Annotated in this window: 77 protein-coding genes (1 of these 77 only partly in view); 15 read left to right on the top strand and 62 right to left on the bottom strand. The window is 68.7% G+C overall.

Features of this window, described 5'->3' with window-relative positions; translation table 11 throughout:
* The 13 genes from WBA97_RS34605 to WBA97_RS34545 all read right to left on the bottom strand — a co-directional run.
* On the bottom strand, positions 1-1,601 hold the 5' portion of the coding sequence (locus WBA97_RS34605; protein WP_424235212.1) for a terminase large subunit. 61 nt of this gene lie to the left of the window's left edge; 1,601 of the gene's 1,662 nt are visible here — the first part of the coding sequence; its start codon is at positions 1,599-1,601; the stop codon falls past the left edge of the window.
* A 12-nt stretch (positions 1,602-1,613) separates the two neighbouring features.
* Complete coding sequence (locus WBA97_RS34600) at positions 1,614-2,012, bottom strand: phage terminase small subunit P27 family (protein ID WP_424235211.1); 399 nt, start codon at positions 2,010-2,012, stop codon at positions 1,614-1,616.
* A 600-nt stretch (positions 2,013-2,612) separates the two neighbouring features.
* Positions 2,613-2,819, bottom strand: coding sequence for a hypothetical protein (locus tag WBA97_RS34595; protein ID WP_424235210.1), 207 nt, complete (start codon positions 2,817-2,819; stop codon positions 2,613-2,615).
* Complete coding sequence (locus WBA97_RS34590) at positions 2,816-3,028, bottom strand: hypothetical protein (protein ID WP_424235209.1); 213 nt, start codon at positions 3,026-3,028, stop codon at positions 2,816-2,818. Before WBA97_RS34590 ends, WBA97_RS34595 begins: the two co-directional genes overlap by 4 nt.
* On the bottom strand, positions 3,028-3,435 hold the full coding sequence (locus tag WBA97_RS34585; RefSeq protein ID WP_424235208.1) for a hypothetical protein: 408 nt from the start codon (positions 3,433-3,435) through the stop codon (positions 3,028-3,030). The genes WBA97_RS34590 and WBA97_RS34585 overlap by 1 nt, the downstream gene beginning before the upstream one ends.
* 81 nt (positions 3,436-3,516) lie before the next feature.
* Positions 3,517-3,780, bottom strand: coding sequence for a hypothetical protein (locus tag WBA97_RS34580; protein WP_424235207.1), 264 nt, complete (start codon positions 3,778-3,780; stop codon positions 3,517-3,519).
* A complete protein-coding gene (locus WBA97_RS34575) occupies positions 3,777-3,962 on the bottom strand; it encodes a hypothetical protein (protein WP_424235206.1) in 186 nt (61 codons plus the stop codon). Before WBA97_RS34575 ends, WBA97_RS34580 begins: the two co-directional genes overlap by 4 nt.
* Positions 3,963-4,254: 292 nt before the next feature.
* Positions 4,255-4,527 carry a DUF6221 family protein gene (locus WBA97_RS34570; protein WP_424235205.1) on the bottom strand — a complete coding sequence of 91 codons (273 nt, stop codon included), beginning with the start codon at positions 4,525-4,527 and terminating at the stop codon, positions 4,255-4,257.
* Complete coding sequence (locus WBA97_RS34565; protein WP_424235204.1) at positions 4,524-5,156, bottom strand: hypothetical protein; 633 nt, start codon at positions 5,154-5,156, stop codon at positions 4,524-4,526. Before WBA97_RS34565 ends, WBA97_RS34570 begins: the two co-directional genes overlap by 4 nt.
* The gene (locus tag WBA97_RS34560) at positions 5,153-5,416 is read right to left on the bottom strand and encodes a hypothetical protein (RefSeq protein WP_424235203.1); all 264 of its coding nucleotides are present in this window, start codon (positions 5,414-5,416) and stop codon (positions 5,153-5,155) included. Before WBA97_RS34560 ends, WBA97_RS34565 begins: the two co-directional genes overlap by 4 nt.
* Positions 5,409-5,726, bottom strand: a complete 318-nt coding sequence (locus tag WBA97_RS34555; protein WP_424235202.1) for a hypothetical protein — start codon at positions 5,724-5,726, stop codon at positions 5,409-5,411. The genes WBA97_RS34560 and WBA97_RS34555 overlap by 8 nt, the downstream gene beginning before the upstream one ends.
* A 66-nt stretch (positions 5,727-5,792) precedes the next feature.
* Positions 5,793-6,050: a hypothetical protein gene (locus WBA97_RS34550; RefSeq protein WP_424235201.1), complete on the bottom strand. Its 258-nt coding sequence runs from the start codon at positions 6,048-6,050 to the stop codon at positions 5,793-5,795.
* 214 nt (positions 6,051-6,264) lie between these two features.
* On the bottom strand, positions 6,265-6,447 hold the full coding sequence (locus WBA97_RS34545; RefSeq protein WP_424235200.1) for a hypothetical protein: 183 nt from the start codon (positions 6,445-6,447) through the stop codon (positions 6,265-6,267).
* Between the two features lie 111 nt (positions 6,448-6,558).
* On the opposite strand from WBA97_RS34545, the gene WBA97_RS34540 reads away from it, so the two are divergent.
* Complete coding sequence (locus WBA97_RS34540) at positions 6,559-6,792, top strand: hypothetical protein (protein WP_424235199.1); 234 nt, start codon at positions 6,559-6,561, stop codon at positions 6,790-6,792.
* Positions 6,789-7,217 (top strand): endonuclease domain-containing protein, encoded by a 429-nt coding sequence (locus tag WBA97_RS34535; protein ID WP_424235198.1) that lies wholly within the window; start codon positions 6,789-6,791, stop codon positions 7,215-7,217. Before WBA97_RS34540 ends, WBA97_RS34535 begins: the two co-directional genes overlap by 4 nt.
* Positions 7,218-7,225: 8 nt before the next feature.
* On the opposite strand, the gene WBA97_RS34530 is transcribed toward WBA97_RS34535, so the two are convergent.
* The 33 genes from WBA97_RS34530 to WBA97_RS34370 form a co-directional block, all read right to left on the bottom strand.
* Complete coding sequence (locus WBA97_RS34530; protein WP_424235197.1) at positions 7,226-7,444, bottom strand: hypothetical protein; 219 nt, start codon at positions 7,442-7,444, stop codon at positions 7,226-7,228.
* Entirely contained in the window at positions 7,441-7,800 is a 360-nt protein-coding gene (locus tag WBA97_RS34525; protein ID WP_424235196.1) for a hypothetical protein, read from the bottom strand. Before WBA97_RS34525 ends, WBA97_RS34530 begins: the two co-directional genes overlap by 4 nt.
* Complete coding sequence (locus WBA97_RS34520) at positions 7,800-8,381, bottom strand: hypothetical protein (protein ID WP_424235195.1); 582 nt, start codon at positions 8,379-8,381, stop codon at positions 7,800-7,802. The genes WBA97_RS34525 and WBA97_RS34520 overlap by 1 nt, the downstream gene beginning before the upstream one ends.
* Complete coding sequence (locus tag WBA97_RS34515) at positions 8,378-8,698, bottom strand: hypothetical protein (RefSeq protein WP_424235194.1); 321 nt, start codon at positions 8,696-8,698, stop codon at positions 8,378-8,380. Before WBA97_RS34515 ends, WBA97_RS34520 begins: the two co-directional genes overlap by 4 nt.
* A gap of 226 nt (positions 8,699-8,924) precedes the next feature.
* Positions 8,925-9,878, bottom strand: a complete 954-nt coding sequence (locus WBA97_RS34510) for a DNA-methyltransferase (protein WP_424235193.1) — start codon at positions 9,876-9,878, stop codon at positions 8,925-8,927.
* Positions 9,875-10,090, bottom strand: coding sequence for a zinc finger domain-containing protein (locus tag WBA97_RS34505; RefSeq protein WP_424235192.1), 216 nt, complete (start codon positions 10,088-10,090; stop codon positions 9,875-9,877). The genes WBA97_RS34510 and WBA97_RS34505 overlap by 4 nt, the downstream gene beginning before the upstream one ends.
* Positions 10,074-10,556: a hypothetical protein gene (locus WBA97_RS34500; protein WP_424235191.1), complete on the bottom strand. Its 483-nt coding sequence runs from the start codon at positions 10,554-10,556 to the stop codon at positions 10,074-10,076. Before WBA97_RS34500 ends, WBA97_RS34505 begins: the two co-directional genes overlap by 17 nt.
* Positions 10,556-11,545 carry a hypothetical protein gene (locus WBA97_RS34495; RefSeq protein WP_424235190.1) on the bottom strand — a complete coding sequence of 330 codons (990 nt, stop codon included), beginning with the start codon at positions 11,543-11,545 and terminating at the stop codon, positions 10,556-10,558. The genes WBA97_RS34500 and WBA97_RS34495 overlap by 1 nt, the downstream gene beginning before the upstream one ends.
* Positions 11,542-11,898: an HNH endonuclease gene (locus WBA97_RS34490; RefSeq protein ID WP_424235189.1), complete on the bottom strand. Its 357-nt coding sequence runs from the start codon at positions 11,896-11,898 to the stop codon at positions 11,542-11,544. Before WBA97_RS34490 ends, WBA97_RS34495 begins: the two co-directional genes overlap by 4 nt.
* Positions 11,899-12,222 (bottom strand): hypothetical protein, encoded by a 324-nt coding sequence (locus WBA97_RS34485; RefSeq protein WP_424235188.1) that lies wholly within the window; start codon positions 12,220-12,222, stop codon positions 11,899-11,901.
* Complete coding sequence (locus tag WBA97_RS34480; protein ID WP_424235187.1) at positions 12,219-12,503, bottom strand: WhiB family transcriptional regulator; 285 nt, start codon at positions 12,501-12,503, stop codon at positions 12,219-12,221. The genes WBA97_RS34485 and WBA97_RS34480 overlap by 4 nt, the downstream gene beginning before the upstream one ends.
* Positions 12,496-13,092, bottom strand: a complete 597-nt coding sequence (locus WBA97_RS34475) for a hypothetical protein (protein ID WP_424235186.1) — start codon at positions 13,090-13,092, stop codon at positions 12,496-12,498. The genes WBA97_RS34480 and WBA97_RS34475 overlap by 8 nt, the downstream gene beginning before the upstream one ends.
* Positions 13,089-14,432, bottom strand: coding sequence for a DNA cytosine methyltransferase (locus WBA97_RS34470; RefSeq protein ID WP_424235185.1), 1,344 nt, complete (start codon positions 14,430-14,432; stop codon positions 13,089-13,091). Before WBA97_RS34470 ends, WBA97_RS34475 begins: the two co-directional genes overlap by 4 nt.
* Positions 14,429-14,830, bottom strand: coding sequence for an HNH endonuclease (locus tag WBA97_RS34465; RefSeq protein WP_424235184.1), 402 nt, complete (start codon positions 14,828-14,830; stop codon positions 14,429-14,431). The genes WBA97_RS34470 and WBA97_RS34465 overlap by 4 nt, the downstream gene beginning before the upstream one ends.
* 220 nt (positions 14,831-15,050) lie before the next feature.
* Positions 15,051-15,866 (bottom strand): hypothetical protein, encoded by an 816-nt coding sequence (locus tag WBA97_RS34460; protein WP_424235183.1) that lies wholly within the window; start codon positions 15,864-15,866, stop codon positions 15,051-15,053.
* Positions 15,863-16,774 carry a PD-(D/E)XK nuclease-like domain-containing protein gene (locus WBA97_RS34455; protein ID WP_424235182.1) on the bottom strand — a complete coding sequence of 304 codons (912 nt, stop codon included), beginning with the start codon at positions 16,772-16,774 and terminating at the stop codon, positions 15,863-15,865. Before WBA97_RS34455 ends, WBA97_RS34460 begins: the two co-directional genes overlap by 4 nt.
* On the bottom strand, positions 16,771-17,259 hold the full coding sequence (locus WBA97_RS34450; RefSeq protein ID WP_424235181.1) for a RusA family crossover junction endodeoxyribonuclease: 489 nt from the start codon (positions 17,257-17,259) through the stop codon (positions 16,771-16,773). The genes WBA97_RS34455 and WBA97_RS34450 overlap by 4 nt, the downstream gene beginning before the upstream one ends.
* Positions 17,256-17,630, bottom strand: a complete 375-nt coding sequence (locus WBA97_RS34445) for a hypothetical protein (protein ID WP_424235180.1) — start codon at positions 17,628-17,630, stop codon at positions 17,256-17,258. Before WBA97_RS34445 ends, WBA97_RS34450 begins: the two co-directional genes overlap by 4 nt.
* Complete coding sequence (locus tag WBA97_RS34440) at positions 17,630-18,649, bottom strand: hypothetical protein (protein ID WP_424235179.1); 1,020 nt, start codon at positions 18,647-18,649, stop codon at positions 17,630-17,632. The genes WBA97_RS34445 and WBA97_RS34440 overlap by 1 nt, the downstream gene beginning before the upstream one ends.
* 17 nt (positions 18,650-18,666) lie before the next feature.
* Positions 18,667-18,951, bottom strand: coding sequence for a hypothetical protein (locus WBA97_RS34435; RefSeq protein WP_424235178.1), 285 nt, complete (start codon positions 18,949-18,951; stop codon positions 18,667-18,669).
* Positions 18,948-19,079: a hypothetical protein gene (locus WBA97_RS34430; RefSeq protein ID WP_424235177.1), complete on the bottom strand. Its 132-nt coding sequence runs from the start codon at positions 19,077-19,079 to the stop codon at positions 18,948-18,950. Before WBA97_RS34430 ends, WBA97_RS34435 begins: the two co-directional genes overlap by 4 nt.
* A gap of 11 nt (positions 19,080-19,090) precedes the next feature.
* Complete coding sequence (locus WBA97_RS34425) at positions 19,091-19,318, bottom strand: hypothetical protein (protein WP_424235176.1); 228 nt, start codon at positions 19,316-19,318, stop codon at positions 19,091-19,093.
* Positions 19,319-19,344: 26 nt separating this feature from the next.
* A complete protein-coding gene (locus WBA97_RS34420; RefSeq protein ID WP_424235175.1) occupies positions 19,345-19,623 on the bottom strand; it encodes a hypothetical protein in 279 nt (92 codons plus the stop codon).
* The gene (locus tag WBA97_RS34415) at positions 19,616-19,738 is read right to left on the bottom strand and encodes a hypothetical protein (protein ID WP_424235174.1); all 123 of its coding nucleotides are present in this window, start codon (positions 19,736-19,738) and stop codon (positions 19,616-19,618) included. The genes WBA97_RS34420 and WBA97_RS34415 overlap by 8 nt, the downstream gene beginning before the upstream one ends.
* Complete coding sequence (locus WBA97_RS34410) at positions 19,738-20,157, bottom strand: hypothetical protein (protein ID WP_424235173.1); 420 nt, start codon at positions 20,155-20,157, stop codon at positions 19,738-19,740. The genes WBA97_RS34415 and WBA97_RS34410 overlap by 1 nt, the downstream gene beginning before the upstream one ends.
* Positions 20,154-20,303 carry a hypothetical protein gene (locus WBA97_RS34405; protein ID WP_424235172.1) on the bottom strand — a complete coding sequence of 50 codons (150 nt, stop codon included), beginning with the start codon at positions 20,301-20,303 and terminating at the stop codon, positions 20,154-20,156. Before WBA97_RS34405 ends, WBA97_RS34410 begins: the two co-directional genes overlap by 4 nt.
* Positions 20,303-20,866 (bottom strand): HNH endonuclease, encoded by a 564-nt coding sequence (locus WBA97_RS34400; protein WP_424235171.1) that lies wholly within the window; start codon positions 20,864-20,866, stop codon positions 20,303-20,305. Before WBA97_RS34400 ends, WBA97_RS34405 begins: the two co-directional genes overlap by 1 nt.
* Before the next feature lie 118 nt (positions 20,867-20,984).
* A complete protein-coding gene (locus WBA97_RS34395; RefSeq protein ID WP_424235170.1) occupies positions 20,985-21,212 on the bottom strand; it encodes a hypothetical protein in 228 nt (75 codons plus the stop codon).
* Positions 21,209-21,829, bottom strand: a complete 621-nt coding sequence (locus WBA97_RS34390) for a hypothetical protein (RefSeq protein WP_424235169.1) — start codon at positions 21,827-21,829, stop codon at positions 21,209-21,211. Before WBA97_RS34390 ends, WBA97_RS34395 begins: the two co-directional genes overlap by 4 nt.
* On the bottom strand, positions 21,826-22,578 hold the full coding sequence (locus WBA97_RS34385) for a BRO family protein (RefSeq protein ID WP_424235168.1): 753 nt from the start codon (positions 22,576-22,578) through the stop codon (positions 21,826-21,828). Before WBA97_RS34385 ends, WBA97_RS34390 begins: the two co-directional genes overlap by 4 nt.
* Positions 22,571-22,741: a hypothetical protein gene (locus tag WBA97_RS34380; protein WP_424235167.1), complete on the bottom strand. Its 171-nt coding sequence runs from the start codon at positions 22,739-22,741 to the stop codon at positions 22,571-22,573. Before WBA97_RS34380 ends, WBA97_RS34385 begins: the two co-directional genes overlap by 8 nt.
* The gene (locus tag WBA97_RS34375) at positions 22,738-22,956 is read right to left on the bottom strand and encodes a hypothetical protein (protein ID WP_424235166.1); all 219 of its coding nucleotides are present in this window, start codon (positions 22,954-22,956) and stop codon (positions 22,738-22,740) included. The genes WBA97_RS34380 and WBA97_RS34375 overlap by 4 nt, the downstream gene beginning before the upstream one ends.
* Positions 22,953-23,297 (bottom strand): helix-turn-helix domain-containing protein, encoded by a 345-nt coding sequence (locus WBA97_RS34370; protein ID WP_424235165.1) that lies wholly within the window; start codon positions 23,295-23,297, stop codon positions 22,953-22,955. The genes WBA97_RS34375 and WBA97_RS34370 overlap by 4 nt, the downstream gene beginning before the upstream one ends.
* A gap of 190 nt (positions 23,298-23,487) precedes the next feature.
* On the opposite strand from WBA97_RS34370, the gene WBA97_RS34365 reads away from it, so the two are divergent.
* The 4 genes from WBA97_RS34365 (at position 23,488) to WBA97_RS34350 (ending at position 28,023) form a co-directional block, all read left to right on the top strand.
* Positions 23,488-23,931, top strand: coding sequence for a helix-turn-helix domain-containing protein (locus tag WBA97_RS34365; RefSeq protein WP_424235164.1), 444 nt, complete (start codon positions 23,488-23,490; stop codon positions 23,929-23,931).
* Positions 23,932-24,056: 125 nt separating this feature from the next.
* Entirely contained in the window at positions 24,057-24,311 is a 255-nt protein-coding gene (locus WBA97_RS34360) for a hypothetical protein (RefSeq protein WP_424235163.1), read from the top strand.
* Between the two features lie 27 nt (positions 24,312-24,338).
* Positions 24,339-25,562, top strand: a complete 1,224-nt coding sequence (locus tag WBA97_RS34355) for a tyrosine-type recombinase/integrase (RefSeq protein WP_424235162.1) — start codon at positions 24,339-24,341, stop codon at positions 25,560-25,562.
* A 379-nt stretch (positions 25,563-25,941) separates the two neighbouring features.
* Positions 25,942-28,023 carry an MMPL family transporter gene (locus tag WBA97_RS34350; RefSeq protein WP_424235161.1) on the top strand — a complete coding sequence of 694 codons (2,082 nt, stop codon included), beginning with the start codon at positions 25,942-25,944 and terminating at the stop codon, positions 28,021-28,023.
* Positions 28,024-28,069: 46 nt separating this feature from the next.
* On the opposite strand, the gene WBA97_RS34345 is transcribed toward WBA97_RS34350, so the two are convergent.
* The 3 genes from WBA97_RS34345 to dnaG are packed head-to-tail and all read right to left on the bottom strand — an operon-like array spanning position 28,070 to position 31,298.
* Positions 28,070-28,834 carry a trans-aconitate 2-methyltransferase gene (locus WBA97_RS34345; protein ID WP_424235160.1) on the bottom strand — a complete coding sequence of 255 codons (765 nt, stop codon included), beginning with the start codon at positions 28,832-28,834 and terminating at the stop codon, positions 28,070-28,072.
* Between the two features lie 32 nt (positions 28,835-28,866).
* Entirely contained in the window at positions 28,867-29,400 is a 534-nt protein-coding gene (locus tag WBA97_RS34340) for a hypothetical protein (protein WP_424235159.1), read from the bottom strand.
* Positions 29,397-31,298: a DNA primase gene (gene dnaG, locus WBA97_RS34335; protein ID WP_424235158.1), complete on the bottom strand. Its 1,902-nt coding sequence runs from the start codon at positions 31,296-31,298 to the stop codon at positions 29,397-29,399. Before dnaG ends, WBA97_RS34340 begins: the two co-directional genes overlap by 4 nt.
* Before the next feature lie 35 nt (positions 31,299-31,333).
* Here dnaG and WBA97_RS34330 point away from each other — a divergent pair, with 35 nt between their 5' ends.
* Positions 31,334-32,269 (top strand): sigma-70 family RNA polymerase sigma factor, encoded by a 936-nt coding sequence (locus tag WBA97_RS34330; protein ID WP_424235157.1) that lies wholly within the window; start codon positions 31,334-31,336, stop codon positions 32,267-32,269.
* Here the strand turns inward: WBA97_RS34330 and WBA97_RS34325 are convergent.
* Genes WBA97_RS34325 through WBA97_RS34310 form a run of 4 tightly spaced genes read right to left on the bottom strand, consistent with a single transcriptional unit; the run spans position 32,250 to position 35,979 of the window.
* Positions 32,250-32,837 carry a carboxymuconolactone decarboxylase family protein gene (locus WBA97_RS34325; protein ID WP_424235156.1) on the bottom strand — a complete coding sequence of 196 codons (588 nt, stop codon included), beginning with the start codon at positions 32,835-32,837 and terminating at the stop codon, positions 32,250-32,252. The two genes, WBA97_RS34330 and WBA97_RS34325, sit on opposite strands and share 20 nt — an antisense overlap.
* Positions 32,838-32,892: 55 nt before the next feature.
* Entirely contained in the window at positions 32,893-34,011 is a 1,119-nt protein-coding gene (locus WBA97_RS34320) for a serpin family protein (protein WP_424235155.1), read from the bottom strand.
* An 18-nt stretch (positions 34,012-34,029) separates the two neighbouring features.
* On the bottom strand, positions 34,030-35,301 hold the full coding sequence (locus tag WBA97_RS34315) for a deoxyguanosinetriphosphate triphosphohydrolase (protein WP_424235154.1): 1,272 nt from the start codon (positions 35,299-35,301) through the stop codon (positions 34,030-34,032).
* Positions 35,302-35,310: 9 nt separating this feature from the next.
* Positions 35,311-35,979: a YdcF family protein gene (locus WBA97_RS34310; protein ID WP_424235153.1), complete on the bottom strand. Its 669-nt coding sequence runs from the start codon at positions 35,977-35,979 to the stop codon at positions 35,311-35,313.
* A 163-nt stretch (positions 35,980-36,142) separates the two neighbouring features.
* Here WBA97_RS34310 and WBA97_RS34305 point away from each other — a divergent pair, with 163 nt between their 5' ends.
* The 4 genes from WBA97_RS34305 to WBA97_RS34290 all read left to right on the top strand — a co-directional run bounded on the left by WBA97_RS34305 (position 36,143) and on the right by WBA97_RS34290 (position 38,444).
* On the top strand, positions 36,143-37,096 hold the full coding sequence (locus tag WBA97_RS34305; protein ID WP_424235152.1) for a hypothetical protein: 954 nt from the start codon (positions 36,143-36,145) through the stop codon (positions 37,094-37,096).
* A complete protein-coding gene (locus WBA97_RS34300; RefSeq protein WP_424235151.1) occupies positions 37,089-37,268 on the top strand; it encodes a hypothetical protein in 180 nt (59 codons plus the stop codon). Before WBA97_RS34305 ends, WBA97_RS34300 begins: the two co-directional genes overlap by 8 nt.
* A gap of 184 nt (positions 37,269-37,452) precedes the next feature.
* A complete protein-coding gene (locus tag WBA97_RS34295; RefSeq protein WP_424235150.1) occupies positions 37,453-37,965 on the top strand; it encodes a glyoxalase superfamily protein in 513 nt (170 codons plus the stop codon).
* Positions 37,962-38,444: a GNAT family N-acetyltransferase gene (locus WBA97_RS34290; protein WP_424235149.1), complete on the top strand. Its 483-nt coding sequence runs from the start codon at positions 37,962-37,964 to the stop codon at positions 38,442-38,444. The genes WBA97_RS34295 and WBA97_RS34290 overlap by 4 nt, the downstream gene beginning before the upstream one ends.
* Before the next feature lie 126 nt (positions 38,445-38,570).
* On the opposite strand, the gene WBA97_RS34285 is transcribed toward WBA97_RS34290, so the two are convergent.
* From WBA97_RS34285 to WBA97_RS34265, 5 genes are all read right to left on the bottom strand, one after another.
* Positions 38,571-39,176, bottom strand: a complete 606-nt coding sequence (locus WBA97_RS34285; RefSeq protein ID WP_424235148.1) for a response regulator — start codon at positions 39,174-39,176, stop codon at positions 38,571-38,573.
* Positions 39,173-40,240: a sensor histidine kinase gene (locus tag WBA97_RS34280; protein WP_424235147.1), complete on the bottom strand. Its 1,068-nt coding sequence runs from the start codon at positions 40,238-40,240 to the stop codon at positions 39,173-39,175. Before WBA97_RS34280 ends, WBA97_RS34285 begins: the two co-directional genes overlap by 4 nt.
* Before the next feature lie 106 nt (positions 40,241-40,346).
* A complete protein-coding gene (locus WBA97_RS34275; RefSeq protein WP_424235146.1) occupies positions 40,347-41,075 on the bottom strand; it encodes an ABC transporter permease in 729 nt (242 codons plus the stop codon).
* Positions 41,072-41,968, bottom strand: a complete 897-nt coding sequence (locus WBA97_RS34270) for an ABC transporter ATP-binding protein (RefSeq protein WP_424235242.1) — start codon at positions 41,966-41,968, stop codon at positions 41,072-41,074. Before WBA97_RS34270 ends, WBA97_RS34275 begins: the two co-directional genes overlap by 4 nt.
* Before the next feature lie 150 nt (positions 41,969-42,118).
* Complete coding sequence (locus WBA97_RS34265; RefSeq protein ID WP_424235145.1) at positions 42,119-43,504, bottom strand: glycine--tRNA ligase; 1,386 nt, start codon at positions 43,502-43,504, stop codon at positions 42,119-42,121.
* Between the two features lie 187 nt (positions 43,505-43,691).
* Here WBA97_RS34265 and WBA97_RS34260 point away from each other — a divergent pair, with 187 nt between their 5' ends.
* From WBA97_RS34260 to WBA97_RS34250, 3 genes are all read left to right on the top strand, one after another.
* Positions 43,692-43,955: a DUF6703 family protein gene (locus tag WBA97_RS34260; RefSeq protein ID WP_424235144.1), complete on the top strand. Its 264-nt coding sequence runs from the start codon at positions 43,692-43,694 to the stop codon at positions 43,953-43,955.
* Between the two features lie 64 nt (positions 43,956-44,019).
* Positions 44,020-44,403 carry an ArsR/SmtB family transcription factor gene (locus WBA97_RS34255; RefSeq protein ID WP_424235143.1) on the top strand — a complete coding sequence of 128 codons (384 nt, stop codon included), beginning with the start codon at positions 44,020-44,022 and terminating at the stop codon, positions 44,401-44,403.
* Entirely contained in the window at positions 44,400-44,816 is a 417-nt protein-coding gene (locus tag WBA97_RS34250) for a Fur family transcriptional regulator (RefSeq protein WP_424235142.1), read from the top strand. The genes WBA97_RS34255 and WBA97_RS34250 overlap by 4 nt, the downstream gene beginning before the upstream one ends.
* A gap of 276 nt (positions 44,817-45,092) precedes the next feature.
* Here WBA97_RS34250 and WBA97_RS34245 read toward each other — a convergent pair whose 3' ends face one another.
* Genes WBA97_RS34245 through WBA97_RS34230 form a run of 4 tightly spaced genes read right to left on the bottom strand, consistent with a single transcriptional unit; the run spans position 45,093 to position 49,604 of the window.
* Positions 45,093-46,460, bottom strand: coding sequence for a GH1 family beta-glucosidase (locus tag WBA97_RS34245; RefSeq protein ID WP_424235141.1), 1,368 nt, complete (start codon positions 46,458-46,460; stop codon positions 45,093-45,095).
* Positions 46,461-46,462: 2 nt separating this feature from the next.
* Entirely contained in the window at positions 46,463-47,323 is an 861-nt protein-coding gene (locus WBA97_RS34240) for a carbohydrate ABC transporter permease (RefSeq protein WP_424235140.1), read from the bottom strand.
* On the bottom strand, positions 47,320-48,312 hold the full coding sequence (locus WBA97_RS34235) for a carbohydrate ABC transporter permease (RefSeq protein ID WP_424235241.1): 993 nt from the start codon (positions 48,310-48,312) through the stop codon (positions 47,320-47,322). Before WBA97_RS34235 ends, WBA97_RS34240 begins: the two co-directional genes overlap by 4 nt.
* A complete protein-coding gene (locus tag WBA97_RS34230; RefSeq protein ID WP_424235139.1) occupies positions 48,312-49,604 on the bottom strand; it encodes an ABC transporter substrate-binding protein in 1,293 nt (430 codons plus the stop codon). The genes WBA97_RS34235 and WBA97_RS34230 overlap by 1 nt, the downstream gene beginning before the upstream one ends.
* 133 nt (positions 49,605-49,737) lie before the next feature.
* On the opposite strand from WBA97_RS34230, the gene WBA97_RS34225 reads away from it, so the two are divergent.
* Positions 49,738-50,757: a LacI family DNA-binding transcriptional regulator gene (locus tag WBA97_RS34225; RefSeq protein ID WP_424235138.1), complete on the top strand. Its 1,020-nt coding sequence runs from the start codon at positions 49,738-49,740 to the stop codon at positions 50,755-50,757.
* Positions 50,758-50,925: the final 168 nt, after the last annotated feature.

Raw genomic sequence — 50,925 nt, 5'->3', positions numbered from 1 at the left:
CGTTTCCACGCCGAGCACGCCATCGCCAGCGACGGGACAGCGTCGATACGTTTCCCCGACTTGTCTCGCTCCGGTTTGTCCGGACGGATCAGTTCGGGGTTGTACGGGGCTTTGCGGATCTCCACGGCGTCGAAGCAGAACCGGGCGATCGGGTTGTTGTGATGCCTCAACCGCTCCGACTTCACCAACGTCATGAGCTCGGTCATGCCGGGCGTCATCCGCTGGTAGGTGTTGTTGTAGGCGTCGATCTCCCACACGCCGGTTCGCTTCTCGATCTCCTGGATCACCGGCGCCATCGACCACTGGTCAGCGTCTGCGGCCCGGATCGTGAAGTCTCGGGAGTCCTGCGCGATGTCCGTGTAGATGCGGTCGTAGTCGACGACGTTGCCTTCGGTGACCGTCAACCATCCTTCGCGGGCCCACCGGGTGAACTTGCCGTTGTTGTGCTTGTCCAAGCCCTCGAGGGCGTCCTCGGGGAGCCAGAACCGCCACAGCGCGTGGACCTCGTCCCCGTCGGGGATGAGCAGCGACCACGACACCAAGTCGAACTTCGCGGCGAGGTCGAACCCCGCCCACGCGACCTTCCCGGTGAGGGCTGATCGGCGGTAGTCGGGCGACAGCCACGGTTCGCCGGCGCATTCGTCCCACAGGTGCATCGGCATCCACCGGAACTTCTGCCGCACCCACTGCGCCAGTCGGAACTGCCGGAACGAGTTCTCTTTCGACGGGTCGTTCCGCGCCTCGAGCGCTTCGTCCCGCAACGCCTGGATCGACAGGAACTCGCCGAGCGCCGGGTTCGCGTAGCCCCAGTTGTTCTCGTCCCACGGGTCCGCATCCGGTGGGGTGTTCCGCAGGAACACGTGGATGTGCGGGGACCGGTCGGGGGTCTCGGCGACCCGTTCCATCTCGTCGTGCATCCCACCGCACCACGACGACGGATCATCACCTGGTGTCGTGGCGGCGATCATCAACGCCTGTGACCGGGTACCCATCGCCGTGCGCAGCGAGTCCCACAGGTCACCGTTCTTCTGCGTCAACACCTCGTCGAACACGATCGCGTGCGGGTTGTGCCCGAGGTTCCCGGCCGCGTCCGCGGCGATCACCTCGTAGTAGGAACCGGTTTTCTCGTCGACGATCCGCTTCTCGTGGTTCTTCACGATCAGCCGGCGCGACAACACCGGCGACAGCTTCACCATCCGGGCAGCGACGTCGAACACCTTGCGGGCCTGATCCCGGTCACACGCCGCGCCGTAGATCTCCGCCGAGTCCTCGCCGTCCGCGCACAGCATGTACAGCGCGATCCCGGCCAGGATCTCCGACTTGCCCTGCTTGCGTGCGAGCTCGATCCACACGATGCGGATCACCCGCACGTAGCACTCGAACTCTTCCGACCACCGCACCGGCCCAAAGATCGGCCCGATGATCTCGTCGTCCTGCCAGGTCGACAGGATGAACTTGCGGCGCGCCCACACACCCTTCGTGTGAACAAGCACCTCTTCGAAGAACGCCTTCGCGTGATCCGCCCGCGGCTGACACCAGTGATCGCCACGCTTCTTGCAGGTCAACCCGTCGAGGGTGAACCCGCACAACGGGAGAGCCAACACGGCCTCCCCTCAGCCGAGCAGCCGGTCAGCTCCCTTGCCCTCGTCGCCCTCGGGCTTCATCTTCAACTGGCCGCGGTCCGACGGGTTCAACCCGAACCGGCCGCCGAGCGTCACCAGGATCGCGGTCGACTCCCGCGCCACCTGCCACGCCGGGTTCTTCCGCAGCTCGTAGATGATCGTGCCGTCCGACATCTCCCGGACCGGGGTGGTGCACGACGTGCCGTTCTTCTCGACGTCCATCAACGCGAGCCGGTTCGTCACGACCGCCGAGCAGAACGTCGCGAACGAGTCCACATCCCACGCGGTCAGCACACCCTGCTTCTCCAGGTCCGGCGCCAACCGCTCCCACACCGCACGCGCCTCTTCACCCAGCCACGCTGGCGGGGACACCTCGCCGGCGTCTGGCACCGGCTCATCCAGGTTCACCCGCGACGGCCGCGACTCCCCATGCAACAACGCCAAGTTCGTCGGACGCTTCGCCGGACCACGCTTGCCCATGATCACCCCCCTAGCCGATTGCCGAAAACCTGTCCGCGCGTGGATGAGCCTTGCCCGGGGCGTGGAGCTGGGTGGCCCTGGGGGGAGGGGTACCCCCAGGGGTGGGTGTGGATCATCAAGTCATGATCGTTCCGGCCGCTACAGGTGCCGCTACACGGAGCGTGGGGCACCCGGTCGACCTGTCAGTACGGTGGGCGTGCGCCCTTGCTGCTGTTCGCTGATCTACACATGACGACGAGGTGTTGCATGGGGTCGCCGCCTAGTGCGATGGGTAGCGGGTCGTCTGCGGTGAGGTCGTGGCACTCGTGTCTCGGGTGGTTGTCGTCGCCGAGGCACAGCCAGCCGTGGCGTTGGACGTGCGCTGCGACTGCTGCTGTCCTGTGTGCCTGCACCCCTGGCTGTTGTCTGGCTACCTTGGTTGGGGTGGTGCGGTGGTAGCCGCGGTTGCGCATGCTGTCGTGCTTCTCGCACTGGCCCGCCCGCGTGGGGCAGCCGGGGAAGGAGCAGCGTCTACTCGCCCGGGTCGGCATCGACAGTCACCAGCAGCTTCGACGGCAGCAGGGTCACAGTGACCTTCGCGATGTCTTCGTCGGGTACGAACTCGTGGACCTTGAGGTCCAAGACCTGCCCCATGTCCATGCCGTTGATCACGACCCTGCCGGCGACGCCGTTCGGGTTCAGGAGGATCTGCACGTCTGGCTGTTCGGGGGCAGTCATGCCGAGTCTGAGGTGTCTGAGGTGTCTGCGGTGTCAGGTATGGCGAACGTCGGGTGGTTCTCCGGGTCCGACATCACGTGCTCGGTGAACATCGCCGTGCCCTCGTCCTCGGCGACCTTGATCCTGCCGTCCACCTCGACCACTACGGGGACGAGCAGGTCGCTGTCGCAGTCGGGGCAGAGGAGCGGAGCCTTGACCAGGACCGCCATCAGATGACCCTGTCCTCGTTCGGCAGGTACACGCCACGCTCTGCGGCTGCCACCTGCTCGTCGCCGATCACCCGGATCGGACCCGATGGCAGGCCCGGCGGTGTGTCGCCGAACGCCTGCCGCTTGGCCTTGTGCAACGTCTTGATCAACCGGTCGATGCCGTCCTCGTCGAGCGTGACGCGCCAGCCGTCGAACTTCTCGCCCGCCTCGAAGTGATCACCCGTGTCCTTGTCGGGGAAGGCGAACGGGGAGTGGACGTTGACCGTGGTGATCTGCACGTGACCGGGCGCGTTGCCCTGCTCGGCGTGCTGCCCGGGCTGCGGCTGCTTGCGCCACGACACCTCGGTGTACCAGCCGTGCGTGCACTCGTCGTCGATCTGTTGGGCGTTGACCTTCTGGGTTGGCATCTCGCCGCCTCCGTGTGGAGTGATGGAAAACCGCAGGTGGCTTGGATGCGACCTGCAGGTTTGTCGATAGATGGATCTTGGTCAGGCGTCGCTGTCGGAGTCGTGGACCCAGCGGGCCGCCTGCTCGTTCCACGCGACCGTGCCCAGCGCCAGCAGGCCGAGGGTCTCGTGCATCCGCGCCCCGTTGTTCGTGAGGAACACGGTGCAGTTCTCGCCCTCGCTGTCGTAGTAGGTGCCGATCAGTACCCACTGCGCGGGCATGCCCTTCGGGTCGTCGCCCAGCTCGCCCGCTTTGATGGCGTCGGCGAGAGCACCTGTCACGCGGTCGCTGGCTTCGTCGCTCACGCGGGTACCTCCGTCGTGGCCACCGCGAGCAGGGTTCGCTCCAGCTTCGCCAACAGCGACGTGCGGCGCTGGCACCACAGCCGGAACGCGCGTCGGTTGCCGTCGTCGAGAGCCTTGTCGATCTGCAGCTCCGTGTTCGACAGCGCGAGCGACAAGCCAGTGATCTCGGAAGGGTGGGCCACGGTCATCACCTGCCCTTGAAAGCAGGAAGCCCCGGCCACATGTCAGGTGGTCGGGGCTCTTGCGGGCATAGCTCCGCGTGTGGTGATCGTTGCACATGCTTTGACCTGCGAGCAAGCTAGGCGGCGCGCGTGTCGCGTGACTCCAGATACTCGCGGATCTCCCGCACGCAATAGCCGCCCTCAGCGCGGGTCAGATGCCCTCGATGGACCCACGATCGGAGGGTTGCCGGGCTGACCGTGATGCCCGACTGGCGGAGCAGCAGGAGGGCCAGAGATGCGGGGAGGCGGGCGCTCACGGGCGCCACTCGTCGAGGTAGCCAGGGCGGCCGGCAAACGGCCGGGCCAGCAGGCGCAGAGTTCGACAGCCGACGTATGGGACCTCGCGGGCGGCGGCGACGACGCAGGTGTGCTGGTCGGCGTGGTCTTCCACGATCTGCCGCTTGGCCTGCAGGTCGTCCACCATCTCCTCTTTGGACCAGTACTCGCAGTCCGGCCCGCCGCTGTACATGACATGGTTCTCCAGTTCGTCGAACTGTGTCAGCAGCCACGCCGCCAGGTTGGTCACGATGCCTCCTGCGCTACCCGAAGTCTGTCCAGGTCAAGTCCAGTGTAGATCCGCGCGCACGCGTTGTCGGAGCACTTCACCCCCGAGGCGTCCGGCATCTCGTACACGTCCGCCCCGCATTCCCGGTCACGGCGCATGGCGATGCACTGACCCACCGATCGGGGGATGGGGTCGTTCGCCGCGGCCCTGACTGCGGAGTGGATCTCGCGGACCTCCTGGGCGTAGTCGGCGACCCACGGTTGGGCCATGATCCACGAGTGGTTTGACCTGAGGGCATGGAGTTCGCCGAACACCGACAGTGTCCGGGGGCACTCCAGGCCGCGGTCCTCGCGCACCTGCACTGCCCACTCGTGGACCGTCGCCACCGCACCCATGCCGTCCAGCGCGGAGGGTGTGGTGCGCCAGTCGGTGTGGTGGATGACCGTGTCGTTCGCCGGCGAACTCGAGCCGAAGCCGGGTTTGCGTCCGCCTCCGTCGCCGCCCTTCGTCTTCAACAGGCTGAGGGTCGGGAGGTAGTCCTCCAGTTCCCCGAGATGCCTCAGGATGCGGTTCGAGCAGTGGAAGCACACCAGCTTGTGCGGCTCCACGTCACGGTGCCGGCCGGGCGGGCAGATCACACAGTCGGTCATGGCTGTCCCTTCCAACGGTCGAACAGACGACGCAACCAGCCGCGAGACAGGTCAGAGGCTGAGAAGGTCCAGTCCACCCGGACGCCCGCCAGCTCGGTCGGCTGGATCAACTCCCGCAGCACAGCGACCACCGCGCCACGCGCCGCGACGTCGTAGTCCACTGCCACACCGTCCACGTGTGGCGCGTTGAAGATCTCCTCGCGCGCTGCTTCGACCAGTCGTTGGGTTAGTGGGATGGAGCCCGAAACGGGGTCACTCACCGTCATCACCTTCAGCGGCCCGCATCGCGGCTTGCCCGTCGCTGTCCTGCCAGCCCGTCCCCGGCTCGCCGACCAACAGCCGGTACGTCTCGGTGTCGCCGCCGCCCTCGATTTCCTCGACCGTCACCCCGACCGTCCGGGCCGCGATCAGGAAGCCCTCGGCCTGCTTGTCGAACACGGTCGCCAGCCACGTCTCGCGGTCGCCGTTCTCCCGGCCTTCGAGCCAGTTGGCGAACATGCCGGTCGTGGCCCAAAGGTCCATCTTCAGGTCCGCTGGTGCGGTGATCAGGTACCGGTGAACGTCGCCCATCTCGCCTCTCCTTGATCTGTTCGGGGGGTGGTGGGGCGCTCTCCGCTGCCGGAGAACACCAACCAGTCAGGAGGTGGACTCGACAGGCTCCGGCGCGATCAGCGCCGCGATCTCCGCCGGACCCAACTCGCGGAACAGCTGATTACCGGACGCCTCACGCAGTACAGCGGCCGTGCACGCACGCGCCAACTGCCGCTCGGTCGGCAACTTCTTGTTCTCCCGCAGCGACGCCAGACGAGCACTGCGGATGGCCTCCGAGCAGGCGAAGACGAGCCGCTCAACCTCTATGGCCTCGTTCAATCGGCGGGTGTTCTCGGGTGTCATCGCCCTGCTCCCTTTGTGATCGTTTGGGGGGTGGTGGGGCCTGCCCCCTGCGACGGGCCCCACCAGGTCAGCGGCCGGGGCAGTGGAACCAGAACTTCTGGAACCACCGGTACATCGGGATGGAGTGCTTCGGGTGCGGCTTCTGGTTGGTGCACATGACGCCCTCCCTCGGGGTGGGTCCGGGGGCCCGTCTCCTGCTCGGGCCCCCGGACGGTCAGCAGGCGGAGCAGCCTTCGGGTTTGCAGCTGCCGGACGGGTGCTGGCAGCCGTCCGCGCGCGGTGCCAGCGGACAGGCCATCTCGGCCAACCCGCCGATGATGAAGGCGACGGCGTCGGCCTCGCGGTCCGAACGGAACGGCGACTTGGGGGTGATGGTCAGGTCGGTCGTGGCGGTCATCTGCGACTCCCTCGGTTGGTGTACCCCAAGCTTACGCCAATGCCAATTGGCATTGCAACCCTGTCTGACTGCCAATTGGCATTGGCCTCGATCCCTGCCATACTCAGGCACATGACCAGCCCCAGGCCGCGCACCGTCGCCGCCCTCGCCAAGCGCGAACGAGCACGCGCCAAGGCTGAACAGGCCACCCAGGACCTGCACCAAGCGATCGTCGACGACCTCGACGACGGCGTCACCCAGAAGGTCCTCGCCGAGCTGACCGGGTACAGCCGGGAGCGGATCCGGCTCATCGCGAAGGCGGTCCGCGAGCGTGGCGAGTCCGAGACGAGAGACGAGCGCCCATGACTCGCCACGCCGTCCTCCCCGCGCTGCCCGCATGCTGGTCGTGGACGGTCACCGCCGAGCACCTCGCCGCAGTTGCCAGCTGCCCGGAGAACCACGCCCACCTCATGCTGTGGAACTGGCAGCAGGGCAGGTGCGCCGCCTGCGCCAGGCCAGCCCTCGCGGGACGGCCGTTGGTGCGCGACCACGACCACGTGACCGGCCTGATCCGGGGGCTGCTGTGTCAGCGCTGCAACGTCGGCGAGGGGCACACGGCGACAGGACTCAAGCGCCCCGTCGAGGTCTTCGACCGGTACCGGGAACGCCACCCGTCGCTCATGATCGCGCTGACGGCGCGGCATGTGATCACGAGCGGGCCGTGGGGGTCGCCGCTGCCGGCGAGCTTCGTCAGTCCGGTGCTGCTTCCTGCCCTCGCGTCCTCTGAGTGACACCGAGATCACGACCGACCCCGACGCACGCACTGACCGCAGCGCCGCATCCCGGCCGGAGCCTGCAACGGACGGTCATCCACCTCCGGATCCGGCAGCCGGTACTCCCGCCCGCACACGGTGATCCACAGGCGGATGTGCCCGAGTGACCCGTACTGCTCCACCTCGTGCGCCGTGGTCCACCCCGGCAGGGTGAACCAGTTGGTGATCTCACGGATCTCGGTCACGGCTGGTCTCCTTGGAGAGCCGCCGCGAAGTAGACCTCCGTCTTGCGGATCTTCAGCGGGATCGGTGGGTGCCGTCGCGAGTGAGCGGCGACGCCCTCTTCGAACAGCGCCAGCGACATGGCGCAGTCCTCGTCGGTCTCGTAGCCGTAGCCCAGCACCCGGTCGTCGACGCCACGCACATCGCGGTCGAAGTCGATGATCGTGTAGAGGACGGTGCGCTGGGCAGCGAACGGCTTCGTGCACACCACCCAGCGGCGGTCCGAGGTGATGCCCTTGACCGTGTACGGCAGGCGCTCCTCTTCGAACCAGACACGTGAGCCGACGGTCAGCGATTCACATAGTGGGATCTCTGTCATCACTGGCCTGCCTCTCGGAGAGCCCGAACAGCAGCACGAGCCGGGCCGCGCCAGAACTCCTTGGTGATCCCGTAGCCGGGCACCTCGCGCCAGAACTCGCGCCAGAGCGTCTCCGCTACTCGGTCCACGGTGGCTTCGTCATCGGACACCAACCGGTAGCCCCGGATCAGCGCGATCGTGGCGTGGTCCATCGCGGTCTGCTGGCGGCTGTAGCGGTCGAAGCTCTGACCGACGTTCTTCGGCACCGCATGGTCGTCGAACGCCACCGGGTCGAGCAGCCGCGCGAGCTTCAGCGCTTCGACCCTGAGATCGCCGGAACCGTCGTTACCAGATGGGATCGTCTCCGAGTGCCTCGGCGCCGCGTTCGTCGCTCCCTGCGTGACGGTCGAGGCAGGAACGACCGGTTCCACGCGAACCGCCGCCAGCTTCGCGAACGGTGCGGCGTCGAGCAGGAACTGCCGCTCGTCGGCCGGCCCGTCGACGTCGTCCGGCAAGACCGCCTCGAACTCGACAGGCGCAGGCCAGTCGTAGAACGCCCGGAACCGGGCGGGGCTGTCAGGGCCCCAGTCGCGCACAGTCACGACGCGGCCAGCAGGTTCCGCGCCCGCCTAGGCAGGCTCATCTCGGACCCGGTTCCGATCCCGGCGTCGACAGGGTTGAGAACCGCCGCGTACACCGCCCGCTGCACGATCGCCGCCAGCTCGATCGTCAGGCGCCGCGCCTCGCCGTAGTCGACCTCCCGGCCGAGTATCTCCGACACGTCGCGCTCCACTCCGGAGTTGCCGAACGGGCGCTTCGGGTCCGACGACACCGCGCCCCACTCGCACTCGTCGTCCCAGTCGAACTGCATCCGCGCCAGCAGCTCGAGGTGGTCTTGGGTCACGGTCACGTTCGTCATGCGATCTCCTCGGTGTCTGGTCTCTGCCCTTTCCGGGCCTCTGTCCTCAGGTAGGCAGACCGGATAGCTGACCGGTGGTCTCGGCCCGCTGTACGGGCTTGGGTCCACAGGCCGTCCCATTCGGTGTCGAACGCGGCCTGGTCCGCGGTGGGCGGTCATCGGGCTGCTTCGAGCCGGTCCCGCCAGTCGGGGTAGTCACCCCAGTCGATCTCGTCGACAGCCACGGTCACGACGCCTCCCCGAACGGCAGCGGCGCATCGGACATGCGCTTCAGGGCGATGTTGTGATACTTCGCGTTGATGTCGATCCCGATCGCCCGGCGGCCGAGCTGCTGGGCTGCGAGCGCGGTGGTGCCGGCGCCGGAGAACGGGTCGAGGACGGTCCCTCCTGGGCGACAACCCGCCGCGATACAAGGACGTGGGAGCTCGACGGGGAAGGTGGCGAAATGCGCCTCGGTCAGCGGGCGAGTGTTGATCGACCACACGTCGCCCGGGTTGGCGCCCTTGTCGCCGAGTGGCCGACTCTTGGTGTTCGGACGCTGGCCGGGTGCTTCGTACGGCCGGCGTGCCCGGTGCGCGGCCGCGATCGTTGACTCGGCGTGCGGCTCCCGAATCGCGTCCAGATCGAACCAGTACCGGCGCGACTTGGTGAGCAGGAACAACATCTCGTGACGGCCAGCCAATCGGTCTCGTACCGACTCGGGCATGGCGTTCGGCTTGTGCCACACGATCGCGTTCCGCAGGTACCAGCCAGCGTCCTGAAGGGCGAACGCCACTCGCCATGGGATGCCGAGCAGGTCCTTCGGTTTGGCCCAGTCTTGACCTGACCGGTCGAGCGGTCGTGTCCAGCCGCGCCGCGCAGGCTGCTTCTCGTCGGCCGAGTTCGGACCAGGGTTGCCGCGCCCGCTGTAGTAGCAGTCGCCCAGGTTGAGCCACAGCGTTCCGTCGTCGGCGAGCACTCGGCGCGCTCCGGCGAAGACCTCGGCGAGAGCGGCGACGTACCTGGCCGGCGAGGACTCGGAACCGATCTGGTCGCCGTGCCCTTCGTAGTCGCGCAGCCCGAAGTAGGGCGGCGACGTGACGACGCAATTGACAGACCCCATGTCCATGGTCGCCAGGACGTTGCGGGCGTCGCCGAGCAGCAGGGACAGCGTGTCGTCGCTGTAGTAGGGGTCGGTCATCTTTGGTTCTCCTCTGCTGCTACCTGCCCCGCCAAGATCCGCTTCGCGTGCGCCGCCTGATGCACGAGCGGGTCACCGGTCCGGACGTTCCGGCACGTCTCCCCCACGCCGGCCCCACACCCGGGCTCGGTGCACGGCACGGTCTCCGCAGTGACCCGGTCGTGCCGCCATGTCGCGTCCGCGGCGCGCTTGCGCTCAGCCCACGAGGTCATCGGGCGGCTCCTCCCGCTCGCGATCCCGGATCGCATCCAGTTCCCGCCGCGCCCGCTCCCGCGCAGCCGCGTCGTCGGCTGACCGCCGCTGGGGTCGCCGCTCCCGCGCCCGCCCCGGCTCATCCCGCAGCCTCGACGGCATCGCGAACTTCTCCCGGATCACCGCCGACCACCGCTTGCGGATCGCCTCCTCCGCAGGCCGTGCCGCCTCCAACTGGGCGACCTCGGAAGCCGGGGCCGGCAGTTGCATCCGGGCCCGCACCGCGGCCGTGATGTGGCCCGGCATCAGGAAGTCGGTGGACTTCGCGTAGTGGTCGTGGATCGCCTCCACCGCCGCCGGGAACGTCCACCTGCCACGGTCAGCGGCTTCCATCCACGCCGCGATCGTCACCTCCCCCGGCTTGCGGTTGTCGTAGGCGACGGCGATCGCGAGCAGCGCCCGCACCTCGTCCTGGCTGAGCGGCATCAGGCACCTCCGGGAAGGGCACGCAGGTTCGGAAGGTTCTGGACGGGGGCGAGCAGCGCGGCCACCCGCTGATCGGTGGCGTTCGGCACGGGAGGGGCGTCACGTCTCGACGCCTGCAACCGGAGCTGGTCGTACTTCGCGCGGAACGTCGGCATCGAGAGGATGTTCGACTTCCAGAAGCTGTCGGACGTGGCCCAGTCGATGAGCCTGCTCGCCTCATCCAAGGACCGGCCGTCGCGGTCCAGCAGCAGACGAGCCTCAGTGCGCCACTTCTTCGTGATCGATCCCTTCGCGCCGTTGCCCTGGATCGCCGCGAGGAGGCGAGAGCAGAGCGACTCCACATCGGGGCGCGGCGGGTCGGAAGGTCGCGAAGCGATCTCCGACGTAGAAGCAGTAGAACCATTTGAGTTACCAAGGTGAGAGGTACTACTCCCCCTCCCCCTCCCCCCGGGGTTCGCCGAACCATTCACGGATGCCTTCCCGGAAGGGTTCGGCGAAGGGTTCCGGGAACCCTTCGCGAGGGCGTCGATTGTGGCCGCGAGAACAGCCGCGGCGGACTTGGCTGCGACAGACTCACCGGGGGGCGGATCGAGGCGACGCAGCTCCACCTCGAGGGCGGCGCGCAGCTTCGGCGACAGGACTTCGCGGGCCTGTCGGCACGCCATCTTGAGCACGTTCGGCTGTTTCGCGATGCCGTCGTTCCGCATGTACGAGCGGACGAGCACCTCCTCGGTGTCGTGGTCGACGACCACGAAGTTCTCGTCCTCGAGCTCCTTCATCGCCAGCGCGATCTGCTGCTCCACCGAGGGCCCGGACGCGAGCCGCTTCCAACGCTTCGAGGTGAGCGCTGTGATGCCCGCACGGTTCAAGGCGGCTTGAGAGGTCAGCAGCATGTAGAACCACTGGCCTCGCGGCGACAGGGCTATCCAGTCGCCGTCGTCCCACATGCGGCATAGGAACCGTGCGTGCCGCTCGCGGTCTTCGGTCATGGGTGCGTCGCCCCCTTCCGAGCGTTGCAGGAGTTGCAGAGCGCCTGCAGGTTGTCGACCGCGAACAGGCCGCCGTGCAGGTGCGGGATGATGTGGTCCAGCTCGAGCAGCCGGCACCGAGCGCGGCCGCGGTTGTCCACGTAGTCCTCACCGAGCGCGTACCGCCCGTCGTAGCCATCCGGCACGTCGGGGGACCACCCGCAGGTCACGCAGGCGAACCAGTCCCGGCCGTACACGGCCAGCCGGATCCGCGCCATGGTCTCGGGGGCGACTCGCGGGCGCGGGTTGGCAGGGCGTCTCCTCGCGGGCAGCGAGTCGAGTACGTCCTCCATCGGCGAGAAGCCGTCGTCCATCTACGCGACCTCCTGTCCGTGGTTGAGGGACATCAGGTACTGCTCGACCCGACGTAACTGCTTCAGTGCCTCGGCGGTCTGCTCTCCCGGATCACCGGCCTTGTCCCACACGCCGTTGACGGCGGTGAGGAGGCGGGCGAGGCAGCCGCGTTCGTTCGCGGACCGCGCCTGCTGGTCCTGCATCGCGACCGTCACCGTCGCGTGAAGGTCGCGGGCGAGCGCATCCAACCGGTCCGCGGGCAGGGTGTGGGTCATGTGCTGCTGCGCCCACTTCCGGTCGGCTCGGGCGAGGGCGAAGAGGATGTCGCGGCGGGTGTCGGTCATGCCGCGGTCTCCCGCCTCTTCTTGCTCGCGGCCTTCCAGTGCGACGCCGCCGACAGGTACCGGCCACCCCACACCCCGGCTTCACGACCCTCGATCGCCGCTTCCAGGCACGCCGCCCGGACCGGGCAGTCGACGCACACCCACATCGCTTCCCGGATCCGTGGGTGCAGGTGCGTGTTCCCGCCGAGCCCGTGGGCTTCCTTCGCGGTGAGCGGCAGGAACAGGTCCGGGTGGGACCGCGAGCATGCGGCGTTGGCCTGCCAGTTGGTGGGGTCAGTCATCCGATTCACCGCCCGACTCGATGCCCGCCCGACGGACTTCGCGGATCATTCCGAGCAGGCGGGTCCACTTCCGGTACAGGTTGGCGTCGGTGTACTTGCCCATCGCGTCGGAGGCGTGAGCGAGCCGAGCGAGGATCTGGTGGTTGCTGGCACCCTCGCGCGCCATCTCGAACGCGATGTCCCGGAGCGTCTGGTTCCGCTGACCTGTGGGTGTCTCGGCATCCCACGCGGCCTCCGCCCGAGCGTCGGCATCGCCGAAGGTGTCCGCTCCGTTGGCTTCGAACTCCACCTCACGCCGCAACCGGCCGACTTCGCGCACCGTGTCGTCCCGCTCGACGATGACCGCGCCGATCCGGACGGACTGGACCTCCCACCATGCGTCCCGCTGACGGGTCAGGTCCTGCTCTCGCCACACTGCTTCTGCGTGTAGCCACAGCAACAGCTCGACGTCCCGCGCATGCTGCTGGTCTGCCTTACGCCAGTCTTCGGTGACGTTGGCGACGATCTCCCGCAAGTCGCCGATCGTGGTGTGGAGTTCCCCGACTCGTGCTTCGAGGTAGGCGGTTCGGTCCATGTCTTGCTGACTCATGCAGCTACCTCCCGGGCGCTGGATTGGATGAGGGGCCGCAGGATCGCGGCGGCGAGCAGCGGCGGCACAGCGTCGCCGACTTGCCGGTACTGCTGGGACTTGTTGCCCTGCCACGGGTAGTCGGCGGGGAAGGACTGCAGGATCGCGGCTTCCTCGACGGTCACGCGCACGGTCTGCTCGCCGTCTGACACGTACTGCCCGCCGGAGCCTGCGCCCTTGATCGTGGGTGACGGCTCGTCGATCGACCGACTGTAGCCGTAGCTTCCGTGGATACCGGCGGGGTGCATGCGCGCCTCGGCGGCCCACCTCATGTTGCCGTTGTCGAGGCTGGCGGTGATGGTGAGCGACGGGTCCTCGATGGAGCGGTTGCCGCCGTTGGCCTGGCGTTCGGTCTGGCGTACGACCCAGTCGACGGCGTTGGTGCGTTGCCCGAAGAACAGGGTGCCCGCGGGCTCGCAGGCTCGCCGCTCGCAGGCGTTCTTCTGGTTTCCGTTGCGCATCACCACGTCGCGGTGGACGAGCAGGTTGGTTCCGACGCCCCCGGAGCCAGCGCGGATCGTCGGTGCGGGTGCGGGTGCGGGTCGGGGCGGTCGTTCGCCGTGCCGTTCGGCCATGCCGGCGCCGCGCTGGTACTCGACGGACCAGGTGGCCGGCCAGCCGAGCGCGTCGGCCATCGACACGGGCGGCGGGAGTGGGTCGCCGAACAGGTCGGGTTCCTCGAGGAGTTCGCGGCCGGCGCGGTACGCCTGGTGGGTCGGTTCGGGCGGGCCTACGAGAAGTCCGTCGCGGCGGGCAATGAGGATCGCGCGCCGCCGGGTCTGAGGGACGCCGTACTGCTCGGCGGAGAGGATGCCGGTCCAGGTGCGGTAGCCCATGGTGCGGAGGAGTTCGGCGGTGTACTGCCACAGCGGCAGGACGGGCGGCACCTGCTCGAGCGCGATCCAGCGTGGACGGAGAGCGTGTGCCCACCGCATCGGCTCGGCGGTGAGCATGGATCGCTCGTCGGCCCACTCGCGGTCGGGTGGTGTCTCGCCGCGGGCGAACGCGGCGATCCTCTCGTGCACCTTGCCTTGGTCGAGCTTCCCCTTCTGGTCGCCGGCGTTGGACCATGCTTGACAGGGCGGGGAGAGGATGGCGCCGTCGACACGACCGGCGAGGTGGTCTAGGGGGAACATTGAGACGTCGGCGCGGATCCGGGGGTGTCCTGCCGCGACAGCAGTACGGCAGGCGGCCATGTCCCACTCGATGCCGTACGCCGGGTGGGTTGCGCCTGCGAGTCGCCGTCCTTCGGACCAGCCTCCCGGGCCGGCGAACGCCTCGATGTCGAAGAGGTCGCTCATGCCGCTGCTCCCATCTCGCGCTGCCACTCATGCGGCACGGCTTCGGCCCACTCGTTGCCGGGTTGCATCCACCGCGGTCCGTCCGGTGTCCACCGCCTCACAGGCCACTCCTCAGGGACGGCGCCGTTCGGCACCAGCCAGCCATGCGCTTTGGACTCGTCGCGGTAGGACTCGACGTGTCCATGGCAGCGGGTTGTGCCGGACCCGCAGAGGGTCACGAGGTTGGCCATGGTGTGCAGCAGCCTCGACCCGCCAGCACCTCGAGGGTCGCGGTGCTGCAGCGAGTAGTACGGCCGCTGGATCGCGACACCGCACCGGACACACGCGTGGTCGTCGCGCTCGAGCACCGCTTCACGGATCGCCTTCGGGATCGTCGACGACTCCAGCCGCGGCTTCACCGGTCCTCGAGGTTGAGTCGCGGGTCCGTCGGGGCTGGCGTCACCGACGGACCCACGAGACCGGGGGGCTGGGTCCGCGCGCTTGAACCCTGTGCGCTTCAGGCCCTTCGCGCCCGGGTTGATTTGGGTGTGGCGCTGGAGACGGCTCTTCTTCACGCCGCTCCTCCCGGCCCGTCCGGGAGCACAGCCGGCACATCCAACGAAGGCAGGATGCGGGCGGTCATGCTTTGCCCTCGTCCGGTTTGGTGATCTCCTCAGCGGTCACCTGCTCGCGGGGGAACTCCTCGTCCTTGGACACCTCGCCGCGCTGGATCGACGAGTACACAACCCCGAGTTGCGCGACGTCGTCGCCGGTCCACTTCGCTGACACGCGTCCAAGCTTGCGGGCGATGTCCTCCTCGGACACGTCCACCTGACGGAACAGCGACAGCATGTTGGCGATGCGTTCCTGCAGGGGTTTGCCGCCGCCGTCGGCGTTGGTCTTGTGCGCCGCCGCGAGCGCGGCCTCGACGTACCAGGGCGGCAACACCGAGAAGATGGCTTGACGGACACGACGGGCGCCGTTGTTGGCGTTGTTCTCGTAGATGTCCCGCATGTCGACGAGCGCTTCGGGGCCGCCGCGCTTGTCCCGCTTGTGCGGCACGATGAACACATTCGACGACCGAACGTTGGACTCCATGTCCCACGCGAACGCGATCATCTCCGACTGGCCGTGCTCGTCGTCGCGGGACAGTTCCTTAATGCCGTAGTCGATGTTGCCCCAGCAGCGGGCCAGCTCGCGGGCCATGTGGACGCTGGCGCCGGTGACGTTCTGGCCGCCTCGCGGGTACCGGTAGAACGCTTTCGCGGCGAACTCGGCGATGCCGCAGGCGTCGGCGATGTTGCGGCGCGCAGCCTGGATGTCGCGCGGCAACTGGCGGGCGGCCATGATCTGGGCGTGGACTTCGGCGACGGAGCGGGCCTGTTCGATCGCGGTGCCCTGACCGATCCTCGCCGGGGTCGGGAGGTCGATCTCGGTGGACGGGTTGGTGGTCACGCGGGTACCCCCTTGGGTGTGGTGATGGTGAAGTCGCCGCGTTCTTCAGCGTCGAAGTGCTCCCACTCCGCCCACCCGGGCAGGGAGAGGGGCATGACGTCGTTGCCGTAGCCGGGCCATTCGTTGGTGGTGGTGCAGTGGCGGTAGATGTCGAGGGCTTTGCGGTTGCGGGTGTGGGCGATGTCCATGGCCTGCTGGTTCGGCTGGAAGATCGACACCAGGTAGGGCTTGGTCTTTTCCTGGAAGATCAGCACCCCGGCTGGTTCGCGGTCGCCGTGCAACCCGAGCGCCTTCACCCCAGCGAGGTACCAGTCGAGTTGCTGGTGGTAGCCGTAGCCGTGCATCGCGCGCGGCACGTCGCCGGGCGCACCGGAGTTGGTGGTCTTGTAGTCGGCGACGATCATGCGTCGGCCCGACACGGCGTGCGGGAGGTGGTCGAGGAGGGCGCGCCGCCACACCCCGAACTCCTCGTCCCGCCACACCACTGTCTGCTCCGCCTTGCCCCGATCCGGGGACAGCAGCGTCGACGCCACCGGGTGCGCCTTGAGGGCGGCGGCCATCGCGGCGACCTTCTCGAACTCGTGCTCCAGCAACGGCACCGCACCCTCAGCGTGTGCCTCGTCGCGCTGTTCCTTCGCGGCCTTTGTGCGCCAGTCGCTCGCTTCGATCACCCGCAGCTCCGGGCCGGCACCGAGGACGAGTTTGTGGGCGGCGTGCCCGATATCGAACTCGTGTGACGGGGCCTGCCCTTCCTCGAGCCACAGCTTGAACTTGGCGGGGCAGGACGGGGGCATGAGCTTCCGTGCGCCTGACGACGAGAGGGAACCGGCCTCGACGGGGTCGCCGTGGTAGGCGTCGTAGGGGATGTCGTAGACGCCGGGGGCGTCGATGAGCGCGACCGCGGTCACTGGTCTCCTCCTGATGCGGCATCAGCAGTCCGCTCGACCTTCACCGAGTCCCACGCGTCCCGCTGGTCCGCTGCGTCCTCGACGGTGATGTAGCAACCCGATCGCTCCCCGATCTGCGCGATCCGTTTTGAGGCCACGAGTCGAGTCACCTGCGAGTCGTCCTCCCACACCCCGGCCGACGACAGCGCGTCCAGCACGGCGCGAGCGAGCTTGTCCACGTCCGGCCGTTTCACCGCGGGCGGCGTCGAGCGCTTCGGCGCGGACGCTGGACGTGGCATGACGAACGTCAGCGCGACCGACACGGCGTCACCAGGTTGAGCGCGGCCAGCCACGTGGTCCTTGACGCTGTCGCGGATGTCGGCCCGCCATGGCGCTACCGCTTTCGACGACTCGACGGTGATGCCTTTGCCGCCCTTCACCCCGAGGTAGCGCTTACTGCCTTGCGGGGCGGGCTTGCCAGGCACGAACACAGACAGGTAGGTCATGCCTGCACCTCTTCCCGCACCGGCACCAACACCTGCGTGTCCGGATCACCGGCAGGCCACACACGCACTTCCTCGCCGTAGTCCCGCACCGGGACCGAGGTTGCGCGGTGCCGGCCGGACTCCTGCGGCGGCGGCTGCCACGGGTTCACGTCGTCGTCGGTGACGACCGGGATGACGCCCGTGGTCTCCTCGGGAGTCGGCTCGGGTTCAGCCGTCAGCCGCCCGATGTCCGGGCCGTGGTCCAACTTGGCGGCGACCTGCTGATCGCCGTGCGCGACGCGCTCCCCGAGCAGCACAGCGGTGAACGTCAGTGCCGCACCCATCAGGATCCCGATGAACACGCCCACGAACAGGCCAGTGGAGAACACCATCACCGGCCGCCCCGCTCACGGTCGCGGCGGATCGCGGCGAACACGATGTCCGCCACCACCCCGGACAGGGCAGAACCGTCCAGCTTCCAACTGCCGTCGTCCTGCCCGTAGACGTACTCGGTCGTCCGCTCGTCGAGCACCGACGCGATCAGCGCGCGGTCCTCGTCGGACACCTTGAACTCGGGCTGGGCGTCGAACCCCATGGCCCGCATCCGGTCCGCCTCAACCGGGTCCACGTCAGAGCTGTCTCGTACCTCCGTGTACGGCGCGTACTTCGGCAGGACGTGGTCCTCCCACGGCTTCACGATCAACGGGTAACCCTCGCCGCCCGCGCCGATCCAGCCGTCGCCTTCGCGCCTCAGCCGGTCGCCGTGCTTGTCGTCGACGGCCGTGATGTCGGCGTCCGGCTCCGGCACGATGCCGCCATCACTCCCTGGCCAGAACCTGCGCGGGTCCCACTTCTCGCCGTGTGCTGCGAGGTAGGTCCGGTACTCCGACATCGAGAGCACGTAGTCCGTCGCCTCTTGGATGTTCATCGACGTGTTCACCACCAGTAGGTGGACCGCGCCGTGCACGTTGCCGTCCCCCGCCATCCGAGTGAGTTCGTCGCGCCGCCTGCCTGACAGTCCGTGTGGTTCGTTCGGTACCCGCACCGACGGACGCGGCGAGTCCGGCCGGACCGTGCCGATCACCTCACCCAGGCCGGTGACATTGCCGTCCTTCAACACCTCGCCGGTCTCCACGATGACCCACAGGGAACGCTCACCCGGCGTGTCGGAGAGCCTGCCCCCGACCTTCACGGCGGTCTTCGCCTTACCGTCCAGCGTCGGTCCGACGGTGCGGATCTCGCCGATCGTGGGGTCGTCTGCCCGCTCCAGCACCTCAACGGTGCCGCCGCTCAGATCCGAGGTGGACAGGACACGCAGCGACCCGCGGCCGTCCTTGATGTGGATCGCGGTCGAGTACGCCGCCTCCACAACGCCTTCTACAACACACGTCCACCGCGCTGTGTCTCCCACTCTGGGGGTATCCGAAGTCACGACGACACCGCCGACGCCTCAGCCACCGACCAGCCGAACTGCTCCGCCGCCTCAGCCGCATCGTCGATCGGGTGCGGCTCCTCCATCCAGCCCCACCACACGACTTCCCCGTTGACGACATGCGCCACGTTGAAGTCGTCGTGCCCCAACGTCTTGATGCCCGCCTCGCACGCCGAGTGCTGAGATGTGAACAGGCCGCCCGACCGCGTGTACACCGTCGAGTAGTTCTCCACGGTGCCGACGATCGAACCCTGCAGGCACACCCATCCGGTGTCGCTCACGCCTTCTCCTCTGCTCTCTTGTCCTTGACCCGACCCCACACGTCGACACCCCGTTCGACACTCCACGCAGCGGCACGGAACGCCAGCCACGACAGGACACCCGCTGTGGCCCCGTAGAAGGCAGCCATCCCCGCGCCCCTCACGGCACACCACCCAGGTAGCGGTAGGCGATCCGCAACTCGATCGCCAACTGCGCGGCTGTCGAGCGCGCCCGGTCGATCGCGATCAACGCCGGACCGGTGATGTCCATGACGTGCGCGTGCTCCAGGTCGGTCAGCGACGTCTCGATGTCCTTCTCCTCAGCGAGAAGCCGGGAGAACACCTCGGCGTCACGGCCGCGTGCGGCATCGAGCCGGATGCTGTCCACGGGAACCGGAACCTCGGCGGCGGCCACTAGACCTCACCCGCCCGCAACCAGTCCACCGTGTCCATCGCCTCATCCAGCAGCGAGTTCAGCCGGGTTTCCTCCCCGACCGTCACCCCACCGAACAGTTCGGCGGACAGGTACTCGTTGTGGGCGTGGGCGACCTGCCGCATCAGCGTCCCGAGCTGTCCCGGCATGCCCTGCACGTACGCCTTGAACACGAGGACGCGGGCGTTGCGGGCCAACGTGTCGTCCACCGCATCTCGCAGCGCGGGCGGGAGACCGTCGGGGAAGTCGTCTTCAGCCATGGGTTGCCTCCGTTCGGGGGTCCCCGACCGGGTAGGTCCATGCGTCCTCGTGGGCGAACGGCTCGGAGTCGATGTCTTCCACGTGGGCCGCGAACAGGGCGTCGAGGAGATCCATCACGCCACCTCGTTCTCGTCGACGGAATCCGTGTGTCCCAGACACGACGCCTCCGAAGCCGCCCGGTACAGCCGCGACCCCAATCCCTGCCGCGCCTCACCGATCGCGTCCGCCACGTCCAGAGCGGTCGCTGCGGGCAGCCGGCCCGACCGGGTGTCGTACAGGGTGTAGTCGTTCGCGAGGTCACGGCGGACACCGTCAGCGACTTGACCGAGGACCTGGTCCAGCATGTACAGCGACTCGTGCAGCGACGACAGCGTGCGGTGCAGCGCGGGCCCGGCCGTGATGGGCTCGTAGGTGGCGTGCGCCAGGTACCGCATCAGGGCCTCAGCGCCCTGCGCGGCTTCGGCGATGGTGTCGTTGGTGTGTGGGCCGTTCAGCGGCCAGTGGCGTTCGATGATGCGGCGTGCGTCGGTCATCGCCGACCACCCCGCAGCAACAACGCCGCCACGAGCACGACCGGGGCGAGCACGATCCCGGCGCAACCAGCCGGGCCGTAATCGCGGCGACGGTCGCCATCGGTCAGGTTGGCCTGCGTGCGCGGGTTCTTGGGGTCGTGAGCCATCACGCCACATCCGTTCGGGTCCGAGGCGTCACGTGCTCGCCGCGCGCCTTCTTCTGCTTGGTGGCCTGGCCCTTGCGCCAGAGGCGGGCGGCTCGATCACGGTTGCACTGGTGGCACTCCCGCTTCACGCCGTAGCGCTTGCGGCGGAGCATCGTGTTCTCGGGCGTGTACTCGTGGCCCTGCGGGCAGCGAGTGGCCTGCGCTGCTTTGGCGGCGGGACCCTCACCGCGCAGGTTGTTGACGCGCGTCGTGACCGGCTCGATGTGACCGGGATTCACGCAGTGCCGGACCCGACACAGGTGGTCGCACACGAGGTCGTCGGCAATGGGCGCGACGAGCATTTCGTAGGCCAGCCGGTGGGCGCGGGCGTTGTAGCTCTTACCGGGCCGCGGCCAGCGGAAAATCCCGTAGCCGAGCGCGTTGATCTGCGCGGTCCACAGCCAACAGCCGGACGGGTCCTGCTGGACCTTGCTCCAGAAGCGGCCCGGCAGGCGGGAATCGCCGAACATGGGTGTCGGCCCGTAGTCCTTGCGGTTCGGCGAACCCTGCAGGTCCGCGCGCATCCCGCCTGTTGCGTTACGATCTCTCTCAGTCACGTGAACTTCCTTCGTCGCAAGCGGATCTGGTTCTCGTGGCGAGCGGCCTGGTGTGGGAGCACCGGGCCGCGCCCATGTCGGGGGGTCAGGCGTCCCGGTCGTCGGTCATGACTTTCACCGCCTGCCTGTACCTGGTGGTGCGGTCGCCGTCCTGCATCAGCCACGTACCGTCGACGTCCGGCCACAGTTCGATGTCGCCGATGCGGATGCCCTGCTCGGTCAGCTCACCGTCGACGGGTGCGCAGGTGCGCCAGTGCTCACCGAGCCCGATGAAGATCGCCAGGTACTGTTCGGCGCGCTCGCGGTCGGTCATGACGCCACCACCTGTGGGCGGGTCGGTGCGCCGCAACCACAACCGGCGACACCGTCACGCAGCGCGGGGAAGTCCCACCTGTGGAACGGGCACGGCGCGTACAAGCCGGGACCGGGAGCATGGCCTTCGACGACCGAGTGCGAGTTGTAGGGGCCGCCAGCTGCGCGCGTCCGTGTCGCTTCGCCGCATACCGGGCAGGCGAACACCCCGCGATACGGAAGCCCCGACACCTCGTGCTCCATCAGACGCCAGGACGGGCAGCGCGCGGGGGGCGGAGCCGACGACCGAGGCTCGAACAGCAGGGCCTCGTTCAAAGGCGTGCCGGTGCCCGGGTGTCCTGCCCCGACAGCACGCCCCTCGCACGTGCCGCACAGCAGCTCGTCGGCCGGGAGATTGACAGCCGTGATGGCATCGCCGACGTGGATAGCCTGCCCACACCAGACGTGCAGGACTGTCCGCGAGAACCGCTTCAGGTGCACACCCGACCGCGGGCGGTGCCAGCGGCCCATGCCGTTGGTTCTGACCAGACGCGGACCGCGGGTGAGTGGGATCGCGTCGCCGTAGGACCCGCCGCTTCGGGTGTAGGGCGGCTCCAGCCGGACCAACGCGCGGGTCACGACGCCACCTCCAGCAGCACCGGACCGGTACCGCCGAGCCGCTTGTGCAACTCGTGGATGCCCTTCACCGTCACCCGCAACTGCGACGTGGTCTTCTCCTCACCGGACAACCCGTCCAGGTAGGTGCGCGGGATCATCCGCAACCGGTCAGCGTCCACCTGCGACTGGTAGGGCCGGTTGTCCCGGCCGATCCACCCGATCTCCCGCAGGTAGGTGAACAGCCGCTTCTGTCCGGTGTCGATCGCCGGGTCACGGGAGAGGATCTGGGCGGCGGCGCGGACGTCGTAGTCACCGGACGCGTCGGCGAGCTGGTTCCACGAGCGCGCGGGAGCGGCCAGTTCAGCTACCTTCGTCCGCTGCTCCTCGAGTTCGGCTTCCGCCCGGGCCCAATAGTCGGCAAGCTCGCGCCGCGACAGCTCCCGCACCCCGTACGAACCGGTGCGCCGGATCGCGGGCAACACCTCGTCGGTCACCCAGTCCTGGAACTCGTCCGCCAGCACGGTCCGCGCCCGCATCAACAGCCGGTACAGGCCGCCCTCGTTGATGACGGTCATGTCCTGGTCACCGGAGGGTGTCGCGATACGCGACACCCCCTTCTGGCCGTCGCGGACGTGCTTGGCGACGGCGTCACGGCTGTTGCTGTAGCCGAGGACGAAGCACACGTCGGCGGCCACGAACCACGGCTCACCGTCGCGAGTCGTCACGCGCACTTTCGTGCCGTGGAACTCGAACGGGGTCAGGTCATTCACAGCTGCCGTCCTCCTTCTGCGTGCACTGCGAGCCGGGTTTGCCGCACGAGCACGGCCAGTCGAAGGAGTGGGTGAGGGTCGCGAGGAAGCAGCGCGCTGGACGGGGCTGCTCAGCGGCGGCCGTGTCGTCCTGGTCGGTTCGGGTGACGGTGAGGACAGTCATGCCGACCTCCGCAGCCGCGCCTTCGCGGGCGTGTCGATCGGCGCGCCCTTCGCCATCCACGCCTCGAACGCCTTGCGGGAGATCCGCCAGGTCCCCCTCGGGCACGGCTGGTGTCCCGTCAGCAGCCGCCGCTGAAGGGCACGGGCCACGGAGTCGTAGGCGCGTCCGGACTCGTCGGCGACCTGGCGGGTGGTCATCCACAGGTTGGTGGTCATGCCGCGCCCCACGCCTGCCCGCTGTCGGGTTTGTTCGGCGGCCGGTTCGACTCATCCCGGCGCGGCGGATCGAGCGGCTGCGGGGAGACGTGCTCTGACTCCCTGTCCGGTTCGCGCTTGATGATCCGCTCGCCGCGGAGCACCTCATCTGCGGTCCAGCCGATGACATGACCGATGCGGGCCGCTGCCGCTTCGCCGAGGACGTCCCCCGCGATCGCGTTGGTGATGTGGCTGGGGCTGACTCCCGCACGGCGGGCCAGCTCCCGGCGACTGATGCCCATGGACAGGTACGCCCTGCGTACCCCGTCCCTTCGAGGGCCAGTTCGACGTGCTTGTGCCATGTGCCGAACTATGCCGAAAGATGCCGATCAATGTCAAGGCACAGATAGGCCTTGTGCTCATTCGGCACTTTCCGGCACTATTCGGCACATGAGCCTTAGGCATACTCAAGCCCAACGAAGCACAGCGAGACGACGCGCACACAGTCCGTCGCGCTTGGCTACCTGCGCGACAGTGCCCAACATTGCACGCGTGACGCAGCCATCACAGGACGTGCGCCGTCAGGTCAAGGCGGCCAGGGGCGAACGCGACTGGACTCAGAAGCAGCTCGCGCAAGTCGCGCGTGTCTCCAGAGGGTCGGTGCAGAACCTCGAGAACGGCATTCGCCTGGATCAGACAACCGAGGCGAAGATCGAAGGCGCGCTCGGCAAGCCGACCGGATGGCTGGACAGCATCCGTTCTGGTCGCGTCGAGGACGACGCCGCTCCAACGCGAACGGCGATGGAGATGCCCGCCCGCGTTGACCCAGCACGCGCGACCCCGGGGGACCTTCGCCGGGAACTGGCGTGGTGGAGCAGGCGCCTCAACAGTCGCGAGGACTTCGAGCGGTTGAACTACCTACTGGATCTTTCGGCAGCTCTTGAGGACAGTCCACTCTCTACTCAGGGTGGTCTCCAGTCGGACGCACAGGGTTAGGTTTGCTCTATTCGAGGGACACTTTGGACACGGTTGGATCTCAACAGGAAACCTCTCGTTAATGCGAGGAAGGGACACGAGATGTGTCTCAATGGAACGCAACGGGACAACCCCTGGGGCTAGACATGACCGGCTTATACATGCTCTACCTATTGATCGGTTTCGGAATGATCTACGGGCTCGGACACTGGCACTGGAGTGAATGCCGCCGACGCCGCGACTTCGAGCTCGACGCCTGGCAGGACCGCCGAGAGATCCGGCAGGTCGCCGAGGCCGCAGCCAGCGACGCTGCGGCCTGCGCCGCCGTGATCGACAGGATCAACAAGCCTGCTAAGTCGCGCCGCCATCTCCGGGCGGTCCGCGACGACAAGCGGGGGTGACGCCCCCTCCAATTGGGAGTGATCAAAATGGCTTGGCCGGAGAGACTGCCTAGCGGGAAATGGCGGGGCGGGTGGCGCGAACCCAATGGCGACAAGATCTACACGAAGAAGGCGACCCACCCGGAGCATCCATACCCGACCCGGAAAGCGGCGCTCGACGTCGCGAAGGAAGAGGAAGTCAAGGCCGCTCGCCGTGCCTCCATCGTCACCGGGAAGGCGGCTGCGACGATCACGTGGGGCGACTACTGGGACACCACCCGCGTCTACCGGCAAGACACCGACACCGAGAGCGTCGAACGTTCCCTGGTCGATCTGCACGTTCGGCCGCGATGGGGTGAGGTGCCGCTCAACGCGATCCTCCACCGGGACGTGAAGCGGTGGGCGCTGAGCCTCTTCGCGGGGCGAGAGCCGTCGCATGCACGCCGCATCTACGGGGTGTTCCGGGCATCGATCAACAGGGCCCTGGACGACGAGGTGCTGGACGCGTCGCCGTGCGCGAACATCAGGCTGCCGAAGGCGACCCGTGTCGCGAAGCCGATCAAGGACGACACACGGTTCGAGAAGATCCGCCCTCACCTGAAGCCCTGCTATCAGGATCTCGTGGACTTCGGCTACGAGATGGGGCTGCGTCCGGGTGAGATGTCCGGCCTGCATCTGGACGCGATCGACCGGGCCAGTGGGTGGCTCACCGTCGACAAGACGTTCGTGTCCCGCCGCGGCATCATCCGCCACTCCCCGAAGGACGAGGACTCGCGGGACGTGCCGCTCACCACGAAAGCGACCGCGATCGTGGACCACGCCCTCGCCGGCAGGGATGTGCGGGAGGGGTGCGGCCTCGACCACCACCATCGCGGGAGGGTGGTGGCCAAGCCGTGTCGCAGCCCTCTGGTGTTCCTCAACGAGAAGGGGAACCCGATCACGGCGCAGGCGTTCTGGCGGGCGCTGGACCGGGCCGCGGACGTGGCCGGGGTGGAGCGTGTCAAACCGTACGACTCCCGCCACTGGTACATCACCCGGGCGTTGGAAGGCGGGCTGGACATCGCGACGGTGGCGTATCTGGTGGGGCACTCGGACGTGAAGCAGACCCAGGACTACGCGTTCCGGACTGCGGGGGTTCGGGACCGGGTGCGGGCGGCGTTGGGTGATCGGGCGCCTCTGGCCTCTGTGGATGAACCACCCGTTGACACCTTGCGGCAGGGTGCCGTACAGTGGGGGCATGACGGAGCGATGGACCACCGCACAGGTAGCTGAGTGGTGCAACATCAAGCCGAGCACATACCGCGACTACGTGTCCGAAGGCCGCGCACCGGGCCCGCTTCCCGAGAGGGATGTGGAGACCGGAGCGAAGCTGTACGACGCCGCCGCGGTGAAGGACTGGCAGGCGAACCGGCCGGGGGCGGGAGCCCGCACGGACCTGGGGCAGCGTGGGGCAGATCTGGGGCAGACCCCGGTCGAACACCGTCGAACACCGTCGAACACCAGCGGGGTCAGCGCTGGCGCTGACCAGCAGATTCATCGAACATTGGCGGATCACAGCGAACACCGTCGAGAAAACTAAACTCGCAGGTCGCGAGCTGTCGACAACCCGTGGAAGGTCATCGCGGGGTGGGTACTCGTCACCATCGCGATCGTGGCGTTCGCGCCGACGCTCGCCGACGTCACCACCCGCGACCAGGCCAACTTCCTGCCCTCGGACTTCGAGTCCGTGCAGGCGGGCGAGCTGGCCGCGCAGTCCTTCGGACGGGCCGACCAGGCGAGCGCGACGATCGTGGTCAAGCGGCAGGACAGCCAGGAGCTGACCAAGGACGACCAGACCGCCATCGGCGACCTCGGCAAGGACATCGACGGGGCCGGGATCGACCGGGTCAAGACCGTGCTGACCGGGGCGCAGTTCCTGTCCCCCAACAAGAAGGTCCAGCTGGTCACGGTCGGGCTGGAGGGGATCCAGGACGACCCGAAGCTCGTCGAGGCGGTCAAGGAGATCCGCGAACGGGCGACCGACGGGCTGGCCGGCACGGACCTGGAGTACGCGGTCACCGGTGACGTCGCGATGTTCGCCGACAACGCGGACGCGTTCGACACCGCGCTGCTGATCGTGGGTGCGGCCACGGTCGTGCTGATCATCGGTCTGCTGCTGGTGATCTACCGCAGCCCGGTCGCGGCACTGCTGCCGATCGTCACGGTCGGTGTGGTCAGCGCCATCGCCCCTGGCCTGGTCGCATGGCTCGCGCAGGCCTTCGGCTTCCAGGTCGACCAGTCCGTGCAGATCGTGATGACGATCGTGCTCTACGGCGTCGGCACCGACTACATCGTGTTCCTGCTGTTCCGGTACCGCGAACGGCTGCGGGCCGGTGACGACCCGAAGACCGCGCTCGTGGCGGCGGTGGCGCGGGTCGGCGAGGTCATCGCGTCCGCGGCAGCGGCCATCGTGATCGCGTTCATGGCGTTGCTGCTGGCCGTCTTCGGCGCGTTCACCAGCTTCGGGCCGGGGCTGTCGATCGCGGTCGTGCTGATGGCGATCGCGTCGGTGACGCTGATCCCGGCGGTCGTGTCCCTGGTCGGCACCAAGGTGTTCTGGCCGTCGAAGTCCTGGCAGCGCACGCCAAAGGGCACCGTGTTCCAGCGGCTCGGCAAGTTCACCGGCCGTCGTCCCGCCGTCGTGGCGGTCGCGTCCGGTGGCGTGATGGTGGCGCTGGCGCTGGGCATGCTCGGGTTCAACACCGACTACGACCAGACCGGTCAGCTGCCGAGCGACACCGAGTCGGCACGCGGCCTCGAGTACATGGAGGCCGGGTTCCCGGCAGGCGCGCTGAACCCGACGTCGGTGTTCGTGAAGGCCGACGGCGGCACGCTCGACGAGCAGGCGCTCGCGGCCTACGCGCAGAAGCTGCAGGACGTGCCCGGTGTCGGTGGCGTGATGCCGAGCCCGACCGGGCAGCCCGCCACGCTCAACGATGAGAAGAACATCGCCAAGATCGACCTGCTGCTGGACACGAGCCCGTACGCGAACGAGTCGCTCGACCTGGTGGACGGGCCGCTGCGGGACGTGGCGCACAAGCAGGCGCCGGAGGGCTCGACCGCCAAGGTCGGCGGGCTGACCTCGGCGTTCGCCGACATCAGGGAGGCCAACAACCGCGACCTGTGGGTCATCTTCCCGGTCGCGGGCGTGCTGATCGCGCTCGTGCTCGGGCTGATGCTGCGCAGCCTCGTCGCACCGATCTATCTGATGCTGGCGGTGGTCATCGGGTTCTTCTCGACCATGGGTGCGACCGTGCTGGTGTTCCAGGGCATCGGTGACCGGCCGGGTGTGTCGTTCATGCTGCCGATGCTCGTCTACCTGTTCGTGGTGGCGATCGGCACGGACTACAACATCCTGATGATCGCGCGACTACGCGAGGAGGCGAAGCTCGGCCACGACCCGCGCAAGGCCGCGGACCTCGCGGTCGAGCACGGCGGCCCGTCGGTCGGCGCGGCGGGCGTGATCCTCGCGGGCACGTTCGCGTCGATGCTGCTCGCCGGCGTCTCGTTCCTGATGGAGATGGGATTCGCGGTGTCGGTCGGCATCCTGATCGCGGCGTTCGTGATGTCGATGTTCCTGGTGCCGAGCCTCACCGCGCTGCTGGGCCACGCGGCCTGGTGGCCAGGCCACGGCGACCGGGCCACCGTCCCGCCACCGTCGTCGGAGGAGCGCGACCGGGTCACGGTCGGTTAGTAACACCATTCGTGAAGAGGCGCGTTCGCTTCCCGAACGCGCCTCTTCACCGTTTCTGGGCCACGGCGAAGACGCGGCGGAACGGAAACCACGTGGTGCCGTCCACCCGCTCGGGGTACTCGGCCCTCAGCCGGGGCGCCAGCTCCGCACGGAACTCCGTCCAGTCCTCATCGGACAGTGCGGTCCTGATCGGACGCAGCGCCGTCCCGGTCACCCACTCCAGCACGGGGTCCGCACCGGTCAGCCGATGCAGGTAGGTGGTCTCCCAGGCATCGACCGCGCATCCGGCGTCCGACAACAGGCCCGCGTACCCCTCGGGGTCGAGCACCGCGTCGTCCTCACGCAATACAACCGACTCGAGACGGTCCCGCCACCGCGGCGACGCGACCAGCTCCCGCACCCGCACATGGGACGGCGCCCCGAAGTTGCCAGGTACCTGGAACGCGAGCCACGCCCCGCGCGGCAGCTGCTTCACCCAGCGCGCGAGCAGTTCCTCGTGTCCCGGCACCCACTGCAGGACCGCGTTCGACACCACCACGTCGGTGTCCGGCTCCGGCCGCCAGTCCCGCACGTCCAGCACGGTCGCGTCGATCCCCCGCTCCCGTGCGGCCGCGACCATCTCCTGCGACGAGTCGCACGCCTCGATCCTGGCGGCGGGCCACCGCTGCGCGAGCGCCGAGGTCAGGTTGCCGGGACCGCAGCCGAGGTCGGCGACCCGGCGCGGGGCCTCCACGGCGATCCGGCCGACGAGGTCGAAGAACGGGCGGGCGCGGTGGTCGGCGAAGGTCAGGTACTTCGAGGGATCCCACACAGCGCCTCCCGCATAACAGTACGTTCGTACTGTTACTGTAGCGCTTCCCGGATCTTGATGGCCACCTCCGCGGCGACCGTCCGCACGGCGTTCGCGTCCGTGCCCGGATCGGCCCTGACCTGCAGCACGATGCCGTCCCTGCCAGGCACTTTGCGCTGCACGAACCACGCTCCCCCACCCGGCAGGTCCCGGTGGTGGCGCGACCTGATCGACCCGGTCACCCGCTGGTGCACGGCGTGCGGCAGTTTGCCCGGATCGACGAGCGCGTAGCGGTGCGGCGGCCGATCGGTCAGCAGGACCGCGTCGCCGGCCTCCCCGATCTCGTCCGCCTCGACCACGGCCAGCACTCCGTCGCCCCATGTCACCTTGCTGAGCAGGTGCCACCCGATGCGGCGCGCCCCGTCGCCGGTCGACACCCACAGTCCCAGCGACGTGGCCACGAGGTGCCCGCCGCCGCGGACCTCGGCCACGACGACGACGGTCTCCTCCTGCTCGAGCGTGCCGGCGAAACCGTCAGGCGTGCCGTCGCCGACGACCTTGTCGAGAAGCTTGCGAAGAACACTCATCCCATGCCTCCGGCGGCCTGCTCCCCCAGCGCCTTGTAGTACTGCTCCAGCGCCACCAGGTCGCCCCACAACGCACGCGCCTCGTCCGGTTCCTCGATCGGCGACAGGCGCTGCAGCCGCGACTTGATGTCGGCGATCTGACCGGCCAGCAGCTGCCGCTGAAGGGCGGCGAGCATGCCCGCCGCGTACCGCTCGATCGCGTTCTGCCTGGTGGGAATGGCTTCCACGGCCAGCTCGGTGACGAGGTTGCGGCCCGTGCCGGACTCGCAGCACTTCGCCACCGCGTCGATCAGGTCCGCACCAGCGAGCCCGCTCGACGTACCGCCCGCCTTGAGCACCGCACGGTGCAGTTCGGCGTACGCGGGGTGGGTGAACACCTCCAGCGGCAGCGCGTCGTACATGGGACCGGCGAACGCGGGTTCCTGCAGCGCGAGCTTGATCGCCTCACGCTGGACGTGCAGCTGCGGATCACGCGGGTTCGGCCGAGGAGGCCCGTCGACATCGACCGGGAGCGCGCCCTGACCCGGGTCCACCTGCCTGGTGGCCCGCCGCGCGGGTGCCTGCGTGCCGCCCGAGGACTCGCGGACCCGCCGCACGACCGTCGCCATGTCCTCCCAGCCGACCCAGCCCGCGAGCTGGCGCGCGTACTCGTCCCGCAGCGCCACCTCCTTGATCCGCGCCACCATCGGGACCGTCCGCCGCAACGCCTCGACGCGGCCCTCCGCGTTCTCGAGGTTGTGCACGGCCAGCTCGGTCTTGATGGCGAACTCGAACAGGGGCCTTCGCCGGGCGACCAGGTCGCGCACCGCCACGTCACCCTTGCTCTGCCGCAGCTCACACGGGTCCTGCCCGTCGGGTGCGATCGCGATGAACGTCTGCGCGGCGAACTTCTGGTCCTCGTCGAACGCCTTGAGCGCGGCCTTCTGCCCCGCGTCGTCGCCGTCGAAGGTGTAGATCACCTCGCCGCGGAACGCGTCGTCGTCCATCAACAGCCTGCGCAGCACCGTGATGTGCTCGGAGCCGAACGCGGTGCCGCAGGACGCGACGGCGGTGAGCACGCCCGCGAGGTGCATGGCCATCACGTCGGTGTAGCCCTCGACCACGACGACCTGGTGCCGCCGCGCGATCTCCCGCTTGGCGAGGTCCAGGCCGAACAGCACCTGCGACTTCTTGTAGACCGGGCTCTCACTGGTGTTCAGGTACTTGGCCTGGATCTGGTCGTCGTCGAACAGCCGCCGCGCGCCGAAGCCGACGACGTCGCCGCCGAGGTCCCTGATCGGCCACAGGAGGCGGCGGTGGAACCGGTCGATCGGGCCCTGCCTGCCCTCGCGGGACAGGCCGCCCTTGATCAGCTCCTGCATGTCGAAGCCGCGGCCGAGGAGGTGCTTGGTGAGCTTGTCCCAGCCCGCCGGCGCGTACCCGCAGCCGAACTGCACGGCCGCGGCCTGGTCGAACCCACGCTCGGCGAGGAACTCCCGCGCCTTGACCGCGTCGGGGGTCGCCAGCTGCTCGGCGTAGAACTCGGCGGCCGCGCGGTGCGCGTCGACCAGCCTGGTCCGCGTGCCCTTGTCACGCTGCCTGGTCGGTGCGCCGCCTTCGTAGGTCAGCTGTATGCCACTGCGCTCGGCGAGCCGCTCGACCGCCTCGACGAAGCTCAGGTGGTCGATCTTCATGATGAAGGCGATGACGTCGCCGCCCTCGCCGCAGCCGAAGCAGTGGAAGGTGCCGTGGGTGGACCGCACGTTGAACGACGGCGTCTTCTCGTCGTGGAACGGGCACAGGCCCTTCAGCGCGCCGCCACCGGCACGGCGCAGCGACACGTACTCGCCGACGATGTCGTCGACCCGATTGCGGTCGCGGACCGCGGCGATGTCGCTTTCCCGGATCCGTCCTGCCACGTTGTCCGAGTCTAGGCGTCCTCGCCGTAAGTAGGATGGCGGGTGTGACGGTCAGCGATGATGTCCTCGCAAAGGAGTTCTCGACGCACCGCGCGCACCTGATCGGTGTCGCGTACCGGTTGACCAGCACGATCTCCGACGCCGAGGACGCGGTCCAGGAGGCGTGGCTGCGACTGGCCGGGCTCGACGAGGCCCGCCGCGCCGAGATCCGGGACCTCCGGGGCTGGCTCACGACCGTCGTCGGCCACCTCTGCCTCGACCGGCTGCGCTCGGCCGCCGCGCAACGCGAGCGCTACGTGGGCCCGTGGCTGCCGGAGCCGATCGTCACCCCGTACGGCACACAGCCCGGCGACGATCCACTCGAGACAGTCGTGCGGGACGAGCAGGTTCGGCTGGCCACACTCGTGGTGCTGGACAAGCTGACGCCGGAGCAGCGCGTCGCCTTCGTGCTGCACGACGCGTTCTCCGTGCCGTTCGGGGAGATCGCGGAGCTCCTCGGTGTCACCGAGGCGACCGCCCGCCAGCACGCGTCCCGAGGCAGGCGCGCGGTGGCGGACGCGGAGCCGCCCCGGCTCGCGGATCTCGCGGAGCAGCGGGCGCTCATCGAGCGCCTGCTGGCGGCGATCCTGTCCGGCGACCTGAACAGCGTCGTCCAGGCACTGCACCCGGACGCGGTGCTCATCGGCGACAGCAACGGCAAGGCCCGCACCTCCCGCCGCCACATGGTCGGTGCCGACAAGATCTCCCGGTTCCTTCTCGGGCTCATCAAGATGTACGGCGTCCACCGGATCCTGAGCGGCGAGCTCGTCGTGGTCAACGGCCAGATCGGCATGGCGATCCCGGAAGTGCCCGCCGATGGCGACCTGATCAGGGTCGACCGGCGGGTCACGACGTTCGACATCCGGGACGGGCAGGTGACCGGGATCTACGACATGTGCAATCCGGAGAAGCTCACGCACCTGCGCTTCTGAGGTCGGCCTCGGGGAGCCGGCAGGCGTCCCCTGAGCTGAAGCCCTGGTCCCGGATGTCGAGCGCGCTGTAGGTCCGGGCCCGCATGTTCTCCAGGCCGATCTGGTAGGTCAGCTCGATCACGCCCTCGTCACCGAACTCCGCCCGCAGCTCCGCGAGCTGCTCGTCGGTGGCGCTGACCGGGGTGTCGGTCATCGCGTCGGCGTAGGCGACGGCCAGCCGCTCCTGCCGCGTGTAGGTCGGCGAGGTCAGGTAGTCGTTGATGTGCTTGAGCCGCTCGACGTCCAGCCCCTCGTGCTTCTGCAGCATGGTGCCGAAGTCCACGCACCATGAGCAGCCGAGCTGCTGCGCGACCCGGTACACCGCCAGTTCACGCACGTTGGCCGGCAGCTTCCGGCTGGCCTTCTCGGCGGCCAGCTCGTGCCGCGCGGCGGCCATGAACAGCTTCCGGTGCCGGGCCAGCACCGAGAACGGCTCCGGCACGACCTTGAACCGCCGCTTCGCGAACCAGTAGCCGATGCGGATCACGGGCCCCGCGTCTTTTGTTGCCAAGCCAGGAACTCTGGGCATTGTCTCCTCCTCGTTTCATGATCTGGACGAGGAGGAGCCGCGGTGTGTGACAGCCTCACTCGGCGGGATCGACCACACGCGCGAGGAAGTACACGACCCCGGTCTCCCTGTGGCGGACCACAAGCAGGAACGGCCGGTCCACGTGCACCTCGACCGGCTCCCCCGTCGGCAACGACATGAGCCGCATCATCACCGCCGTGGCCGCCGCACCCTCCAGGCCCTGCTCGTCGAGCTTCAGCACCGACTCGTGCAGCACGGCCTGCACGGCCAGCTCACTCGCGGTGATCCCACCGAGGTCGGCGTCCCGGCTGAACACCGTCCGCACACCGACCTCGTTGAGCGGTGGTGACAGCTCGGCCTGCATGCGCACGTCGACCTTCGGCAGCCACAGCCGGACCTGCTGGTGCCGGGGCGCGTCCAGCAGGCGGGCCAGCCGCTCCGCGTCGAGCTCGGGTTCCTCGGTCGCGAGCTCGGCGTCCGGCAGCAGGACGACGGCCTCGACGCCACCCACGGCGGCCAGGCTGACGACCTGCCACCCGTCCGTGGCCGCGTAGCCGATCCGCTCCGACAGCTCCATGGTCGGCACGTCCTTGGCGCCGCCCGGGGTGTGGAACGGCCGCGACGCCGTCGCGCCCTCCGCGAACCGCTGCTTCCACGCGCATTTCAGGTACAACGCGTTGACCAGCGCCGACACCGTGTCGGCCTGGATCGCGTCGGGCGGCAACAGCTCGGGGATGAGGTCCCGGGTCGTCTTCGCGACGTCCACATTGATCATGTCGCGAGTCCTCGGCGGGTTCTCCCGGAACGGCGCCTCCCGCACCATGCCGCTCGACCAGCGCCCCAGCTCGTCCACATAGGAGGCGTACACGTCGATCGACTCGTCCGCCCACAGCGTGTTGGCGACGGCGATGACCGGCTCGTCCTCGTTGTCGCGGTGCTGCTCCAGCACACCGGCACGGGTCAGCAGAGCCCCAAGCTCGGCGAGGTCACCTGACTTCTCCCCCACCAGCAGCACGGCCAGCTCGTCACGGGTCAGCCCTCTGGCGCCCTGGGCGACCAGCCCGAGCGCACTCGCCACCGAGAACGGCGACCAGCACGCGTTGGTCGTGAGGTTCGGCGCGGTGGCCCGGTGCAGAGTGAGTGCGTACGCGAGATGGGTCACCGGTTCAGCCATGTCATCGAGTGTGCCACGTCACTCCGACGATTTCCGGCCGGCGACAAGAGCGCGGTGCCAGCTGACCGCCTGCGCGTCGGTCAGCGACGCCACCTGGTCGATCACCACACGCAGCCGCTCCGCGTCGCCAGGCGCGTGTTCCCATGCGGGCACGAACGCGGGCTCCAGCGCGTCCGGTCCTCGGTCGGCCAGCACCGCCACCAGCTCGGTCAGCCACTCCCGCTGACGCGCCTGCAACGCGAGCCGCTGCACGTCGCTCATCACGTACCGCACCGCGACCGCCTTCAACAGCGCCACCTCCGCCGCCACCCTGGGCGGCACCACGAGATCGGCGCCGTACCTGGTCAGGACCCCTCCGCCGTGAGCGGCACGGGTGGCGGTGACAGCGGCGGACACGAACCGGCCGACCAGTTCGCTCGTGAGCCGCTTCAACGCGACCTGCGAGGTGAGCGAACCGTCATACCCCGGCACGCTCAGGGCCGACACGACCGGCAGCCGGAGCAGGTCACGCGCCGCGTCCTCCAGCGCAGACACCGGCTCGTTGCTGAAGTACTTCGCGGCGAGCTCAGCCACCACGGCCCGCTCGACCGGGTCGGTCAGCTCGCGAACGGCGATGCGCCCCGCCCGCACACCGTCCTCGACGTCGTGTACCGAGTAGGCGACGTCGTCGGCCCAGTCCATGACCTGCGCCTCGATGCAGCACCGGTCCCCGGGGGCACCGGCACGCAGCCACTCGAACACCGGCAGGTCGTCCCCGTAGACGCCGAACTTGCTGGTACCCGCGATGCGCGGCCACGGGTACTTCGTGGCGGCGTCGAGGGACGCGCGGGTGAGGTTGAGGCCGTGGTCGGCGATCTTGGGCTCGAGACGGGCCAGGATCCGCAGCGTCTGGGCGTTGCCCTCGAACCCGCCGCAGGCCTGGGCCACCGCGTCGAGCGCGCGTTCGCCGTTGTGCCCGAACGGCGGGTGACCGATGTCGTGGGCGAGGCCCGCCATCTCCACGAGGTCCGGATCGCAGCCGAGATCCTCCGCGATGCCCCTGCCGATCTGCGCGACCTCGAGCGAGTGGGTGAGCCGGGTACGTGGCACACCGCTCACCTCGGACCCCTCGCCGGGGCCAACGACCTGCGTCTTGCCTGCAAGGCGGCGCAACGCGGCCGAGTGGAGCACGCGGGCACGGTCCCGGGAGAAGGGACTACGCAGCGACGGCGGTGAGTCGGGCAGCAGCGCGTCCTTCTCCTGCTCCGCGAACCACCGCGCGACATCGTGCTCGCCGTACCCCGTAATCATGCGGGGAGGCTACTTGTCCGCGCCGACATTTCCAGGCACACCGATGTTGTCGGCGGGCGCCTTGGTCGCGCGGTAGTACAGGAGCGCCGCGGTCTCGTACAGGATGTAGCGGACCTGCGTCTGCCTGGTCTGGACGATCGGGCCGCTGTGCGTCGGCGATGACCACGCGTCGAGGCCGAGGTCGGACGCCATGGTCCTGGCACGCAGCGAGTGCCACGGATCGCTCACGATCACCGCGCTCTTCCAGCCGTGGTCGTGGATCTCCTCGGCGGCGGCCTTGATACTGCCCAGGGTGTCGTTGCCCTCGCCGACCGGGATGACATGGTCCTCCGGCACGCCGTGCTCGGTGAGCCAGCGGACGCCGGCCGCGGCCTCCGTGTACGTGTCGCCGGGCTGGTTGCCGCCGGTCGTGACGATGTAGGGCGCGACGCCCTCGTCGTAGAGGTTCTTTGCGTGCCGCAACCGGGCTTCGAGGACCTTCGACGGGGTGCCCGCGTACTGGGCGGCGCCGAGGACGAGCACCACATCGGCGGTCGCGCGGTCGTCACCGCGGGCAACCTGCCAGACCCGGAACCCGGTGCCGCCGACGACGAGCAGACCGACCATGAGCACACCGAGGACGAGGCGCCGCAGGAACCTGCGCACGGGTCTCGGCTCGTCGTGGCTCACTCCCGCCATCCTTCCAGACGCGTATCCAAAACTTCGGATGTTACCCGCGAGCCCTGACGCGGGTGGGGTGGTGGAGGTTGCTTGACGGTGAGTTGTCCACAGCCGGTGCAGTTGTCCACATGACGATCTTGAGGGGCGGCGGGAGCCGGTGGCTTCGGGTTTGCTTGCGGGTGTGAACGACAACCGAGCACTCCTGGACCTCGACGCCATCCCACGCGTCTTCGACCACCTCGTGGCACCCGCCACCGAACTCATCGCGCTGGGCCTCACCGGCCGCGCGATCCACGAGCGATGCCGGGCGGGCGGTCCGTGGCAGCGACTGGAGTCGGGGCTGGTGCTGCTCACGAACCAGCCGCCGAGCAGGATCCAGCGCATCCACGCCGCGCTCACCGTCGCGGGCCCGGAGGCCGTGCTGACCGGGGTGGACGCGCTGGCACTGCACGACATGACGGCCGCGAGGCTGGACGGACCGGTGCACCTGCTCGTCCCGCCGCGCCGACAACCCAGGCTGGTGGACGGCGTCCTCTTCGAACGCACCCACCAGCTTCCGGAACCACTGCACCTCGCCGGTTTCCCGGTGGCCCCGCTACCGAGAGCGACGATCGACACCTGTCGCCGTGCGAAGGCAGCCGAACACGTCCGCGCGCTGCTTGGCGAGTCGATCTACCGCGGCAAGGTCACCCCGGCGACGCTGCGCGACGAGCTCGACCGGGTGGGCGCCCGGGGCACCGCGCTCCCCCGCCGCATGCTGGCCGAGATCGACGACAAGGTGCGCTCGGTGGCGCAAGGCTGGGCGAAACGCCTGGTCCAGCAGGCGGGTCTGGTCCAGCCCGCCTGGCGGGTCCCGATCACGTCGGCGAACGGCTCGCACGTGGCGACCGCCGACGCGTGGTGGGACGAGGTCGGGCTGGCGTGGGAGGTCGACTCCTATGCGTTCGACCTCTCCGCCGCGGACGCCAAGTCGACGCTGCGCAGGGCGGCCAGGCTGACCGCCTGCGGCGTGCTCGTGGTGCACACCCCGCCGACGCAACTGCGCGACGATCCCACCGCGGTCGCCGAACTGCTACGCGGCGCCTACGACCAGGCCGCCACCCGCCCACGCCCGGACGTGACCGCCCATGAGTGACGACGCCCAGGTCCTGACGAACACCGCGGCGGCCACCCGGCTGCGCACGCTCCTGCACCAGCTCGCCTGCGAACCACCCGCGCTGGGCGCACGCCTGGTGCGCAACCTGACCTCACCTGAGGAACGGCTCCTGCTGTCCACCTCGCACGACAACCCGTTGGAGACGCCATGAACCCGACCACCGCACCACCCGGCGGCGGTAGGCTCGTCAGTGGGTTCGATGTGACCCGCCGCCCGCGCTGGACACGGCATGGTGAACACATCGGGACGAGCCAACGGTCACCGACGACACACGGTGCCACCGTCAGCAACGCGGGCGCTGCGGCAGCACGGCACCGGAACACGTGGGTGATCTCATGACCATTCCCCTTTTCGAAGCCAAACGTGCCGCCCGAGCGCTGCGCGCGGACGTTCCCGACCTCAGCCACAGCAAGGCGCTGGAGATCGTTGCTCACCAGCTCGGCCACCGGGACTGGAACACGGCGTCGGCGAAACTCGCGGGCGACATCGGCACCGCGGTGCCGATCCTCCGCATCTTCGACGAGGCCATGGCACGCGAGTTCTACGTCGACTACCTCGGCTGCACCGTCGAGTGGGAGCACCGCTTCGAACCCGGCATGCCGCTGTACACAAGGATTCGACGTGACCAGCTCGTCATCGACCTGTCCGAGCACCACGGCGACGGCACACCTGGCTCCGCGGTGTGGGTACCGGTGACCGACGTCCACGCCCTGCACGGCGAGCTGTCGGCCAAGAACCATCCTCGGCAACGACCGGGCGTCGACGAACACGCGCCGGGTGGCCCGACCCTGACGATCATCGACCCGTTCGCCAACGTCATCCGCTTCTGTCAGGTGGTGGACCGATGACCACGCTGACGGCCGAAGGCCTTGTCCTGCGCCAGTGGGAGGACAGCGACGCGGCCGCGCTCGTGGCGATCTACCGCGACCCTGCGATGCGCCGCTGGGTGCGGGTTCCGGTCACCACAACGGAAGAAGCGACCGCGTGGGTGGCGGCCCAGCAAGAAGGTTGGCAGACGGGCAACCGGCACAGCTTCGCCGTCGTCGACGATGAGCGGCTCGTCGGCTGCGTGGTGGTGAAGCGCCGGGTCGAGGTCGGCTACTGGACAGCGGCCCACGCCCGCGGCCGCGACGTGGCCTCCCGGGGCGTCCGCGCACTGGCGGACTGGGCACTCGGCAACGGCGCCACCACACTGGAACTCCGCCACCAGACCGACAACGCGGCGTCCTGTCGCGTCGCCGAGAAGTCCGGCTTCCTGCTGAAGGAAACGCTGCCCGCGACCCCGCCCTGGCCATTACCCGGGCACCTCCACGTCCGCACGAGCTGACGGCTCCACGCGGGCACGGTGCTCACCGAACCGTCACCGACGGGACGTGACAGCTCGGGGTGATGGCGGCACTCGCAGCGCCCCATGGTGGTCCGCGTGTTCGTCCGTCCACAAGCGACGGGCGGGTCAGAGCCAGCCACGGTCCTCGGCGAGCTTCGCCGCCTCCGCACGTGTCCGCGCCCCGGTCTTGCCGATCGCGGCCGACAGGTGGTTGCGGACCGTTCCCTGGGACAGCGACAGCGTGCGTGCCACGTCGGCGATGGTGCCGCCGGAGCTGGCCACCCGCAGCACGTCCCGCTCGCGGTCGGTCAGCGGGCTCTGTCCCGTGGCCAGCGACTCGGCCGCCAGCGCCGGGTCCACGACCCGGAGTCCGGAGTGGACCCGCCGCACCGCGTCGACCAGCTGTTCCGGCGGCGCGTCCTTCACCACGAACCCGACCGCACCCGCCGCCATCGCCCGGCTGAGATACCCGGGCCGACCGAACGTCGTGCACACCACGATCCGACAGGAAGGCAGCTCCCGATGCAGCTCCGCCGCCGCGGTGATCCCGTCCTTGCCCGGCATCTGCACGTCCAGCAGCGCCACGTCGGGCTTCGCCTCGCGTGCCGACCGCACCACGTCGTCGCCGGAGCTGACCTGCGCCACGACCTCGATGTCCGGTTCCAGCCCGAGCATCGCGGCAAGCGCACCACGCACCAAGGCCTGGTCGTCGGCCAGCAGGACCCTGATCACGCGGTCACCACCGACGACACGCTCGCCCGCACGACGAACCCGCCGTCGGGCGCGGGCCCGGCCGTCAGCGACCCGCCGACCGCCGCGAGCCGTTCGGTAAGACCGCCGAGCCCGTGGCCGGAGGAGGAGCCGTCACCGTGAACACCCGTCCCGTCGTCGCGGATCTCGATCCACGACTGGCCAAGGCGCACCTCGCAGCGCCGCGCGCCGGAGTGCCTGATCACGTTCGTGACTCCCTCCCGAAGTACGTACGCGAAAGGCTCCTGCAACTCGGCAGGCACGTTGTCGACCGCGTGCGGCAGGTCGGCCGTGATCTCCGCCGCGGCCAACGCCACCCTGGCGCCGACGAGCTCCGCGGGCAGCGACGCCTTGCGATACCCCGACACGGTCGACCGCACCTCGGTGAGCGCGGTGCGCGACAGGTGCTCGACGTCCCGCAGCTCGATGATCGCCCTGTCGCCGTCGCCGGAGCTCTCGAGGATCCGCCGCGCCAGCCCGGCCTTCACGGTGATCGTGGTGAGACTATGGCCGAGCACATCGTGCAGGTCGCGGGCCATCCTGGCGCGTTCCTCGGCGACGGCCAGCGTCGCGATCTCGTCGCGGGCGGCCCGCAGCTCCGCGTTGGAGAGGATCACCTGCCTGGTGCCGAACAAGGTGACGGTGAGGACCACGAGGATCGACGCCGAGTTCAGGTCGGGGCCACCTTCGGCGATGGTGGTACCGACCAGCAGAGCGGTGGTGGCGCCGAGGCCGAGCAGGAGACCGGCCATCGGCGGGGTCTGGATGAGCGCCGCGGACACCGCGTACGTCATGAAGACGAGGTCGTCGGGGCCGAGGACCACCGCCAGGCCGATCCCGCAGGCGCTCATCACGATCACCGCGACGGCCCGTGCCCATCGCGGCGGCCACGTGGTGGGCACGGCGACCGCGATGTAGACACCCGCGTAGACCACGACCAGCGACACGACAGCGAACCGGACCACCCCAGTGTGTGGTTCGTCGAACACCTGGTGAAGCGGGGTCACCAGGTAACACAGGACCATCACCGGCAGCACGATGCCCACGACACGACCAGCACGGGTGGGCGGCCACCTCTGTTGCTGAGGCCACGCCCACCCGTCCGATTTCCGCTGCTCTGCCACGACGTTCACCGTACGACTCCCGGCGTCTTCACACCCGCGCGCTGTCGCGGCGGTACCGGCGGATCACCCCGATGCCGACCGCCACCGTCCACACGGCGAGCACCAGCACCGCCTTGCCGAGGTCCACCGACAGGTCGGTGGTCACCGCACCCCGGCCGACCTGGCCGAGCCAGTACGAAGGGAGGATCTGCGCGACGTCGAGCAGCCACGGCGGCATCGTGTCGACGGGGATGAAGATGCCGCCGAGCAGGCTCATCACCATCATCGTGAGACTCATGATCGGCTGGATGCCGTCCGGCGTGCCGAGCTGACCGATGAGCAACCCGATCAGGGCGAACGGGATGACGGCGAGCCAGATCCCGACCGTGACACGCATCCAGCCCGCCGCGTCGAGCGCCACGCCTTCGGCAACGCCGCCGATCAACGGCACCAGCACCACGGCGGGCAGGGCGAGCAGCATCGCGGTGACGCCCTTGGCGGTGAGGTAGCCGGCGCCGGTCAACGGGGTGAGGCGTAGCTGTCGCTGCCACCCGGCGGAACGCTCGACAGCGAGGCGGCCACCCGCGAACAACGTGGCGGACAAGGCGCCGAACGCGGTCATGTTGACCATCAGGATGCCGACGATCGCACGGTCACCAGCCGCGAAGATCCCGACGTAGAGGAGGAACAACAGGACGGGGAAAACCACGGAGAAGATCAGGAACCGGGTGCTCCGCAGCACGCGCCGCACCTCGACCGCGAGGTAGCCGAAGCTCATGACAGGTCAGCTCCGTTCCGGGTGTCGGCACCGGTGGTGAGGGAAAGGAAGGCGCCTTCGAGGCCCACGGCGGTCACCTCGATGTCGTGCGCCTGCGGGAAGGTCGCGAGCAGGGCCCGCAGGGTGGTGTCGGAGTCGCGCGAGGAGATGGCCACCTTGGCGGCGCGAACCTCCACCTCGGTCACCGCAGGCAGCACGGCGAGTGCTGCCTCGGCAGCGCCCGGCACGGCGGCGCGGATGACGCGGCCGGACACGAGCGAGGTCACCTCGGCGACCGAGCCGTCGGCCACGATCCGCCCGGCACGCATGAGGACCACGCGGTCGGCGTAGTTCTCCGCCTCCTCCAGGTAGTGGGTGGCGAACAGGACCGTGCGGCCGGTGCTGGTGAAGCCGTGCATGGACTTCCAGAAGTCGCGTCGGCTCTGGACGTCCATGGCCGCGGTCGGCTCGTCGAGCACGAGCAGGTCCGGGTCGCTCACGAGGGCGACGGCGAACCGCACGCGCTGCTTCTGGCCGCCGGAGAGCTTGTTGCAGCGGCGGGCAACGAGGTCGGAGATGCCGCTGCGGCGCAACGCCTCCGCGACCGGCATCGGCTTGCGGTGCAGCGAGGCGACCATGCCGACGGTCTCGCCGACGGTCGCGTCGTCGAGCAGGGCGCCGCCCTGCAACATGGCGCCGATCGCGCCGGTGGCGACCGCGTCGTGCGGGCTCGAGCCGAAGATGGTGACGTTGCCAGCGTCGGGCCGCGTCAGGCCGAGCAGCATGTCGACGGTGGTCGACTTGCCTGCGCCGTTCGGGCCGAGCAGCGCGACCACCTCGCCCGGCGCGATCACCAGGTCGAGCCCGTCGACCGCGCGGACGTCCCCATAGGTCTTGCGCAGACCGGTCAGCATGACCGCGGTCCCCGCCGAGGTCCTGCTGCCGCCCTGGGAGATCTGTTTCGTGTTCACGCTGTCCACGATGCTGCGTGGGGACCGAGGGCACGCAGGCCGAGCGTCACCACCTCACCGTGACAAACGTCAGGGCGGAAGGTCCGCAGAAGGTCAGCAGCCGAGCAGTTGACCCGCCAGGTAGCCCTGGAGCTTGTCCAGCGACACCCGCTCCTGGACCATCGAGTCGCGCTCCCGGACCGTCACGGCCTGGTCCTGCAGCGTGTCGAAGTCGACGGTCACGCAGAACGGGGTGCCGATCTCGTCCTGGCGGCGGTATCTACGACCGATCGCACCCGCGTCGTCGAAGTCGATGTTCCAGTACTTGCGCAGAGACGCGGCGAGGTCGCGGGCCTTCGGCGTGAGATCGGGGTTGCGCGACAGCGGCAGCACCGCGGCCTTCACCGGCGCGAGCCTGCGGTCGAGGCTGAGCACGGAGCGCTTGTCGACGCCGCCCTTGGCGTTGGGCGCCTCGTCCTCGCGGTACGAGTCGAGCAGGAACGCCATCATGGGACGACCCACGCCCGCGGCGGGCTCGATGACGAACGGCCGGTAGCGCGAGTTGGTCGCCTGGTCGAAGTACGACAGGTCCACACCGGAGTGGTTGGTGTGGGTGGTGAGGTCGAAGTCGGCGCGGTTGGCGATCCCCTCCAGTTCACCCCACTCCTGGCCGCCGAACTGGAAGCGGTACTCGATGTCGACCGTGCGCTTGGAGTAGTGCGACAGCTTCTCGGCCGGGTGCTCGTAGAACCGCAGGTTGTCGGGCTTGATGCCGAGGTCGGTGTACCAGCGCATGCGCTCGTCGATCCAGTACCGGTGCCACTCCTCGTCGCTGCCGGGCTCGACGAAGAACTCCATCTCCATCTGCTCGAACTCACGGGTCCGGAAGATGAAGTTGCCCGGCGTGATCTCGTTGCGGAACGACTTGCCGATCTGCCCGATGCCGAACGGGGGCCTGCGCCGCGAGGTGGTGAGCACGTTCAGGAAGTTCACGAAGATGCCCTGCGCGGTCTCCGGCCGCAGGTAGTGCAGGCCCTCGTCGGACTCGACCGGCCCAAGGTGGGTCTTGAGCATCATGTTGAACTCGCGCGGCTCGGTGAACCCGCCGCGGACACCGCAGTACGGGCACGGCACGGCGGACAGGTCGGCCTCGGTGACCTTCGTGCCGCTGCGCGCGGAGTACTCCTCGGCCAATTGGTCGGCGCGGAACCGCTTGTGGCACGCGGTGCACTCGGCCAGCGGGTCGTGGAACGCGGAGACGTGCCCGGAGGCCTCCCACACCCGCTTGGGCAGGATCACGGACGAGTCGATGCCGACGACGTCCTCGCGCCGCTGCACCATCGTGCGCCACCACTCGCGCTTGATGTTGTCCTTCAGTTCGACGCCGAGCGGCCCGTAGTCCCACGCCGACCGGGTACCGCCGTAGATCTCCCCGCACGGGTAGACGAAGCCCCTGCGCTTGCACAGGCTGACGACGGTGTCGACGCGATCGGCGGGCATGAGCACTCCAACTGTCTCGCACTCGCGGCCATGGCGTTCAATGGCGGTTGACGGGGCGCGGCCGACAAAGACTACTCGGCAGGCGGTCGCCACGAACGGGTGATTTCCGCTCGTCGAACCCCGCACCGAGGTTGCCGACAGTAGCCGGATACCGCCATAAGGAGGACATGTGCGCACGAGGCGCTCGATGAAAGCGAAGCTGATCGAGGGCGACGGTCCACTGTCCCGGATGCCTCCGTTCGCGGCGTTCCTGCTGGTCGCCGTCGTCTTCGTGGTCGGCATCCTGGTGGGCGGCGGGATCGGCGCACTGCTGCTGGGTGCCCTGGGGGTGGGCATCGGGGTGTTGCTCGCCGTGACCTGGCAAACGCTGTCGCCGGCCGAGCGGGCAGGCCGCGTGTTCATCCTGGCCGTGCTGACGGCCGTCGCTGTGTCGGTACTGCTGACGAAATAGCCCGGGCGCCTAGGATGTTGAACACGGTAACCAATATCTGTATCAGCAACCGACCGAGAGGACGATGTCCGCCGTGACCTCGGATGCCACCTCGTCCCCGGATCTGGCCACCCCGCACTCGGCCGACCGTCCGACGGTCACCCGAGCCGAACACCGCCCGGTGCACACGCTGTCGGCGGCCGGTGACCTGCTCCGCGCACTGGCGGCGCCCGTCCGGATCGCCATCGTCCTGGAGTTGCGCGCACACGACCGCTGCGTCCACGAACTGGTGGAGACGCTCGGTGTGGCGCAGCCGTTGATCAGCCAGCATCTGCGCGTGCTGAAGTCGGCCGGCGTCGTCAACGGCGAACGCCACGGCCGCGAAGTGGTCTACCGTCTGGTCGACGAACACCTGTCGCACATCGTCGTGGACGCGGTTGCGCACGTGGAGGAAGGGGCCGGCAAGTGACGAATGGCGAACGCCGCACCCCCACCGTCCCGGGAAGGCGCTCGACGAAGCAGCGCGCGGCGGTGGCAGGCCTGCTCGAGCAGCTCGACGAGTTCCGCTCCGCGCAGGACCTGCACGAGGAACTCCGCACGCGGGGCGAGGGCATCGGCCTGACCACCGTCTACCGAACGCTGCAGTCCCTGGCGGACGCGGGCGAGATCGACGTGCTGCGCATCGGCAGCGGCGAGGCCGTGTACCGCCGCTGCTCGCGCCACCACCATCACCACCTGGTCTGCCGCGCCTGCGGCCGCACGGTCGAGGTCGAGGGCCCGGCGGTCGAGAAGTGGGCGGAGAAGGTCGCCGCGGAGAACGGCTTCTCGGAGATCAGCCACACGGTCGAGGTCTTCGGCACGTGTGAGACCTGCGCGAGCTGACCGCGGCCTCCGGCCCCCGATTCCAGCCTAGGCCGGGGCACCGACAGAACCGCCGTGGTGCGCCTGAGCTGTGGACAACTCACCGACGGCGTGGCCTCCGGCCCCCGGGTTCAAGGCTACGGGGCGCCACCGACAGGAATCGTCGTGTTGTGGGGCCTTTGTGGACAACGAGGAAAGCGGCGGTTGGCCTGTGTACAACCGCCGCTTCCTGCGTCCCCGTTGTCGGTGGTCCGTGGGAGGCTGGTCACCGGGGGCCGGAGGCCGGCCCCCGGTAGGTCAGCCGTCCGCGAGCAGGCCGTTCCGGCCGATGACGCCCGCGTACCACCGCGCACTGTCCTTCAGCGTTCGCTTCTGTGTCTCGAAGTCCACGTGCACCAGGCCGAACCGCTTCGCGTAGCCCGCCGCCCACTCGAGGTTGTCCATCAACGACCAGCAGAAGTAGCCGCGCAGGTCGACACCCTGCTCGATCGCCGCGTGCGACGCTCGCAGGTGGCCGTCCAGGAACGTGATGCGGTCGGTGTCCCGGACCACGCCGTCGGTCAGGGTGTCCGGGTACGCGGCGCCGTTCTCGGTGATGTACATCGGCAGGCCCGGGCTCTGCTCGTTGAGCGAAACCAGCAGCTCGGTCAGCCCTTCCGGCTGGACCTCCCAGTCCATCTCCGTCCTCGGGTGTCCGGACGTCAGGAACCGCACGTCCTCCGCGCCCACCCACTCCGACGGGCCGTCCGGCTCGCCACCGGCCTCGACCAGGTACGCGCGGTAGTAGTTCACGCCCAGCATGTCGATCGGCGCGCTGATCGTGGCGAGATCCCCGTCCTGGATCAGGTCCGGCAGGCCGTACGGCGCGAGGTCGGTCAGCAGGTCGTCCGGGTACTCGCCGCGCAGCACCGGGGCGGTGAAGATCCGGTTCTGCAGGCCGTCGATGCGGCGCGCCGCGTCGAGGTCCGCAGGCGAGTCGCTCGCCGGGTGGACCGGGAACAGGTTCAGCGTGATGCCCGCCGGCGTGTTCGGTGCCTGCGCGGTGATCTCCTGCATCGCAAGGCCGTGGCCGAGCAGCAGATGGTGCACGGCCGCGATCGCCGCACTGCCGGACGTGACTCCCGGCGCGTGCCTGCCGCTCGCGTACCCCGCGAACGCCGAGCACCACGGCTCGTTCAGCGTCAGCCACCCCGTGACCCGGTCACCGAGCCTGCCGACCACCGCGGACGCGTAGTCCGCGAACCGATAGGCGGTGTCGCGGTTGGTCCATCCGCCCTTCTCCTCGAGCGACTGGGGCAGATCCCAGTGGTAGAGCGTCGCCCACGGGCTGATCCCGTTCTCCAGCAACTCATCCACCAGCCGGTCGTAGAAGCCGAGGTCCGCCAGTCGCGGCCACGCCACCGAGAACCGGTACGCACCGAGGCCGAGCGACTTCATCATGGCGACATCGTCGACATAGCGGCGGTAGTGGTCCGCGGCCGGCTCGCCAGTGTCGCCGTTGTGGACGGCGCCGGGGCGGCGGCAGAACTCGTCCCAGATGGAGTCCACACGGCCGTCGGCCGAGATGGCACCCTCCACTTGGAACGACGCGGTGGCCGCGCCCCACACGAAACTTGTCGGGAAGCGGAGTGCGACGGACTCCGACTGTTCCGGCACAACTGACATGGTCACCCCTTCACAGCGCCCTGCATGATCCCGGCCACGATCTGGCGGCCGAGCACGACGAACACGATCAAGATCGGAATGGTGGCCAGCGTCGTGCCGGCCAGTACGAGTGAGTAGTCGACGTAGTAACCGCTCTGCAGCCGCTCCAGCGCGATCTGCACGGTGGGGTTCTCGGCGTTGAGCACCACCAGCGGCCACAGGAAGTCGTTCCACGACGTCATGAACGTGAACATGCCGAGAAACGCCGCCGCGGGCCGCACCGCGGGCAGCACGACGTGCCAGTACACGCGGATCATCGAGCAGCCGTCGACACGTGCGGCCTCGATGAGCTCGTACGGCACGACCTGCGCGGTGTACTGCCGCATCCAGAACACGCCGATCGCGGTCACCAGATTGGGCACGATCACCGCCTGCAGCTCGCCCGCCCAGCCGAACTCCGCCATCGCCATGTACAGCGGGATGATGCCGAGCTGTGTCGGCACCGCAAGCGTGGCGACCACGAACAGGAACAACCCGTTGCGGCCGCGGAACCGCAGCTTGGCGAACGCGAAACCGGCCATCGTGGAGAACAGCACGGTGGTCAGCGTGACCGTGCCGGACACGACCACGCTGTTGCCCAGCGCCTTCCAGAACGGCACCGTGTCGAACACCCGTGCCGCGTTGGACAGGAAGTTCCCGCCGGGCAGCAGTGGCGGCACCCGCTCGGTCAGCATCGAGCTGTCCCGCGAGGCGACCAGGAACGACCAGAAGAACGGGAACACCGAGCCGATCAGGAACGCGATCAGCAACCCGTACGCCCAGAACGACGCCCGTTTGTCGCCGTCCGCCTTGCGGCGGATCGTACGCATGGACAATGCGGTCATCGGTCGTCCTCCACCCCGGTCGATGCCAGTCGCCGTGTCAGCAGGAAGTTCACGACCGCGATGACGATGATCAGGAGGAACAGTGCCCAGGCCACCGCGGACGCGTAGCCGAGCCGCTGTGTCTCGAAGCCTGTTTGGTACATGTACAAGGTGATCGTCTGGAACTGGTTGGACGAGCCGCCGTTGTTGGAGCCCGGCATCGAGTCGAACAGCTTGGGCTCGGTGAAGATCTGCAGCCCGCCGATGGTCGAGGTGACGACCACGAAGATCAGGGTGGGTCGCAGCAGCGGCAGCGTGATGCTGAAGAAGCGCCGCACCGCCGACGCCCCGTCGATCAGCGCCGCCTCGTGGATCTCCTTCGGGATCGCCTTCATCGCGGCCAGCACGATGAGCGCGTTGTAGCCGGTCCACCGCCAGTTCACCATCGTCGCGATGGCGAGGTGGGAGAAGAACCGGTTGCTCTGCCAGTCGACCCGGTCGAAGCCGACCAGCTCCAGGACCCCGTTGACCAGGCCGTAATTGGGGCCGAACAGGTTGGCGAAGATGATCCCGACGGCGACGAGGCTCACCACGTACGGCAGCAGGACCCCGACGCGCCATCCCGTTGGCGCGCGCAGCCGGGTGTTCAGCAGCGCCGCGAGCCCGACGGCGACCACGATCTGCGGGCCCGTGGAGAGCACGAAGATGCTGAGCGTGTTGACCAGGGCGTTCCAGAACTGGCTGTCCCGCAACAGTTCCGTGTAGTTGCCGAGTCCGATGAACACGCCGTCGAGGTCGAGCAGGTCACGGTCGAACAGCGACAGGTAGGACGTGTACAGCAGCGGGAACAGCCCCACCACGCCGAAGACGATGAAGAAGGGCGCGATGTAGATGTAGGGCGACCATTTGACGTCCATGTTGGACAGTCGTTGCCGCCAGGTGAGCTTTGGTGGCCGCGGTGGGGCGGGCGCCACCCCCTGGTGTGACGCCCGCCCGGTTACCGTGGTCATCATTTGACGATCTTCTTGGCGGCGTCGACCGCCTGCCGCCAGCCCTCCTCCGACGACTTGCCCTGCTCGACCGCCTGCAGCGCTGGGCTCGTGGCGTTCTCCTGGATCTTGCCGTCACCGGGACCCTTGTACTGGGCCTTGCCGACCTTCTTCGCCATGGTGGCGAACAGCTGGCCGACCTTCACGTCACCGAAGTAGTCGTTGGTGCTGGCCAGCAGCTCCGGTGAGTCGAGCGCCTCGACCTGGCTGGGGAAGTTGCCGGTCTTCTCGAACGCCTTGACCTGCTGTTCCGGCGCCGTCAGCCACGCGGCGAGCTCAGCGGCCTCCTTGGGGTGCTGGGACTGCTTGGGCACCGCGAGGAAGGAGCCGCCCCAGTTGCCGCCACCGTTGGGGAACGCGTCGGTGACCGCCCACTTGCCCGCGTTCTCCGGACCCGCCTGCTCCTTGACCACACCGAGCATCCAGGACGGGCAGGTCTTCGTGGCGAACGCGCCCTGCTTGAAGCCCGCGTTCCACTCCGGGCTGAACGCGACGAGCTTGGCGGTCTGCCCGCCCGCCGCGGCCGCGGTCACCTGGTCCCAGTTGCTCTTGATGTCCTTGTTGGACTCGATCGCGAGCTTGTCGTCCTCGGTCAGGTAACCCTCGTCGAGCTGGTTCTGCATCGCGTTGAAGATCTGCGAGGCAGAGTCGAACCACGCCTTGCCGGTCGCCTTGGTGTACTTGTCGCCGGCCTCGAAGTAGGAGTCCCACGACTCGAACATGGCCTTCACCGACGCCTCGTCGGTCGGCAGTTTCGCCGCCGCCAGGAGGTCGGTGCGGTAGCACATGGCGAGCGGGCCGATGTCGGTGCCGTACCCGATCCAGGTGCCGTCCTTCGCGGTGCCCGCCTGGTACTTCCAGTCGAGCCAGCGTTCCGGCTTCACGTCCTTCGGGCCGATCTCGGCCAGGTTGTTGAACAGGTGTGGCTTGTCGATTACGTCGGGGAGGTGGCCCTCCTCGATCGCGACCACGTCCTCCAGGCCGGAGTTCGCGGCGAGCTTGGTCAGCAGCTGCTGGTGGTAAGGACCGCCCTGACCGGTCTTGTGGTGGGTGATCTTGATGTTCGGATGGAGGTCCTCGTACTCCTTGAGGAGGTCCTCGTAGCCGAACTCGGTGAAGGTGCCGATACTCAGCTCGATCTGCCCCGAACCAGATCCTGAGTCGGCGCCGGAGTCGTCACCACACGCGGTCAGGCCCACCGCGGCGGCAAGGGCGATCGCGCCGGCGAACACCCGTCGTTGGTTGCTTCGCACGTCTGTTGTCCCTTTGCTTTGCGTCCAGAATTCTGGGAGCGCTCCCAGTTGGGGAGTACCGAGTGTGGTCTTGGTTACGGCTAAGTGTCAAGGACTTTCCGGGAGCGCTCCCAGAATCCGTTACACTTCCGTCATGCCGATGGACGAGCGCCCGACGCTGGAGGACGTGGCCGCGTATGCGGGCGTCTCCCGCTCGACCGCGTCACGCGCCCTGAACGACGACGCCTACGTGAGCACCCGTGCGAAGGAGAAGGTGCTGGGTGCTGCGCACGAACTCGGCTACTCCCCCAACCAGGCGGCAAGATCACTGGTGACTCGCAGGACCGGTGCGGTGGCGGTGGTCCTGTCCGAGCCTGAGGCCAACGTACTGGACGACCCGTACTTCGCGTCAGTGATGCACGGCGCGTTCCGCGAACTGTCCGACGCCGGCGTGCAGATGCTGTTGATGTTCGTCGACACCCGCGACGACGTGCCGAGGACGATCAAGTTCCTGGAGGGCGGACACGCGGACGGCGCACTCGTGTTCGCGCCGCACAAGGGCGACCCGTTGCCGACGGCGCTGCGGCTGGCGCGCATCCCCGTGGTGTACGGCGGGCGGCCGGGTACCGGCAAGCGCGGCGCCCACGCGGTCGACTTCGACAACGAGGGCGGCGCCCGCCTGGCGGTGGAACACCTGTACGGCTCGGGACGCCGGTGCATCGGCACCGTCACGGGCATGCTCGACCACCCCGCGGCCGCCGACCGCCTGGCGGGGTGGCAGAAGGCGCTGGAGTCGGCGGGCCTCGACCCGACCGACCTGTCCGAGCCGGGCGACTTCACGATGGCGAGCGGCGAGACGGCGACCGCCAAGCTGCTGGCCCGCTGCCCCGGCCTGGACGCCGTCTTCGCGGCGAGCGACCTGATGGCCGCCGGCGCGATGAAGGCGTTGCGCGCGGCGGGCCGAACCGTCCCGAAGGAAGTGGCGGTCATCGGTTTCGACGACCACCCAACCCTCGCACCCGCGATGGAACCGCCACTGACCTCGATCCACCAGGACCCACGCCAACAAATCCGCGAAATGGTGAAAAAACTACTTTCCCTCCTGAGCGGAGACCCCATCCGCCCAGAAACCACAGTCCTCCCAGTAACCCTGGCAGTCCGCGACTCAACCTGACCCCCCCAACCCCACACCCAAACCCCGCGAGTCCACGGTTCAGAACCCGCGAGTCCACGGTTCAGAACCCGCGAGTCTTCGGTTCACGACCGCTGAGTTGGCGGTTCACGCACCCGGGAGGTGTCCCGAACCACCAACTCGCGGGTCCCGAACCGGGGACTCGCGGGT

Origin of the sequence: Actinophytocola sp. (assembly GCF_049647105.1) — a bacterium.
GTDB lineage: Bacteria > Actinomycetota > Actinomycetes > Mycobacteriales > Pseudonocardiaceae > Actinophytocola.
This window is presented reverse-complemented; position numbering and strand designations above follow the sequence as displayed.

What these genes read in the sequence shown, in the direction of transcription:
- WBA97_RS34595 (WP_424235210.1), bottom strand. Translation starts at nt 2,819, where the DNA reads ATGACTGCCCCCGAACAGCCAGACGTGCAGATCCTCCTGAACCCGAAC.
- WBA97_RS34590 (WP_424235209.1), bottom strand. Translation starts at nt 3,028, where the DNA reads ATGGCGGTCCTGGTCAAGGCTCCGCTCCTCTGCCCCGACTGCGACAGC.
- WBA97_RS34585 (WP_424235208.1), bottom strand. Translation starts at nt 3,435, where the DNA reads ATGCCAACCCAGAAGGTCAACGCCCAACAGATCGACGACGAGTGCACG.
- WBA97_RS34565 (WP_424235204.1), bottom strand. Translation starts at nt 5,156, where the DNA reads ATGACCGACTGTGTGATCTGCCCGCCCGGCCGGCACCGTGACGTGGAG.
- WBA97_RS34555 (WP_424235202.1), bottom strand. Translation starts at nt 5,726, where the DNA reads ATGGGCGACGTTCACCGGTACCTGATCACCGCACCAGCGGACCTGAAG.
- WBA97_RS34550 (WP_424235201.1), bottom strand. Translation starts at nt 6,050, where the DNA reads ATGACACCCGAGAACACCCGCCGATTGAACGAGGCCATAGAGGTTGAG.
- WBA97_RS34545 (WP_424235200.1), bottom strand. Translation starts at nt 6,447, where the DNA reads ATGACCGCCACGACCGACCTGACCATCACCCCCAAGTCGCCGTTCCGT.
- WBA97_RS34540 (WP_424235199.1), top strand. Translation starts at nt 6,559, where the DNA reads ATGACCAGCCCCAGGCCGCGCACCGTCGCCGCCCTCGCCAAGCGCGAA.
- WBA97_RS34535 (WP_424235198.1), top strand. Translation starts at nt 6,789, where the DNA reads ATGACTCGCCACGCCGTCCTCCCCGCGCTGCCCGCATGCTGGTCGTGG.
- WBA97_RS34525 (WP_424235196.1), bottom strand. Translation starts at nt 7,800, where the DNA reads ATGACAGAGATCCCACTATGTGAATCGCTGACCGTCGGCTCACGTGTC.
- WBA97_RS34515 (WP_424235194.1), bottom strand. Translation starts at nt 8,698, where the DNA reads ATGACGAACGTGACCGTGACCCAAGACCACCTCGAGCTGCTGGCGCGG.
- WBA97_RS34510 (WP_424235193.1), bottom strand. Translation starts at nt 9,878, where the DNA reads ATGACCGACCCCTACTACAGCGACGACACGCTGTCCCTGCTGCTCGGC.
- WBA97_RS34505 (WP_424235192.1), bottom strand. Translation starts at nt 10,090, where the DNA reads ATGACCTCGTGGGCTGAGCGCAAGCGCGCCGCGGACGCGACATGGCGG.
- WBA97_RS34500 (WP_424235191.1), bottom strand. Translation starts at nt 10,556, where the DNA reads ATGCCGCTCAGCCAGGACGAGGTGCGGGCGCTGCTCGCGATCGCCGTC.
- WBA97_RS34495 (WP_424235190.1), bottom strand. Translation starts at nt 11,545, where the DNA reads ATGACCGAAGACCGCGAGCGGCACGCACGGTTCCTATGCCGCATGTGG.
- WBA97_RS34490 (WP_424235189.1), bottom strand. Translation starts at nt 11,898, where the DNA reads ATGGACGACGGCTTCTCGCCGATGGAGGACGTACTCGACTCGCTGCCC.
- WBA97_RS34485 (WP_424235188.1), bottom strand. Translation starts at nt 12,222, where the DNA reads ATGACCGACACCCGCCGCGACATCCTCTTCGCCCTCGCCCGAGCCGAC.
- WBA97_RS34480 (WP_424235187.1), bottom strand. Translation starts at nt 12,503, where the DNA reads ATGACTGACCCCACCAACTGGCAGGCCAACGCCGCATGCTCGCGGTCC.
- WBA97_RS34475 (WP_424235186.1), bottom strand. Translation starts at nt 13,092, where the DNA reads ATGAGTCAGCAAGACATGGACCGAACCGCCTACCTCGAAGCACGAGTC.
- WBA97_RS34470 (WP_424235185.1), bottom strand. Translation starts at nt 14,432, where the DNA reads ATGAGCGACCTCTTCGACATCGAGGCGTTCGCCGGCCCGGGAGGCTGG.
- WBA97_RS34450 (WP_424235181.1), bottom strand. Translation starts at nt 17,259, where the DNA reads ATGACCTACCTGTCTGTGTTCGTGCCTGGCAAGCCCGCCCCGCAAGGC.
- WBA97_RS34445 (WP_424235180.1), bottom strand. Translation starts at nt 17,630, where the DNA reads ATGGTGTTCTCCACTGGCCTGTTCGTGGGCGTGTTCATCGGGATCCTG.
- WBA97_RS34430 (WP_424235177.1), bottom strand. Translation starts at nt 19,079, where the DNA reads ATGGCTGCCTTCTACGGGGCCACAGCGGGTGTCCTGTCGTGGCTGGCG.
- WBA97_RS34420 (WP_424235175.1), bottom strand. Translation starts at nt 19,623, where the DNA reads ATGGCTGAAGACGACTTCCCCGACGGTCTCCCGCCCGCGCTGCGAGAT.
- WBA97_RS34415 (WP_424235174.1), bottom strand. Translation starts at nt 19,738, where the DNA reads ATGGATCTCCTCGACGCCCTGTTCGCGGCCCACGTGGAAGACATCGAC.
- WBA97_RS34410 (WP_424235173.1), bottom strand. Translation starts at nt 20,157, where the DNA reads ATGACCGACGCACGCCGCATCATCGAACGCCACTGGCCGCTGAACGGC.
- WBA97_RS34405 (WP_424235172.1), bottom strand. Translation starts at nt 20,303, where the DNA reads ATGGCTCACGACCCCAAGAACCCGCGCACGCAGGCCAACCTGACCGAT.
- WBA97_RS34400 (WP_424235171.1), bottom strand. Translation starts at nt 20,866, where the DNA reads ATGCGCGCGGACCTGCAGGGTTCGCCGAACCGCAAGGACTACGGGCCG.
- WBA97_RS34395 (WP_424235170.1), bottom strand. Translation starts at nt 21,212, where the DNA reads ATGACCGACCGCGAGCGCGCCGAACAGTACCTGGCGATCTTCATCGGG.
- WBA97_RS34380 (WP_424235167.1), bottom strand. Translation starts at nt 22,741, where the DNA reads ATGACTGTCCTCACCGTCACCCGAACCGACCAGGACGACACGGCCGCC.
- WBA97_RS34375 (WP_424235166.1), bottom strand. Translation starts at nt 22,956, where the DNA reads ATGACCACCAACCTGTGGATGACCACCCGCCAGGTCGCCGACGAGTCC.
- WBA97_RS34370 (WP_424235165.1), bottom strand. Translation starts at nt 23,297, where the DNA reads ATGGCACAAGCACGTCGAACTGGCCCTCGAAGGGACGGGGTACGCAGG.
- WBA97_RS34360 (WP_424235163.1), top strand. Translation starts at nt 24,057, where the DNA reads ATGACCGGCTTATACATGCTCTACCTATTGATCGGTTTCGGAATGATC.
- WBA97_RS34355 (WP_424235162.1), top strand. Translation starts at nt 24,339, where the DNA reads ATGGCTTGGCCGGAGAGACTGCCTAGCGGGAAATGGCGGGGCGGGTGG.
- WBA97_RS34340 (WP_424235159.1), bottom strand. Translation starts at nt 29,400, where the DNA reads ATGAGTGTTCTTCGCAAGCTTCTCGACAAGGTCGTCGGCGACGGCACG.
- WBA97_RS34330 (WP_424235157.1), top strand. Translation starts at nt 31,334, where the DNA reads ATGGCGGGTGTGACGGTCAGCGATGATGTCCTCGCAAAGGAGTTCTCG.
- WBA97_RS34325 (WP_424235156.1), bottom strand. Translation starts at nt 32,837, where the DNA reads ATGCCCAGAGTTCCTGGCTTGGCAACAAAAGACGCGGGGCCCGTGATC.
- WBA97_RS34320 (WP_424235155.1), bottom strand. Translation starts at nt 34,011, where the DNA reads ATGGCTGAACCGGTGACCCATCTCGCGTACGCACTCACTCTGCACCGG.
- WBA97_RS34315 (WP_424235154.1), bottom strand. Translation starts at nt 35,301, where the DNA reads ATGATTACGGGGTACGGCGAGCACGATGTCGCGCGGTGGTTCGCGGAG.
- WBA97_RS34310 (WP_424235153.1), bottom strand. Translation starts at nt 35,979, where the DNA reads ATGGCGGGAGTGAGCCACGACGAGCCGAGACCCGTGCGCAGGTTCCTG.
- WBA97_RS34300 (WP_424235151.1), top strand. Translation starts at nt 37,089, where the DNA reads ATGAGTGACGACGCCCAGGTCCTGACGAACACCGCGGCGGCCACCCGG.
- WBA97_RS34295 (WP_424235150.1), top strand. Translation starts at nt 37,453, where the DNA reads ATGACCATTCCCCTTTTCGAAGCCAAACGTGCCGCCCGAGCGCTGCGC.
- WBA97_RS34290 (WP_424235149.1), top strand. Translation starts at nt 37,962, where the DNA reads ATGACCACGCTGACGGCCGAAGGCCTTGTCCTGCGCCAGTGGGAGGAC.
- WBA97_RS34275 (WP_424235146.1), bottom strand. Translation starts at nt 41,075, where the DNA reads ATGAGCTTCGGCTACCTCGCGGTCGAGGTGCGGCGCGTGCTGCGGAGC.
- WBA97_RS34270 (WP_424235242.1), bottom strand. Translation starts at nt 41,968, where the DNA reads ATGCTGACCGGTCTGCGCAAGACCTATGGGGACGTCCGCGCGGTCGAC.
- WBA97_RS34265 (WP_424235145.1), bottom strand. Translation starts at nt 43,504, where the DNA reads ATGCCCGCCGATCGCGTCGACACCGTCGTCAGCCTGTGCAAGCGCAGG.
- WBA97_RS34260 (WP_424235144.1), top strand. Translation starts at nt 43,692, where the DNA reads ATGAAAGCGAAGCTGATCGAGGGCGACGGTCCACTGTCCCGGATGCCT.
- WBA97_RS34255 (WP_424235143.1), top strand. Translation starts at nt 44,020, where the DNA reads ATGTCCGCCGTGACCTCGGATGCCACCTCGTCCCCGGATCTGGCCACC.
- WBA97_RS34245 (WP_424235141.1), bottom strand. Translation starts at nt 46,460, where the DNA reads ATGTCAGTTGTGCCGGAACAGTCGGAGTCCGTCGCACTCCGCTTCCCG.
- WBA97_RS34240 (WP_424235140.1), bottom strand. Translation starts at nt 47,323, where the DNA reads ATGACCGCATTGTCCATGCGTACGATCCGCCGCAAGGCGGACGGCGAC.
- WBA97_RS34235 (WP_424235241.1), bottom strand. Translation starts at nt 48,312, where the DNA reads ATGACCACGGTAACCGGGCGGGCGTCACACCAGGGGGTGGCGCCCGCC.
- WBA97_RS34225 (WP_424235138.1), top strand. Translation starts at nt 49,738, where the DNA reads ATGCCGATGGACGAGCGCCCGACGCTGGAGGACGTGGCCGCGTATGCG.